This is a genomic window from Neobacillus kokaensis, assembly GCF_014656545.1.
Taxonomy (GTDB): domain Bacteria; phylum Bacillota; class Bacilli; order Bacillales; family Cytobacillaceae; genus Neobacillus; species Neobacillus kokaensis.
This window is the reverse complement of record NZ_BNDS01000033.1, coordinates 1-53,958: the sequence shown is the minus strand read 5'-3', so window position 1 is coordinate 53,958 and position 53,958 is coordinate 1. Positions and strand designations below refer to the sequence as shown.

The following is a 53,958-nucleotide window of genomic DNA, read 5'->3' as shown; positions in this document are numbered from 1 at the left end:
TCCAATCAACAGTGTGTTATTTAAAAAAGACCTTCCGTTCAACAAATAAATAATTTAAATAAGTGATGAAATCAATGTTTATGCCAAAAGAGTTTAGCCAAAGTAATATGAATTTGTGTCTATTGATGAATTAATTCCAGCCGACACCTTCTTCGCTTGATTGACATATATTGATTTTTCATTTCTTCTAAAAAAAGTTTGTCCCTATTATATTGATGATAACGGACGCCCTACTGATCCCCTTATTCTTTTTAAAAGGATGTTTATTTGCTATATTTACTGCATTCGTTCTGAACGTCAATTAGAAAGGGAAATAAGAACAAACGTAGCCTACAGCTGGTTTTTAGGTTTAAAATTCAAGGATTCAGTTCCACATCACTCCACGATTAGCTGGAATCGTCTTCATCGATTTAAGGATACAAATATTTTTCAGGAGATTTTTGATGAAATTGTGCTTTTAGCAATGAATCTAAGATGGTTGGCGAACGTGTTTTATTTACGGATTCAAAAACACTGCCGGTTACGGGGATTGAAAAAAGCAAGTGAACAGGCTCTCCTTACTGCAGCCTGCCAAAATATAAAAGACGGCAACACATTTAGCTAGGTTGGTAAAGGTGTGTTGCAATTCTTTAGGTTGATTTGCCTCCTGTTGATTGGAGCGGAGGGCACTTGACTCCTGCGGGATCGAGAGGTCACGGGAGACCCCACAGGCGCAAAGCGCCGAGGAGGCTCCAGGACCTCCCCGCGGAAAGCGAGTGCACGGAGCGGAAATCAACAGGCCCAGTAAGCATGGGCCAATCTTATTATAAAATCAGTATTTTAAGTCTGCCAAAATGAAAAATTGACGAGAAAAATACCCTTTCTCGACAATCTGTGAGTACTGTGGGACTGTTTTTTTGGAAAGGGGGGAAGCTGGCAGCTGCAGCTTTTTTTTTCTTCTCCCCATAAATCCTAATAGGACTTTTTGATTAAAAATCGAGAGAAATGTAGATTTTAGGAAAAAAAGCAGGATTTTTGATTTTCATAAAGGAATATATATATAACTATTTACGATTTGTCCCCTACACAACACTACTCCTAACGAAAATAGCAGCCTTTGAAAAATAAGAACATTTTATGCATTCCATCAAGCTATGAAAGAAGGTATAGAATATGACTGAAAATTTTTTTGCTGACTATAAAAAGTTTATTGTTGTACCGGAAGAAGAAAAGCGAGTTGGAACAGAAGTATTTGCCCCCGAGAACTATTCTGCCCATTATATCCTGACACTTTCTATTTTTGACACGCGGTTATCGACCTGGAATGATGCCGGCAAGTTTGAAATCGATATTGAAAAAAGCATCAAAACGGTCTTGGAGGAATTCAATCAAAAGCAGCACAAAAAGTACCATCTGCAATTACTAGAACTGGATAAGTTCACTAATTACTTTATTTTGGCCCTTTCTTGTAAAACAAAATTTGAACAAGGAAAGGAAACAGACAGTATAAGTCATATTCTTGACACGATGCTGATGAACCCATTTTATGTGGGACAGAAATGGTTTAACCTCATTGGTGAAAAAGGCAAAGTCGAACGAAAACTCTTCTGCTACTCTTTTAAGGAATATAAATTAGAAGATAAGGACCATTCGACTATAGAGGGAAGATACGACAATGTCTCCCAATTAATCCCTAAAAATGGAGAGATTTCGCTGATTAAAAGTTCTGTAAGATGAACACGAGGTCGGTTCGTGTGCCTTATTGGCAAAGTGGACTAATCCCTTTTGGTTCGTGAACAGGGGGCACCAAGTCTGCAGGTCTGTGTTGAAGAGGATTGTTATGAATGCAGACGTTTCCCAACAGCTCTATTATAAGGGAGGGAAACGTCTGACTGAATGTGATCTATTGCTTAATCGATAATTTTCAGAGAAATCTTCATACCTTCATGGTCTTCTGTAGCACCGCATACAGTTGAACATTGTAATTCGTATTCCCCCGTTTTTTCGGCTGTAAATTCAGCGGGTTTGTCTGCTGTAAGGTTAATGCCTAATTCGTCGTTACTAATTGTGTGCACGCCTTCTTTGTTAACTAAATTAATTTTGACCTTGGTTCCTTTTTTAATGACCAGCTCTTTATCTGAAGAGAATTCCCAATTCTTTGCCGTGATTGTGTACTCGTCTCCACTAGCAGCTGTTGCAGTTTCAACACTTTTCTCCTGTTTAGCAGATGATCCTTCATCTGACCCTCCGCAAGCTGCCAACCCCAATGTTAATGCACCCGTAAATAAAACTAACCCAATCTTCTTCATCATCTTAGGTACTCTCCCTTTAAACTTTTTGTTTAGCTACCTTTATTAAAAGGGATTTTCTGATTCTGTTCCTTGATTTAAATCAAGAAACTGCGATTAATTTGGGTGCCAGGGTCACGATTCACCCAAAGGTAAAGAGGAGAAAAACAGAAAACCAGCTTGGCTCCCAAGCTGGCTTTGGATCGATCTTTAATATGGCCGTGCGCCTACAGAGTCATTTCTTTGTTGTGATCTAAATAGAGGTCATACATTTCTAAATTTTCCAGTAGGCTGTGCTTGTAATAAAATAATGCCTTCTTAACAATGTAGTTATGATTCCCGTTGTTAAGCTCCTGCTCGCATTCGTCTAATTCCTTGGTTTTGACGACTTTTAATTCATAAAAAATGTTTTTTAACTCTCTCCCCATTATATGGCCCCCAAACGTTCCAACTATAAAACTATTTCTACAGCTTTAGCATCGACAACTTTTTCATAGTCTATACCTGTCATCTTTGTTTCGGAAAATAGTATAATATTCCGTATACATTCTTCTTGCTCGCGGAGGTTATTGTTTTTGAAGAATCATAGATTGAATTATTACATATTATTATTTGTTGTTTTTGGAGGGTTCCTTCTTTTTGGGTTATCGGAAAATATTAAGGGACCAGCGTTACCAAACATGCAGGCGGAATTTAGCTTAAATGAATCTCAGCTAGGGGTGCTGCTAGCCCTTAATTCGCTCGGGTATTTGCTGGCATGCTCCTTCACATCGATCCTTTCTACGAAGGTCGGAATCAAATGGACAGGAATTCTAGCCTTTTCTTCAATGGTTTTCGCCGGAATCTTCATGTATCTGTCCAGGGGATATTCATCCTTAATTGGTTCGTATTTTTTGCTGTATCTGGGAAACGGGATTCTAGAGATTGGTCTGGGCATAATGGCTGCTCGTATTTTTATCAAAAATACAGGAACGATGATGAATATAGCCCATTTTTTTTACGGGCTTAGTTCGATTGGTGCTCCGATTTTAGGTGCGGCCATGATGGGCTGGCATGTTCAAGGCGGCGAGCTGGGTTGGCGGGGCATGTATTTAATTATCCTTTCTCTATCCATTATCCCGATTATACCCTCGCTTTTCGGTATGTTTCCGGAGGACGACCATCCAAGTGAAGGAGAATCCACTTCGTTTCGCGGACTGCTTCGGGATCCTGTTGCCTGGCTGATTGTTGCTGTTCTTTCGTTCGGAGTCGTGTCTGAAATGGCGATCGGCAGCTGGCTGGTCTACTATTTACAAAATGCCTATGATTGGTCTTTAAAAAGAGCTTCCGAAATGTTATCTATATTTTTCCTGCTTTTTACTTTATCACGGCTGTTTGTAGGTCCGATTACAGATAAAATAGGCTATACTCTTTCCATTATGCTGTTTTCTGCCTTTTCAGGGATTTGCAGTCTTGCGGCAGTTTTTATCGGGGAAATAGGAGCGATTTTCTTTGCTATTGCCGGTATAGGGATTGCCCCCATCTATCCCACTGTCATGGCACTGCTTGCGAAACGATATGCAAAAGGCGTAGGGACTGCGATTACCTTTACGGTTACTCTTTTGGGAATTGCCAGTGTTATCGGAAATCTGCTCATTGGGGTCATTATTGATTTTGTAAATCAGGTTTTTGGAAACGGTTTGGGGAACAAAATGATTGGCCTCCAGGCTGGCTACGTATTTATCGCGGGAATGGCAATTCTATGTTCCATTTGCTGCGTGCCATTATATAAAATACTTCGGGCGCGGAGTGGTGGGGTTGTTTAAATCCCTTACTAACCAAAAAAGCTGACAACCTGTTATTGAAGGTTGTCAGCTTCTTTAGTTACCTATTTATTTTACAATGATTTTTCTTTTCACGGCTGCTTGGTTTTTGGATTGATCCGTAACGGTGTAAGTTAAAGTATAGGTGCCTTTTTTCTTTGTATTTACTTTTCCTGTTACTTTGATTTTCTTAGTTAAATTGCCATCAACATTGTCTTTCGCTGTTACCCCCGTTTTAGGGTTAAAGGAAGATTTGTAACGGATGGTTTTACTTTTTGCTCCTGAAATGACGGGTTTGGTACGATCAATTGTAATCTTTCTTGTAACCGTCACCGCATTCTTTGAAGAATCAGTCACCGTATATTTCAATGTGTAGGTACCCTTTTTCTTCGTATTAACGAAGCCGCTGATTTTAATTTTACTAGTTAAGCTGCCGTCCACATTATCCCGTGCCGTAACGCCGGCTCTTGGATTAAACGAAGAATTTAATCTAATGGTTTTATTAGCGGCACCGGAAATGACCGGTTTCACATGATCGTAGACCGTTATCTTTCTTTTAACGACTGCGGTATTCTTGGACCAATCGGCGACAGTGTATGTTACATAGTAAGTACCCTTTTTCTTAGTATTCACCGTACCCATTACTTTTATTGCACTTGTAATATCACCGTCCGCATTATCCATCGCCTTAACGCCTGTTTTTGGGCTGAATTTAGAGTTGATGGGAATGGACTTGCTTACGACCCCAGAAATGACCGGTTTCTTCGAATCTACGAGCTTCTTAATGTAAGCTGAAGAAACATATCCGCTCACCCTTTTATCTACGGTTTGGACTGGGTACCAGACAAATTGGTTTGCAGTAGAATTGTCATACGTAAATCCACCAGTAATGATTAAGGCAGTATTTTTTGGCAAGGTTTTTAAATACGTACCCCCTGGTTTTTTGCGTAAATTAACCCCTTTTGCCGTTGTCTCCACTCTGTTTCCGCTTTTAAACAAATAGGCGGTCTCGTGGCCATTAGAAGCTAGTGTGTATTGCAATCTATTAAACTTAATGTTTTCGCTGCTTTCACGATTATAATCAAAATCGAGTTTACTAAATGGGTATTGTGCTAACTTCGTACCGTCTAGATAACTTTCTTTTTCTAGCTTTGCAAAAACTTGTTCCTGATAGGCATCCATGTTTCGCTCCCCGGTTTGCTGTTTGAGAGGACTGTTCACTGGCTTTGTTCCGTTATATGCCATTACGGAGAAATACCAGTTTTCAATTAGATGGCGTCCTGCCCCTTTGATTTTTGGCAAATCCACCCGCGTATACATATAGTCAAGGACCGCGACTCCTGCCTCAATATTGTAGACGATATCGTTCTTCAGCTTCTCCTCCACGTACCCATTTTGATTGGTTAGCTGCATAAGACCGATTCCGCCGTCGTAGGAAATAATAGGATCGCCCTTACTATTGAATTGCTTCCAGGAGCCGTTTTCCTGTGTAGCCACGGCTTTGACCACTTCGGGAGGAATGTCAGCCTTTAAGGCAGCATTCGTCAACAAGCAGTTTATTTGCTGAAAGGAGGGATTTACGTTTGGTTGTATTGTGCCATATGCGGCGCATTTAGCGGCTAAGTCCGACTCCGCCGAAGCATTTCCAGAGAATAAACTTATAGTTAAACAGGTTAATATACCTGCTTTTATTAAAGGTATCTTCATGTATGAAAACTCCAAACTATGGAAATTTTTTTATCTATAAGTATTCTAACATATTTAGATGGGAATTTTTGATAATTTTTAAGAGGACCCTAAGAAGGGGAAAGTGTATGGTAACTCAGTCAAAGCTATCCTTCATAAGCGTGATGAAGACCAAGATAGCAGTGGTGCAGGTATAAAATGGTCTTCATAAGCCGGATGAAGGACAAAATTGGTAGAAAACCAGATTAAAATGTCCTTCATAAGCGTGATGAAGACCAAAATTGATAGAAACCCACAACAAAAAGTCCTTCATAAGCATGATGAAGACCAAAATTGATAGGAACCCAGATGGAAAAGTCCTTCATAAGCGTGATGAAGGCCAAAATTGATAGGAATCCAGAACAAAAAGTCCTTCATAGGCGTGATGAAGACTAAAGTTGATAGAAACCCAAAACAAAAAGTCCTTCATAAGCGTGATGAAGGCCAAAATAGCAGGAGATCCCAATCAAAAAGTCTTTCATAAAGTGCGCAAAGTGCCGGCATCGAAGATACTAGGCCACAATCGCGCACAACCACTTGCTAGTTTGATAAAGAATCAAAAGGGGGAACAGGTTGGTATGCCCCCCTTGTTTGTTAGTAATAGGAAATATTTAAATGGAAATTTTTTTATAGTAAGCATTAGCTGATTTGGTAAAATAGTAATAGGTTAATAGAAGGGGGTACACCATGAGTTTGTTTGATTTAGCTTATAGCCAGGAAGGGTTAGCGCAAACATTAGCAGCCTTACATGTTCCGTTAGACGGGACGATGGAAATACCATGGATGATTGATTCAACCGCCATTTTGGATCGGGGTGGAAATATTGTCGCCGTTGCGACGGATAATGTTTTTAATGGGACCACAATTACCGGTACAGACATGAACGTAATCGGGTATACTTCGCCAAATGCCTTTGGTGGTGAAACTATTTATAATGGGTCATTTGAAAACATTGGTTTTACCACGGATAATGTGTTCGGCGGCCATTATCTATTTAACGAGGATATGGCACTAGAATCAATTAGTTTTGATACACCTATCGGAAAAACGTTATTTTCAAGTGATATGGAATTGCTAGGCATTATCCCGGAATATGGAAATAAGATGTTCCAACCCGATGATATAGCTGGACCTTCATTGGATCATGCATCAAGCTATGATTCTTTTAGCTCCTATATCCATGACAGTTTTCATGACTTTGGGGCAAGTCTTGATCATTTGGATGGACTTGATCTTTTAGGCCATTTTGATGTTTCAGCTCTTGATGGATTGGATTTCTTAGACTGGATGTAGGAGACACAACATGAAGACACAATTGAAATCACATCTCTTTGAAAAACCGGAAGAGGGACTAACCGCATTATGTGAAGAACTGGAGCATTCTTTATCACCTAATTTACATAAAGAGGTACAGGATTTTATCCACCACTTGGTTCAATCCGAAATGGAACATCTAGACAAAACCATTTCTGATAAACTTTTTACAGATACCAAGAAAATACAGGACAGGTGGAAAGAAGAAGAGGTTTCATCTAGCGAGAAAAAACGATTAATGGGCCAGTATCTGCGTTTGGTTCATCCGAATGCACTAACCCAATTATTAAATCAGTCTTATAATACAAACTTTACGCGGGAAACATATACCCATTTCTTAGATGAACTCATCCAACAGAATTGTTTTCCTTCAATCCTGAAGAGATATACGGCAGCAGATTCCCTTTTTCAAGCCTTCTCTCAATATATGATGATGAAAACGGACCCTTTGATCCAGATGTTAAAAGGCCATAGTGAACGTTTTGTAGAACATATTGATTTTATCCAGCGGATAGCGGAGAAGGAGAAGGTAAATTCCGCTATAGGCTTGGGAGCAGGTATGGTTGGCTCGGTATTAGGGGGTCCGGTTGGAAGAATTCTAACCCGAAAAGCGGTTGATGCCCTGACAAGCTATGATTTATATATAGAAGGCTCCTTTGGCGATGTCATGGCAGAATGGAAAAAGGTGCATAAGGCTTGGAAACAATTGAAGAACACGCTTGAACAGGGATTCCGCCTTCTTTATACGATGCTGATTGGCGGCTATTTTCTGAAAGTCAGACAGGATTATGACGATCTCGGATATCTGATTGATGGTTTTGACAAAGGAGATTTTCAAATAAAGGCCATTGTAAAACCATCTGAGCAAAGACGGTTGATTCATTGGATGGCAGAGAACGAGCGGTTAATCGGAGAGGCTTTGTCTTCTCAAAATTATTCCTTTGCCCATCAACTTTCTCAAAAACTCCTGCAATTTTTTAAAGAAAATCCTTACGCCGGTAAAGTGCCTCATACCGTTCATGGAAACCAGAAAACCTTATTAGAATGGGGTTATTTGTATCGTTATGGTATTTACCTCTATCAGATTGAGGAAGTTTACTGGAAGAAGGGCAAATATACGCAGGCAGCGCAATTGTATCGAGAATTAACAGCGCAATTATCTGTTACAGTGGAGAATGTCCAATCCATCGGTGGAAAATCGATTATTGCCTTTCATGATCTGCTGTTAAGAATCATCATGATTTCGGTTCAAGAGAATAATGAAAAGCCTACAGCTGATCTTTTTTCGGAATACTCAGGAAAGAATAGGGTGGATGAAAAAACGGCCTCTATCCTTCAAAGTTTTGATTTATTTAGGGGCGAAAAGGTAGATGATCAACTTCCCTTCGGTAATCTCAGTAAAGTGTACCAAAGGCAGCTGAATGAATGCGGCATACGCAGTGATCAATTTTTGTCCTTCCTGCAGAAGAAGAATCTTTTAAATTCGTTAGGCATTTTAGCTTTTAAGAGAGGTTTAAGCCAGTTGCGGCGTCATACGGTAAGTGGTGCTAAGTCTTTTCTAGCGGGCGCGAAGCATTTAAAACTTCATATCATAACTCCTGCTTTCGTGATTATTCTTTTAGGATTTAATACGTATTATTTCGTTAAGCATGCCGCTTTCTATCCTGCCTCGCTAGATCGATTTTATTTTGAAAAAGTGGAGGACAAGTGGTTTTCTACCGGCTTAGACAAACATGCCTATGATGAAGCCATCAGACAGTCGGACATGAAACGCGGATTCTTCTTGCTGGAGAATACCGATGTAAACCCCAACCATTTGAATCAATATGGCTCTTCCTTTCTGATCAGGACAGTGGAATATGGAAGTATCGAGGATTTAAAAAGGTTAATCGATATGGGCGGCGTCAATTTAAACATTGTGGATGAGGATGGCTATACCCCGCTATCCGAAGCGATAAACGAGAAGAATATTGAGGCCTTCCAACTGTTACTTGAAAATGGCGCAGATCCCAACGCCAAGGAATACGGTGAATCCCTGGTGTTTGACATCATCACCAAAAACGACCTCCGCCTCTTCGATTTATTTGTAAAATACGGAGGAAATCTAAACACCAAAAATACATTTGGCGATACCCCGCTTCAAGACGCAGAAAGAGATGACCGAGATGAGATCGCTGCAAGGCTGCATGTGCTGGGGTATTGATAAAACCTTTTTTTAAAAAACATAGAAAGAGTGACTCGTAATTGGGAAGGGATACGGAAAAAAGAATGCAAAAGCTTAAGAACGAAATAAGCAAGGCAAAATTACTTCGTTCTGAATTCGATTCAATTGCTCAAGAAATAATTACTACGTACAAGGTTTATAAACAATTTGAAAATGAGTTTAATAAAATTTTTCCTTTTTCGATTACAAACCCTTTTGAAAAAGCAATACGTTATGACCTAATCAAGTCTATTGAATGTTTTAAGAAGATTTCTGCAACAGCCAAAAGGGGTATTAATCCAAGGGGGAATTATGAAGAATTAAACTATGAACTATTAAATGAAGAGCAAATAGAGATCATTAGTTTAATTTTTGATAAACGGAACGGCTTAGCCCATAAATTTCTTTCTATGGAATTTGAAATTATTGAGGATGAAATGGAAGAGATATCTTATTATCTTTGGGGGATGGGCGAAATGATCAATATATATATTCGTAAATTAGAAGGAAAAGTAAAGTAGTGGCGGACAATAATACAAACTTGAAATAAGACTGTTGTAGAAATCGCACTTGCACAAAAGAAAATGAAGCTGTGTAAGCTGCAGAGGCAATTTGCAAAAATTAATAAGCTTTTGGAAAAAATCAGGAGCATCGGATTAGAGCAGATCAACCAAATGGTGGTCTGTTTTTTTGCTCACAATACGATTGCCTGTTCCATGTGTAATTTACTTTAGGAAACACTTTCGTTTAAAGAATTCTTAGTACGTCAATACTGATTTCTGACCATAGGAGCAAAGGTGGAGATTATCTTGGTGAAATTCAAGAAAACCATCAAAAAATTATTAAAAAGTGAGTCAACGGCTCATCCTGGCGTGACGAAAATAGGTGACACAAAACCGCTAAAGACACGTTTACATGAAAATATTCAATTCATAAAAGAAAACCTTGGAAATAGTTCTGATTTAATCATAAGAGAAATTCGTATTAGTAAAAAAAATAATATAAAGTTAGCGATCTTTTATACGGATGGTCTCGCTGATACACAGTCCCTTAATAATTTTGTTTTAGAGCCTTTAATGCTTGAAATGCGAAAGATGGAATTTGATCAAGACATCTATTCGAACCCAAATGTTGCTTTACAGCTGATGAAAGATGAAGTCCTCACCGTTTCCGGAATTACGGATGTAGTCGATTTTGATACACTCCTTACGACTATTTTAGAAGGGGATATCGTTATTTTAATGGACGGCAGTGCCTGGGGGCTTAAAGTTGGAATGAGGGGCTGGGAAGACCGCGGTGTCCAGGAACCATCGGCACAAACTGTTATCCGTGGACCAAAAGAGGGATTTTCCGAATCCATTCGAACGAATACAGCCTTAATTAGACGAAGAATCAAGGATCCCAATCTATGGCTAGAAACGAAACAGATTGGAGAAAGAACAAAAACCGATGTAGCACTTATGTTTATTAAAGGTATAGTCAATGACAAAGTGTTGGATGAAGTTCATAAAAGACTTGACCGGATCAATATCGATGGAATTTTGGAATCAGGCTATATCGAAGAACTAATCCAAGATGAAACCTATACCCCCTTTCCAACTGTGTATAATACGGAAAGACCGGATGCCATAGCAGCTGGACTTTTAGAGGGGAGGATTGCCATTCTTGTAGATGGCACACCATTTGTGCTCTTAGTACCTGCTTTATTCGGGCAATTCCTACAGTCTTCAGAAGACTACTATCAACGCTGGGACATTAGTAATCTTATTCGTTTGTTGCGATATATTGCGTTAGCTATTTCCTTACTCGGGCCATCTTTATATATTGCGGTTACTACCTTTCATCAAGAAATGCTGCCAACGCCCCTTTTGATTAGTTTAGCAGCACAGCGGGAAGGCGTTCCTTTTCCCGCGTTTGTAGAGGCATTACTGATGGAGGTTACCTTTGAAATTCTGCGTGAAGCAGGGGTTAGAATGCCCAGAGCTATTGGACAGGCGGTTTCGATTGTCGGTGCATTGGTAATCGGTCAAGCAGCAGTTGAAGCAGGTATTGTATCAGCTGCTATGGTCATTGTTGTAGCGATTACGGCGATTTCAAGTTTTGTCATTCCCTCGTTTAATATGGCTATTTCCATCCGAATTCTTCGTTTCGGTTTGATGGGCTTTGCAGCGTCTTTCGGATTATTAGGGGTGACGCTGGGATTAATTGCGATCTTATTGCATATGAGCAGTCTACGCTCTTTTGGTGTCCCATATATGTCTCCATTTGGTCCTTTCAATCCATCGGATCAAAAAGATATGATTTTCCGAGTACCTATTGGGAAAATGTTGACTCGTCCTCACCTGATAAGCCAGAAAAACGAGACCCGGGGACAAAATGAGCCTGCTTCGAAACCAGAACGGGAATGAGGTTTTTTTATGATAAAACGAAAATTTTATTATGCCCTTGTTTCTATCATTACTTTAACCATGCTAACAGGATGCTGGAGCAGGACAGAATTGAATGAACTTGCCATAACGGTTGCACTTGGAATAGATCAATCAGGTGATCAATTCAAAGTCTCGGCACAGGTTGTTAATCCGGGAGAAGTAGCCTCCCAAAAAGGAGGAAGCGGGAATTCACCTGTCGCAACGTATACCGCCACCGGCGAAACGGTTTATGAGGCAATCCGAAAAATGACAACAAAGGTTCCTCGAAAAATATACGGAGCCCATCTTAGATTACTGGTGATTGGTGAAGAGCTTGCCAGTGGAAAAGGAATCGGTAAAGCACTTGATCTCTTGTCCCGGGACCCAGAGTTGAGAACGGATTTTTACATTGTCGTAGCAAAGGAAACAACGGCAGAGCAGGTGCTTAAAATCCTATCAATTCCGTTAGAACGGATACCGGCCAATAAAATATTCCAATCCTTGGAAACATCGGAGAAGGCATGGGCGGCTACAGCTGGGGTCACAATTGACGAATTAATATCGGATTTAGTAAGTAAGGGGCACCAGCCTTTATTAACAGGAATTCAAATTTTTGGAGACCCGAAATCAGGGGAATCGACGGAAAGTCTGCAGCGGTCATCTACTGAACCCGTGTTAACCTTTGCTGATATGGCGGCGTTTAAACAGGATAAACTAATTGGCTGGCTGAATGAGAGAGAAAGTAAGGGGGCTAACTATATTACGAACAAAGTTCACAGTACTATTGTAAGTATACCGTGCACTCGTGATGGGATGCTTGGCATCGAGGTTGTTAGGTCAAAAACAAAGGTCAGCGGTTCCGTGAAAAATGGGGTACCGAAAATGAATGTTTCTGTTCAAGCAGAGGCCAATGTAGGGGAAGTAGAATGTTCAGAGGTGGATTTAAGTAAAAAAGACACAATAGCTGAATTAGAATCAAAAACAGAAGAAGACATTAAACGAAAAATAGAAGCAGCCATAACCAAGGCACAAGCTGATTTTAAAACAGATATATTTGGTTTCGGGGAAGTCATTCATAGGGAAGATCCGAAGTATTGGAATCAATATAAAATGAAATGGAATGAAGAATTCGTAGAACTTCCTGTAAAGGTAGACGTTGATATTAAAATTAGACGGTCTGGCAGTGTAGGCAATTCTTTTCTGAAATCATTAAAGGAGTAGGTTTTATATGTTAGCAAGCATTGGAATAGTTGTTACCGCTTTGATGATGGCAGTGATTGAGGTTCCCTATCTTCTAAGAAAGAGGCTTAAGAGAGAGCTTTGGGCTTTTAGTGCCTTGCTTGCTTTTGGAACTAGCTTGAGTATTTTGCATGTGCTGAAAGTTCCTCTGCCAAGCCCTCACGAATGGATTGCTTTCCTGTATAAGCCTCTAAGTGATGTCATTTATCGTACGTTACAATAGAAAGAAGGTGATCAGGTTGATTGAACGTGGAAAAATAAATGATAATCAATTTAGGGTACTTGTGATTTTATTTATATTTGGACCAGCCGTCTTATTGGAAACAAGTCTTCTAGCTGCAGCGGCAAAACAGGATGCATGGATCTCGGCTGTTGTTGGGGTTGGAATAGGACTGTTGATCGTTTGGCTATATACAAAGATTGGTTCCAAGTTCCCCGAACGCAATTTATTTGAAAAGCTCGAATATGTCTTTGGGAAGTGGATTGGGAAAATAGTATCTCTCCTATTTTTCTTTTTTTTCTTTCAGCTCGCGGCCCACATCCTTAGAAATATCGGAGACTTTGTCACCGTTCACATTATGCCTGAAACACCCATTCACTTTGTTGAAATCATCTTTTTATGTATTGTCATTATGGGAGTTCGTCTTGGTCTCGAACCGATAGCTAGAACAGGAGAAATCTTATTTCCTTGGGTTATTTTCTTTTTTTTCATTATGATCGTATCGCTTCCTCCTGAATTTAAGATTGAAAACATTAAACCTGTTTTTGAAGGAGGTATAAAACCAATATTAAAAGGAAGTACCACTGTTATCGCATTTCCTTTTATGGAATCGATACTTTTTTTGATGATATATCCATATGTTAACAAAATAAAAGAAGCGAATAAGGCTTTTTTTACAGGGGCCTTAATTGGAGGAGGAGTGCTTATTCTGATATCCGTATATACCATTTTGGTGCTTGGTGCTGATTTTACAGCCAGAAATGTTTATCCTTCCTATGCTCTAGCCAAAAAAATTAATATCGCCGATTTTTTTCAAAGGATTGAGGCCATCGTAGCCGGCATGTGGTTTATCAGCATATTTTATAAACTAACCATCTGTTTTTATGCCTCTACAGTTGGACTTGCTCAAATTTTAAATCTAAAAGAATACCGTTCATTAACGCTGCCGTTAGGCATGATTATGGTTGTGCTCTCCATCATTATCTCGCCGAGTATGGCTGAATTTATGTCCTATTTACCTAAATATGAATTCCCTTTTAATTTAACATTTGGATTGTTTTTTCCTTTGCTGTTCTTAGTGGTAGCCAAAATCCGGAAAAAAACAGGAAAAGAACCGATGAACCAAACAAAGGGGGATGGATTGTAGCAGGAACCTGTCACGGCTGATTGATAAAATTTCACTAGTTCTTAGGCATGAGGATTTCTTGTTTAAACAAAAATTTTTTCATGACCTTTTGACCAGTTTAATGGAGGGTTCTAAGGGGAATAACATGGCGAGGAGGGATACCATGAAAAAATTCAGTTCTATTTTAGCCGTTATTTTACTTGTATTTATGGCAGTTGGCTGCAGCTCTAATGCAGACAATGAAAAAACTGCCAAAGATCAAACAGGGACATCTGAAGCCCAAACAGATGGTGAACAGCCAGAGAGCCAAAGCGATGAAGAAACAGCAGAGACTAGTGAACCTGTGTCAGATGACCTTTCAAGCGGCAGTGAAGAAGTAATCACTGTGTTGGAAAAATTAAAAACAAACTTGGAAACTAAAGCAGAAAATTCGGAGCAAATCCAAGCCACCGGCAAGGAGCTTGAAGAAAGCTGGGATGCCATTGAAAAGAATGTAGAGGAGAACTATCCGGAAGACTACGAAAATATTGAAGAAAGCTTATATCCTCTCATTAGTGAAGCCCAAAAAGAACAGCCTGATACAGCAGCAATAGAGAAATTAACAGACGAAACAAAGGAAAAAATAGAGGCATTTAAAGAAAAAATAGGATCATAATATGGGGTCAGTCCCCCCACTGCGTTAATTCTTTAAAGTAGTGAGGGACTGACCTTTTTTCTGAGAGAAGTGTAGCAACTTCTCTTTTTTTGTCACTTACATTGTAAAATTTTCCTCATGTATGATTATTAATGGTCACCTCGTCTTCTGTTAAAATAGGATTATATATTTTCAGTTTTAGTCAATAGGTTAATGAACTAGCTATAGCTAGGAGCATTATTCCAAATTTACTCAACATAGACAACACTTCATTGGAGGAAATACAAATGGATGATGAATGGTACGATGGGTATGACGGCGAGATGTACAGCGGAAGTGGTTCTAAGGGATATAAAAGCAAAAAGGTTAAGCTTCCCCGCTTTAAAAGTATAATCCGTAAAGGACATCGCGGGAGACGTTCCCCAAGAGGGGCAGCAAGCGATCCGGAAACAACCATCGTAATGTGGGTGGTTATTACCTTATTGGTGTCAGCATTTTTTCATGCTGAATGGATATTCGCCTCATTATATGGATTATTTCTTCTATACACGCTCCGCACGAAGGACGTCTGGCTTATCAGATATGTAGCCGTGATTCTTTCAGCATTGGGCATCCTGTTCTTTGTCGCGCTCGGCATACCTTTATTATTAAGCTTCATGATTGATGGGGACTTTTTGCAGCATCCAGCAACACAAACGGCTTACCGATACGTCATCAAAGTGCCGCTGCTAAGTTGGTCAATTGTATGGATGCTGGAAAATTGGATGGATTGGATTCATAAGAGGAAATATGCAAAAGCAAACTTTGTAGAAAAGGAGAAGTCTATATTACAAAGGTTGATTAAGCTGTGCTTTGCTGCTTCAATCGTAACCTCTATCATGTGGGCCATTCATTCTATTTACACTGTATTCACTTGGGGATTGTGGATAATCAACACCAACACCTTGAGCATCATTCATTCTTGGACAAGTACTTTCATCATTGGAATTACCTTTTTGGGGATGTACTTACAACGGTTAGCAAATAAGTGAGAGTAGAACATGGGGTTCTTGTGTTTCATTGATTTTTTAGAAGCACAGGGACCTTCTTTGTTTTCTTCAGTTTCCTATATTTTTTTTCGGGTTACGATATTTCATAACCACGATGATAGCCAAAAATGGCAGCTCCCAGCGAGAAATGTCCTTCATAAGCCCGCTGAAGACCAAAATTGCTAGAACGCCAGAGTGAAATGTCCTTCATAAACCCGATGAAGTACTAAAGGATATACAACATAATCTAAAAAGGGAAATAAGTAATGTATATCGAATTATCCCAATAATGAATCCAGTGGGAGATGAAAAGCATGGGTATATTTGATAGATTCAAGAAAAAGAAAGAAAAGGAATTTGTAGAAGAAATCATTGCTAAATTAGGTTGCGATTGTTTGATAATCGAGGCGGATAATGTGAACGATGTGATGAAAAGGTACCAACAAGCTCTTTTTGAAGGCAGAAAGGAAGGATACACACCACTTATCATAATGCCTTCGGAGAGGATGTTAGAAATCATTGATCCTGAGGCGGATTTAGAATTCCCGACCGATGATAGAGAAACAATTTTAGCCAAGTCGAAGGATATTAATGCACAGAAATTAGTAAAGAGTCTGCTAGATGAGGTCATATCGGAGGAGGAAGAGGACTTCGAGGACGAGGATGACATTGCTGGTGAGTTTTCTGTGGAAGAATCGAGTAGTCATTTCCTTTCGTTAGAAGAGGTCATAAATAAAAAAGTCATTATGGCTAAGATTCCAACAGATAATCCTTGGGAAGCTGCTGCTTGGATTCCGATGGGTGGATTTAATGAATGTCCGATGCCTGAAGAGCAAGTTGCCGTATTCCAACATTGGTATGAAAAATATAGAGCTCTCCCCGCTTTAGTTACCGAAGACGTCTGGGAATTTATCGTTGAGAATCCTCCAAGGACACGAGAAGAGTCAGAATCGCTTGCTTGGGAACAATTTGGATTTTGCCCTGATATTGTCTGGCAAGGGGTTGGAACGGTGAATGCGCTGGCAGGGACTCTCTTGGATTCTTCTACATGGTATTTCTGGTGGGACTAAAAACCGCATAAAGCAAGGTGACCGTTACATAAACAAAAATCTAAGAATGCACAAGAAGGAAAAACGCCGAATCCCCGACTTAAGTGAATGGCAGTTCCTATGTCCTGGAAATCGACATTCTTCATCCCTAAATGACCGCCAAAGTATTGTATTGCAGCGGGCTAGGGCCAATTTCAAATAAACGTTTGTTTGACTGACAAGATTCTTGCTGGTTAAATGGTAAAAAACCTTTAGCGATGGCTCCATTGCCAATTTCAAATAAACGTTTGTTTGCTGGGGGGGTTATTAAATTTGTAGCGGGAGTTAAGTATATGAAACAGAGGAACCGCCCCCATGTTTCATATATAACCGTATCTATTTATAGCCGTATTGCCTTTTTCGTTGATACGTAGAAAGTACCACTCCTCCTACAATAAACAGCGATCCCAAAATTTCCGAACCAGTTATGGGTTTGGAGAGTAATACTAGTCCCATAATCATGGCTACAAATGGCTCTAAGTTGGATAAGATGGAAGCCTTTGATGCATCCACATGTCTAATATTGTTATTCCAAATCAGTGCAGCTACCCCATGGACAACAACCGCTGTGCCAATTAGCAGCGCCCAATGGGACAAGTTCGAGCTTATTCGCAAGGGATGATCTAGTAAAAAAGCAAACGGAATTGACACAACCAATCCCACAATATTTGAATATAAAGTAATCGTTAGTGGTTCTATTCTTTGAGAAAGGAGCCTTGTTAAAATAATCATTATGGCAAAGGTTACCATCGTTATAACAATCCATAATAATCCTTTATCAACATGCAAAGAAGTAGAATTTCCCTTTGTTACAACAAAGTAAATCCCCAGGATTGCCACAATAGAACCTATCAGCATCCGCAAAGTTAATTTTTCTTTTAAAAATATAGCAGCTAACACACCCGTTAAAATCGGGGTAGTGGCTAAAATTAACGCAGATGTTGTTGGATCCGCTGTTTGTAATCCTACAAAAAATGACCATTGGTTTATAAATACTCCAATGACACCCAGCAAGATAACTACAGGTATATCTGTTTTATTCAATGTTCTAACGTGTTTTTTGTTGGCGGATAATCCAATTAATAATATTACAATAAACAAAAGTCTAAGCATGGTTAACATAGTTGGAGAAAAATCTTGGACTAATATCTTGCCAAATACAAAATTACTTCCCCAAATCACCACACAAATAGTTAGCAAAGTATATGCTTTTAACATCTTTATCCTCTTTCCTGTATAAAAACTGGTTACTTTAAGATTTTTTCAATATTATCTTCATTTTTTACCGAGTCACTATTAATCGTAAATGTCGTTTATCCCCTATAATACATTGATTCCTTGTTACTCTCCCGCTCCACGGCAAAGTATTCTAAGAATAAATGGATTTTCCTAAAAAGAAAAGGGGTGTATTGAAAAAGGGGAGAATCATAACTCAAGAAAAGGAAGCTCAAGAATCGTCCTCATGCTTTTTAAGAGCTTCCAAGAAAAGGGGAAGAGGCTGGACCCGGCAAAGGCAGTATAAAGAGAGCGCTAGAAGAGAAGGGCGGATCCGCGCACTAAGAGAATGGCAGCTCTTGTGTTCCTCGGCCAATCGATATTTTTCCCCATAAATGAACGAATAAGTATTGTGATGTTGCAGGCTCGACCCCGACTTACAGAAAATCAATAAAGCGATAGAAGGCTTAATAATTACTAAGTAAAGAAAAAAAGCAACTTAAAAAAAGCATGTCTAAGTAATAAAAAAGAATCGGCAAATGATTGCCAAGACCGAGATTTAAAACATAAAACAAAATGTTTGTTCGAAATACGAAGGAGTACTATCAATCAAAAAAGAAAGTATGGATCCTTTTATAGCTGCAGCAGCTACCCGATTGCCGATATAAAAAACAAGTGTCGTTAAAAGCATAGTGTGTTTAGAATATGGAACAACCGTATTAGATACATTTTTGGTTTGAATTTTTTTAAAAGGACTAAACACTTCTTGATAGTTAGTCGATAATACTTAATGTAACCTGCTAATCTCCTAGCAAGTTCTAGTAATATTTTGTTGAGCTGTCCTTTTTGGGCAGCTCTTTTTCTTAATGTACTTGAGGCACACGTTTTTTATCTATTCACTCCTATCACTACAAATCTTAGAGGAAATCTCCTGTATTATGCCAAAACCAAACATGAAAAAAGGCGTGCATCGGTCTTACTAGCAGCAAAATAGTTCAGATTATCAAAAAAAAGTACAGATAAAAATTAAATAGTTTTTTGAATATTCGTGATAATCTAAACTATGGTGATAAAAATAACCAGAAACCTAAAGGAGTGGTAGAGTGAAAAAAGCGATTAGCTGCGTTTTTTTAATTTCAGCACTGATTCTATCAAGCTTTCAAGTCCCTGTACAGGGACAAGCCATGTCAAAAACGACATCGGCAGCAGGAAACAGTGTGAGCTATGATGGAGAGAGACGAGTGAATTTTAACGAGAATTGGCGATTTCAACGAGAAACCAATGGAAGTATTGCCGGAGCACAGAATCCTGGCTTTGACGATTCCTCCTGGCGGAAATTAAATCTGCCGCATGACTGGAGTATTGAATTAGATTTTAATAAAAATTCTCTTGCCACACATGAAGGCGGTTATTTGGACGGCGGAATCGGCTGGTACCGAAAAACCTTTACAATCCCGGAATCGATGAAGGGAAAACGAATTTCGCTTGATTTTGATGGCGTTTACATGAACAGCACCACCTATCTAAACGGGGAAGTGCTCGGGACCTATCCGTTTGGTTATAATGCCTTTTCCTATGATATTTCCGACAAACTTTATAAAGATGGCAGGGCGAATGTCCTTGTTGTCAAAGTCAATAACACCCAGCCGAGCAGCCGCTGGTATTCGGGGAGCGGGATCTACCGGAATGTCTATCTCACTGTGACCGATCCCATCCATGTGGCTCGCTACGGAACATTTGTGACAACACCCAATTTAGAGAAATCGATAAAAGAAGACAGGGCTGATGTGAACATCAAGACGAAAATCAGTAACGATGCTGCTGAGGCGAAACAGGTAAAGATTAAATCAACCATCTACGATGGGGCTGGGAACACCGTACAGACAGTGGAAACGGAGGAAAAAACAGCTGCCGCCGGCACGGTGACTCCGTTCGAACAAAACACAGTCATCAAGCAGCCGAAGCTTTGGAGCATTGACAAGCCTTATCGATATAACCTTGTTACAGAAGTCATCGTTGGCGGGCAAACGGTGGATACGTATGAAACAAAATTTGGTGTCAGGTATTTCAAATTTGATGAAAACGAAGGCTTTTCCTTAAATGGAGAGTATATGAAGCTGCACGGCGTTTCGATGCACCATGATTTAGGGGCGCTTGGGGCGGCAACGAATGCACGCGGCGTGGAAAGACAAATGCAGATTATGAAGGATATGGGGGTCAATGCCATCAGGGTTACCCACAACCCGGCATCACCGGAACTGCTGGAGGCAGCTAATAAATTAGGGCTATTCATCATCGAGGAGGCATTTGACAGCTGGGCCCAGTCAAAGAAACCCTATGACTATGGCCGTTTTTTCAATGCATGGGCTGAGCACGACATTAAGGAAATGGTCGATCGGGGCAAAAACGAACCAGCTATTATCATGTGGTCGATCGGAAATGAAATATATGATACGACCAATGCCGCTGGTGTGGAAACAGCACGAAATTTAGTGGGTTGGGTAAAAGAAATTGACACCACAAGGCCGACAACGATCGGCGAGGATAAAACCCGCGGAGACAAAGTAAATGTTACACCTATCAACAGCTACATCAAGGAGATTTTTAATATTGTCGATGTGGTCGGACTGAACTACAGCGAGAACAACTATGATGGCTACCACAAGCAGAATCCGTCATGGAAGCTGTACGGCTCGGAGACGTCCTCGGCAACCCGTTCGCGTGGTGTCTACACGCATCCGTACCAGTATAACCAAAGCACAAAGTATGCTGATTTACAGCAATCCTCTTATGACAATGACTATGTCGGCTGGGGACGAACTGCAGAAGATGCATGGAAATATGACCGCGACCTGAAGCATATTGCAGGGCAATTTATCTGGACCGGCTTTGATTATATTGGCGAGCCGACGCCATATTATAATTCCTATCCTGCAAAAAGCTCCTATTTTGGTGCTGTGGATACGGCTGGTTTTCCAAAGGATATTTTCTACTATTACCAAAGCCAATGGAAAAAGGAGCCTATGGTCCACCTGCTGCCGCATTGGAACTGGAAGGAAGGGGAAAAGGTCCGCGTCTTAGCTTATACCAATGCAAGTAAGGTTGAACTTGTTCTAAATGGTGAATCGTTAGGGGAGAAGAACTATGACAACAAACAAACCTCCTGGGGAGCACCATACAAAGAAACAAAGGATGGAAAAACCTATTTGGAGTGGGCCGTACCATTTAAACCGGGCAAATTAGAAGCCGTCGCCAAGGATGAAAACGGCAAAGTGATCGCCCGCGATCAGGTAGTGACCGCTGGTGAGCCAGCCTCTGTCAGATTAACGGCTGATCGTAAGGTGGTCAAGGCGGACGGTACGGATCTGTCGTTTATTACAGCAGACATTGTTGATAGTAAAGGGATTGTTGTCCCGGATGCCGATCATCTGATTACATTTAACGTAACGGGCCAAGGGGAATTGGCCGGGGTTGATAACGGAAACGCGTCCAGTGTGGAGCGTTACAAGGACAACAAGCGCAAGGCTTTCAGCGGGAAAGCATTGGCGATTGTTCAATCAAGTAAGCTTTCTGGAAAAATTACGGTCCATGCGTCAGTGGCAGGGCTTTCGAGCGATTCCACGAGCGTATTTACGGTAACGCCAGCTGACCATGACAAAAAGATTGTAGCTGGGATTGATGATGTTAACCTTACTGTCGATGTCAATGAAGCACCAAAGCTTCCTTCAGAAATCAAGGTTTATTACAGTGATGAGAGTGCAGCTGCGAAGAATGTGACTTGGGATGAGGTGGATCCAAAGCAGTACAGCACTGTTGGTGAATTCACAGTGGAAGGCAGTGTCGAGGGAACTTCGCTGAAGGCAAAGGCATTTGTTATTGTCAAAGGAATTGTCGCCGTCAAGCCTTATTCAACGGCAACAAAGGTTGGTGTACAGCCGGTGCTGCCTGAAAAAGCAACCCTTCTTTACAGTGATGGAACAACCAAGGGAGCAACTGTCACGTGGGATGAGATCCCTGAGGACAAGCTGGCAAAAGAGGGCCGGTTTACCGTCGAGGGCAGTGTGGAGGGAACAGACCTCAAGGCTAATGTCTATGTCAGGGTGACAAATGAAGTAAAATCAGTGAATATTATGCTTCAGGAGCAGGGTTCAGCTTATCCAAAGCTCGAAGCTACTTTTACCAATCCAGCTGACAATCTTCAGCATTTGAACGATGGCATCAAGAGCTATACCAATAACCCGGTCAACCGCTGGACGAACTGGACAAGAACACCGCGTGATGCTGGTGACTCGATTACAGTTAATTTTGGCAAGAAGCATGTGATTAATAATCTAGATTTATTTGTTTTTACCGACAGCGGCACGGTGGTTCCAGAAAAGGCAGAGGTCCAATATTGGGATGGAACGGCGTGGAAGGATGTCGAAAATCTAACACAGCCATCGCCATATGTGGTAGAGAAAAATGAACTTACATTTGATGCGGTCGCGACAGAAAAGCTGAAATTCCATTTGACACCATCTGTGAAAGGGAAATTCCTAGCTCTAACGGAAGCAGAGGTGTACGCCGATCAGATTGTGATGGGTGAAACAGCAAAACTTCAAAGTATTACGGTGAATGGGAAAGCATTAGAAGGCTTTGATCACGCTAAAAAGAATTATGAACTTGTACTTCCATATGGAAGCGAGCTTCCTAAGATTGAGGCGGCTGCTGCCGACAATGCAACTGTCACCATTTTACCGGCATTCTCCTATCCGGGAACAGCAAAACTATTTGTCACTTCAGAGGATGGGAAGGTAACTACTGAGTACAGTATTGGTGTTTCTACAGAAGAGCCAAAGCTCGTCTCCGCAGAGTTATCCGCGGACAAGACGAATGTCATGGAGGACGATATCATCGATCTGAAGGTAATTGGTCTCTTCGAAAGCAAGGAAAAGATTGATGTGACCGACAGCCAGCCGACATATGAATTTGACCAGCAGATTATTAAAATTGAAGGCAATAAGCTGTATGCGCTGGAAACAGGAAATGTCAAGGTGAAAGTGACGGTGACATATAAGGGTGTGAGTGTCACAACACCTGCGCTTGAGTTTACGATCGCGAAAAACCCTGCTCCAAAATACATTACGAGCTTAGAGCCTGTCACGGTTGTTGTTAAAAAAGGAGAAGCGCCGGAGCTTCCAGCAACGGTTGTGGCCCATTATAACCGAGGAATCCCGCGGGATGTTAAGGTGAAGTGGGAAAGAATCAATCCGTCTAAGTACCAGCAGCTAGGCGAGTTTACCGTATCTGGCATGGTGGAAGGGACCGATATAAAAGCCCAAGCAAAAGTGATTGTAAAAGGGGCTGTTGCGGTCGAGGATATTAGAATGGCTGTGCTGTTAAAGCAAATGCCACAGCTGCCGGGCAAGGTTACAGTCTATTATAGTGACGGAGCGGAAGAACAAAGAGCGGTCAAGTGGGAGGAAATCCCGCAGGAGGAACTCGAGAATGTCGGTGAATTTAAGGTTAAAGGTGATGTTAATGGAGTGAAGCTGAAAGCAACAGCCACTATTCGAGTAACCGATGAAGTCGGCGGCGAGCAGAATATCAGCCGGGCTAAAAATGGTTATGAATACCCGAAGGCTGAAGCTTCCTTTACCAACAATGGCCCTGGATCAAGCGATCGAATCGAGGCCATCAATGATGACGTGATCTCCTACGAGGCTAATCCGCATAATCGCTGGACGAATTGGCAGCCGGTACCGCGTGCAGGGGACTGGGTTTCTATCACCTTTGGAGACTATGAGCCTACGGAATATGATGTTGATAGCATGGAGATCCACTGGTTCGCGGATCATGGGACCTCGTATCCAGAGCGTTTCCAAATCGAATATAAATCCGGTGATAGCTGGAAGGAAGTCACCAGCCTGAAAAGCGATCCAGCCTCTCCGGCCTTGGGTAAGGCAAATGTCTATAGCTTTGATCGAGTAAAAACATCGGCTATACGAGTGAAAATGACAGCACAAGCCGGCAAAAGCTTAGCCATTACCGAGCTGAAAGTATTTTCAAAATGGCCAAAGGCAGGTACCGAACCAGAGGTGACCGATATTAAGGTCGGAGGAAAATCGATTCTGGAGGACTTTGAACAAAAAGGCGATCACTATGAAGTAACGATTGATGCAGGAGATGCGAATGTAATGCCGAAAATCAATGTAAAGGCTAAGGACCAGACGAGTATTACGATTGTGCCAGCAGTTACCTCTCCATCCACGGCAAAGGTAATTGCTAAATCCGAGGATGGCAAGAAAGTGAAGGTCTATAGCATTCACTATAAATAACGAGAGGAGATTTCTTCCTTTATCAATTAGGGCCAAGGCATCATGCTTGGCCTTTTTCTTTTTAAACAGTATATAGCAGCTATTGGTGGATAAGGTAAAAGTTGGTGAAAAAACTGCTTATTAGTAATAAAATAAGAAAAGATGGGACATTGGGACAGGTCTCAATGTCATGGTATGCCCTTCATAAGCAAAATGAAAGCCACTTTACTAGTTTTTTAGGTAGAAAATGTCCTTCATAGGCAATATGAGAGAAAATTTCAGGAGGTGTCTTGAATATGAAGAGGTTCCTGTATGGCGGCTGTATCCTGCTTTTAAGTGTAAGCGCATACTTATCGGTCTACTTCTCCATTAAAATGTTATCGATTGATGCTGAATCAAAACCACTGCCTCTTAAAAAATATGACTATCATTTTGTACTCGTACCCGAAGAGCTGGATAATGACTATTGGCGTTTGGTGGAAAAGGGGGCGAAGGATGCAGCAAAGGAACATCATGTTCTCCTCGAATATGTGGGACCGGCACAAGCAGACCTTAAAGAGCAAATCAAAACGTTAGAAAAGTCTGCAGCATCAAGGGTGGATGGCTTATTGACACAAGCATTAAATGAAAAACAATTTACCCCGCTCATTAATAAAATTGACCTAAAAGGGATTCCGGTGATCACGATCGATACAGATGCACCGAAAAGTAACCGGATCGCCTACATTGGCACTAATAACTATTATTCTGGCTTTATAGCAGGGCTTGCCCTCGCAAAGGATTTGAAAGGTAAGGCAAATGTGGCGATTATTACTGGCAGGTTTGAAGCAAGCCATCAGCAGCTGCGCGTCCAAGGATTCAAAGACGCGGTGAAAAACTACAAAGGAATCAAAGTCATAACGATCGAAGAATCTAATATTTCGAGAGTACAAGCAGCAGAGAAAACGTATACGATACTAAAAGAACATCCGGAAGTGAACGCCTTTTTCGGAACAAGTGCCCTTGATGGAATCGGGATTGCAAAGGTCATTCAGCAATTTCATCGTGAAAACAGTACCTATATCATTAGTTTTGACATCCTTCCTGAAACGATTGCCTATTTAAAAGAGGGCGTGATTGAGGCGACGGTTGTCCAGGAACCATATGAAATGGGCTATCAGGCGATCAAGATGATGATTGCCCATTTGGAGGGGAAAAGTATTGCAAGCTCTGTCTATACCGAAACTAAAGTCATTTATCGAAAGGATTTACCCTTGGTACCAGAGCGAAATTATGAGGTGAAACGACAATGATTTTTCGAATACGTACGAAATTATTACTCTACTTTTCTATTTTTGTCCTTCTTCTTATAGCTTTTACCTTCTTCTTGTACAAGGGCAGTGAAACTATCGTTTCGGAATATGGCACGAGTTTCGAGAAGTTTCTGCTATTGAATGATATTTCTAAACAGACCAATAGCGTCATGGAAAAATTAAATGCCTACATCAATGATAAAGACCCGTACTATTTGAAAGAATATGAGCGTGAGAAACAACTATTGATTAGGCAGCAAAAACGAATTCAACCGGAATTGATGGATGGCACGAGTAATCCGATGATCCTCAACTATGACAAGATGATTGATAGTTTCCTAGAGGAATCTGTGTTAACAGTAGATCAATTTCAAAAGGAGCAGATCAATCTGTATTCGGCACATTTAAATGAAGCAACGAAAATATCGCAGTTTATCCAAGAAACCACCCTATCCATCTTAAACAATGAGCTCACTTCCTACCAAGACTTTTATAAGCGGATGAACAGGCAAAATCATTACTTTAAACTGATGGGTCTTAGTTTATTTTGTACCACGATTCTATTAAGCGTGCTGCTTGCTGTCTGGTTTTCAGGTGGCATTACCAAGCCGATTACGAGATTATCCCTGGCGGCAAGAGAGATTGCCAGTGGAAATTTTGCCGGGGAGAAAGTCAAACTTACAACAAATGATGAATTGGGACTGCTGACAGAAACGTTCAATAAGATGCGCGAAAATATCCGGAGCTTGGTGGATGAAATAAAAGAGCAATCAGAGCTGGATCAACTGTTAAAAGAGATGGAATTGAAAAGCTTACAAAGTCAAATTAACCCACACTTTCTCTTTAATACGCTTAATATTGTTTCAAAAATGGCCTATTTAGAGGATGCCCATCAATCATCAAGACTCATTGAATCGATCTCCACCCTGCTTCGCTATAATTTAGGGGATATAAACAAGTCCTCCACATTAAGAGACGAGGTAAAAGTAGTCAAAGAGTATTTTTTTATTCAGCAAACGCGCTTTTCTGACCGGATTAAATTTACCACTCAGATTGACGAGTCGTGTTTATCGATTCAGATTCCCTCGTTAACCTTACAGCCGATTGTGGAAAATGCTTTTGTTCATGGAATCGAAGAATATGAAGAGGGGGCTGAGCTTTCCTTACTCGTCTACCGCGAAGAAAATTGCGTCATCGTGGAAGTCATTGACAATGGGATGGGGATGCAGCAGGAAACGAAGGAAAGATTGCTTGCCTTTTCTAATGGGATGGAAGAGGATGACGGCTTTCAAGCAGAGGCCAAAGGACATTCAACCGGGATTGGAGTCAAAAACGTGATACGACGGCTGCAGCTTTTTTATCATAAACAGGATGTGGTCGATATCCATTCAAAGCTTGGCGAAGGAACGACTTTTCGTTTGAAACTTCCAATAGAGGGGGATGCAGCTTGTTAAAAATAGTGATTGTTGATGACGAATTGTTAGAGCGGAAAGCATTGCGAAAAATCATCCAGGATCATCTGGAACAAATCTCGATCGTTGGGGAAGCGTCGAATGGGCGCATTGCCATTGAAGCGGCTGAGAAAACAAGGCCGGATCTCATGTTAATGGATATTAAAATGCCGGGGATTGACGGGGTAGAAGCGGTGAAGCAAATTAGAAACATCGATCCCAACATCCGTTTCATCATGATTTCTGCTTATGATACGTTTGAATATGCGAAGGAAGTCATGCGTCAAGGTGTAAAAGAATACCTCTTAAAGCCAAGCCCGAAACAGGATCTTATTGCAGCGATCGAAAGGGTCCGTGACGAAATAATGACTGAAAAAAATTCAAATCAAGAAATCGTGAAATTGAAGCAGCAATTTGACAAAGCGCTGACCTTGGCGCAGACCAAATGGGTAGCTTCCCTATTATATGACCAAATCCAGAATATCCAGTTTAAGGATTGGAGTGAGCTGCTAGGGTTTCATGTCCATGCCGGCTATGCGGTGATTTTTCATTTTCATGCCCAAGAGAATATGATCGGCAGCTGTTATTCTACTTTAAAGAGGATTGTAAAAGAAAAATCAAGCAACGAAGTGATTGTTGGCAACATGGAAAACGGGCAGGTCCCTGTGCTTTTTTTTACAAAAGAGGCGATGGAAAAAGATAAGCTTCAGCTAAACATTCGAACCATTGTCCATGTCTTCCAGCAGCATGTGAAGAATGTTACGCTTTATGCTGGAATAGGTGATGCCTATCCATCCGCTCAGGACCTTTCTAAGTCCTTCCATGAGGCGGCGATTGCTGTCCACGCCCTCTTGGCCAATAAAAAACAACAATATGGCTTTGCGCCAAAACAAGTGAATCCGCCATTGGAGGGAGAAGCCTATCAGATTGAAAAACAATTGATGGAGAGTATTCGCCAAGGTGACCTCACACAAGCCTTATATTATTTCTCGCAATTGGTAAGCGAGCACAGAAGGCTTGAAGAGAATGTCAAAAGGGCTGAAGAGCTGTTTATCCTTGCCGCTCATATGCTCAAGGAGCTAGGGATCGATTATCAACGGAAAGACACCTTTCATGACTGTCATACGAATGAAGCCTTGCGGCAGGAAGCGAAACATCACCTGACGCAGCTTGTTCAGTTTGTCCATTCATGGCGGAACAGCTATTCCAAAGGTGTGCTGGTAGCAGCAAAGGAATATATTGATGCTCATTATCAGGATGCATTGTCGCTGGAAGAGGTGGCCGAATATAGCGGGCTAAGTCCGTACTATTTTAGCAAAATATTTAAAGAACGGCTTGGAATCAGTTTTATCGATTATTTAACGGAGGTCCGGCTTGGTCATGCGAAGAAAGCCCTTCTCAACCCTAAAAAAAGCCTGAAGGAAATTTGCTATCTGGTCGGATACAAGGATCCGAATTATTTTAGCAGGGTGTTTAAAAAGCATGCCGGCTTATCTCCAAGTGAATATAGAAAACGGGCAATGCCCTAAAAATGTCCTAGTTTTTGCAAAAAAGTGAAGATGATTCTCCCGCCGGCTGCTCATGATAGGTGATACATTTATTATGATAACGATTACAAAGGGGGAGAAATTTGGATGAAGAGAAAGCTTTCCATCATTGGCTTGTTATTCATACTCGTGTTCTCAATGGCGGCATGTAATTCAAAATCAAGCTCCAATGACAGTAAAAAAAGCAATGAAAAAACGAAATTGGACATTTTTAGCTGGTGGACTGGCGCTGGGGAAGAGGATGGATTAAACGCGTTAATTGCTTTATTTAAAGAGAAGTATCCAGATATTCCAATTGAAAATGCAGCTGTTGCGGGTGGTGCCGGCACCAATGCAAAGGCCGTGCTGGCAAGCAGAATGCAGGGGAATGATCCGCCTGCCACCTTCCAGGTACACGGAGGAGCCGAGCTGAATGAAACTTGGGTGGCTGCCGGGAAAATGGAACCGCTAAATGACTTATATGAAGAACAAGGCTGGAATGATAAATTTCCAAAAGAACTAATCGACATGGTCTCAAAGGACGGAAACATCTATTCAGTACCGGTTGATATTCACCGTGGCAATGTTCTTTGGTACAACAAAAAGGTCTTTGCAGACAATGGTGTACAACCGCCTGCCACCTTCGATGAATTTTTCAAAGTGGCTGAGCAGCTGAAAGCTAAAGGTGTTACTCCGCTTGCTTTAGGTGATAAAGAGCCATGGACTGCAACCATGCTATTTGAAGATATTCTTCTAGGCGTGCTAGGACCTGATGATTACGGCAAGCTTTGGACAGGCGACCTTTCCTTTGACGATGCAAAGGTGAAAGAGGCTGCGGAAATTTTCAAAAAAATGCTAGGGTTTGTTAATGAAGACCATAGTTCCCGGAACTGGCAGGATGCTTCCCAGCTGGTGGCAAATGGCGACGCTGCAATGAACGTGATGGGGGACTGGGCAAAAGGCTATTTTGTTAACGATTTGAAACTAAAAGTAAATGAAGACTTTGGCTATGTCACAACACCTGGAACTGATGGTTATTTCATGATCATTACGGATACATTTGGCTTGCCAAAAGGAGTAAAGAATCCTGATGAAGTGAAAAAATTCCTTGCTTTACTTGGGTCTGTTGAAGGGCAGGATGTTTTTAATCCACTTAAAGGTTCGATTCCTGCTCGGGTAGACGCCGACCCGTCAAAATATGACCAATATGGAAAAGACACGATGGAAGACTTCAAAACGGCAAAGCTCGCACCAAGCTTAGCGCATGGTTCGGCAGCACCAGAAGGATTCCTCACAAAAGTCAACCAGGCCATTAACATTTTTGTCACACAAAAAGATGTTGATCAATTTATTGGCTCATTAAAACAAGCATCAGCCGAATTAAAATAAAGTGAAACTTCCATCAGTGGGGGGTTCTTCATCCCCCACTGATGGTTAGTCCCGTTCTACTGTCTCTAATATCAAGGCTAACGCCTTGATAAAGAGACAGTACGAACCCGATTGGTTCAACTAGGCCGCCAAAAATCACGGCGGCAAGTTTCACTTTATCTCACCAATCGGACCTCTACGGGCAGTTGATCTCCTACCTTGCCTCTTTGTTTACTCATAACCTTGAGGTGGGAGTCTTACTGCCCGTTAAGGCGGGATAAAATAATGAAAAAGAGGAGGAGGACTCTCTTCCTCTTTTTTTAAGAATAAGAAAGTATAAAATTTCTAACTTTGAGAATTGTCCAGCTCAAGCGCCTAGCCCCTCGAGGTCACAAGCCAATCCGTTAAGAAGGTTAAAAAACAACCTTCTTGACGGCTCGTCTAGTGCTTGTCGGGGCTGACCACTAAGGAAAGCTCCTTAGAGTAATCATCGCAGGAACAAGCTGTGCTTGTTCCGAAGGCGCTTGCGCTTTTCTCACTAAAGGGGGGCAAATGGTGGAAACGGTGCAACAAACGCAGTCGGAATTCACGCTGCCGGTAAAGAGAAAGAGAAAACTGACAAAAGACCATCTGCTTGCGATTGGCTTTTTACTCCCATCGGTTATCTTAATTGCCATCTTTGTATATGGCTTTATTGCTTGGACGGGATATGTATCATTGAGCAATTGGAACAGCCTTGTCCCAGACCTTTCATTCGCAGGCCTGAAAAATTATATCTACCTATTTAATGATTTTCGTTTCCAATCCGATTTACGAAATACGCTTGTCTTTACGATTCTATTTATTGGCTTTGTGATCATCATTGGCCAGCTTCTTGCGGTCTTACTCGATCAAAAGCTGCGCGGCAAGTCTATTTTTCGCAATATCTTCTTTTTTCCAATGGCTTTATCCTTCGTCGTAACAGGTGTGGTGTGGCAATGGCTGTTAAACCCATCCACAGGCGTCAACTTATTTTTGCAAAAATTAGGTCTTGAACTCAAGTGGTATACAGATACAAATATACTAGCTGGTTTTAAATGGGGCCATATTGAATTTGGGATTCCCGTTGCAATTATTGCTGTCGTCATTGCCGCGGTTTGGCAAATGACGGGATTTTCAGTAGCCATGTATTTAGCAGGGCTCGGGGGTATTCCCGATGAGGTTAGGGAAGCGGCCAGAATGGATGGAGCCACAGAATTTCAAATCTATAGAAAAATTATTCTGCCATTATTGCAGCCGATTACGGTAAGTGTCGTGATTATCATGGCACATATTTCGCTTAAAATCTTTGATTTAATTTATGCTATGACAGGACCGGGTGCCAACTTTGTGACGGATGTCCCAGGGGTTTACATGTTTGAAACGACATTCCGGGGCAATTATTACGCAAGCGGTGCCGCGATTGCGATCATCATGCTGCTCTCAGTAGCCGTCTTTATTGTTCCTTATCTCATCTCCAGTCGAAGGGGTGAATCCTAATGACGGCCAGAAGGGTGACAGTCCCTATTTTTTATCTTTTGTTAATTGCGCTAAGTCTGTTTCATTTAATGCCGATTTACGTTATGGTGGTCACAAGCCTAAAACCGCTCGATCAGGTGACACTTAGCGAGATGTGGAAGCTGCCGACACAGCTGGACTTTAGCAGCTATGTCACATCTTTTGAAAAATTAGCCCCGAACTTTTTAAATTCGATTTATCTAGTCGTGCCTGCGACGCTTTTATCTGCTTTATTTGGGGCGATGAATGGCTATGTGTTATCGAAGTGGAAGTTTAAAGGGTCTGATACGTTATTTACGCTCATCCTTTTCGGGATGTTTATTCCCTATCAAAGCATTTTGATTCCAATGATTCAGTTTTTGCGTGAAGTTCAGCTATACAATACGATTCCGGGCTTAATCTTTATTCATGTGGTGTATGGGCAGCCGATTACAACCCTGATGTTTCGGAACTTTTATGCCGGGATTCCGGATGAAATGATTGAATCGGCTAAAATCGATGGAGCTGGATTTTTACGCATCTTCCAGCATATCATGCTGCCGCTTTCGATTACCGGATTTGTTGTAGTGGCCATTTGGCAATTTACAAACATCTGGAATGAGTTCCTATTCGCGGTGACCATCACCACCTCTGACCAGCAGCCCATCATGGTAGCCCTGCAAAATCTATCAGGAAGCCAAATTGTCCAATGGAACGTACAAATGGCCGGTGCCCTGCTCGCTGCCCTGCCGACACTGCTCGTCTACATCTTCTTGGGGAAATACTTCGTCAAGGGATTGCTTGCCGGATCGGTGAAGGGCTGATGGGACAAGGGGCAGGCTCCTTTTTCCTTTGAAGAGAAAAAGCCCTCGTATGGGAGGGCTTTTCTCGTTTTTCTTATTTAATAATAACAAGCTGCTCCTACAATGATTAATAGGATGAACAATACTACGATTAACACAAAAACGCCGCCATAGCCAAACCCGCCGTAACCATAACCACCGCAGCCACCGTAACCGAATCCACCGTATCCCAACATAATTTTTCCACCTTTCGTAAAGTTAAATTTTAGTTTTTAATAAAACCCGCCATAACCTCCATATCCTCCATAACCGCCAACAAAGGCGGCTCCAACAATAATAAGAAGGATAAACAAGACAACAATCAAGGCAAAGCCTCCGCCTGCTCCTACACCATCCATGACATATACCTCCTTTTCCTCTAATTTATGTATCATATGAAAAAAGGTTAAAATTTGAATGGGCTTTTGAAATGAAACATGAGGGAAGGTTCTGGTTTTTAAAAAAAGAAAACGAATGAAGGTTTGGCCGGAACTATATTTTTCAGTAGACATTCCTGTTTCAGAATGTTACTATTAATCCAAATATTTTAGCGCTTAAAAGTGTGAAAGTCGAGAAAGAGAACACACCAGGGGGAGATGAAAGTCATGAAACATACTAAAATTATTGATTGTACTATTCGTGATGGCGGACTAGTGAATAATTGGGACTTCAGCGTTGAATTTGTTCAAGACCTGTATAATGGTTTGAATGACGCTGGCGTTGAATATATGGAAATTGGATATAAAAATTCCGCAAAGCTTTTGAATGCAACAGAACCGAATCCATGGAGATTCCTGGATGATCAATTTTTAAAAGAAATTATTCCTGAGAAAAAATTCACGAAGCTATCGGCATTAGTTGATATTGGCCGGGTGGACCCGAATGATGTACTGCCTCGTGAGGAAAGTATTTTGGACATGATTCGTGTTGCTTGCTATGTCCGTGAGGTAGATAAAGGCCTGGAACTGATCCAAATGTTCCATGACCGGGGGTATGAGACCTCTCTTAACATCATGGCCTTATCCAGCGCTCCAGAACATCAGCTGATTGAAGCGTTCGAAATGGTGAAGGAAAGTCCAGTAGATGTTGTTTATATTGTGGATTCCTTTGGAAGTCTAGACCCTTCCGATATCGAGCATCAAGTGAAAAAGTTCCAAGCGATGCTGCCAAATAAACAGCTTGGCATTCACAATCATAACAATATGCAGTTAGCTTTCGCGAACACCATTACGGCGATGCGGAACGGAGTGACATTCCTAGATTCGTCCGTTTATGGGATGGGCCGTGCTGCTGGTAACTGTAATACCGAGCTTCTTGTAAGCTACATTCCAAAAACGACCTATGAGCTAAAACCAGTTCTTGGCGTCATTGAAAAACACATGCTCGACATGCGTCAAAAGTGGGAATGGGGCTATATTATTCCTTACATGATTTCTGGTGTCCTGAATGAACACCCGCGTGTCGCAATGGCTCACCGCAGCAGTCCGGACCGTGACAAGTTTGTAGAGTTTTATGACAAAGTCACAACACCAGAAGCCTCATTGGCTCCAGTTTAAATGAGGCATAGAACTGGCTGACTTGCAGATATAAAGCTTCAACTAGCAGATATATAAGCTAAACTCGCGGATATATCTGCTAAACTCGCAGATATAAAGCATTAACTCGCAGATATAAACGCTAAACCCGCAGATTTTTTCGAAAAAGTTTGCCTTAACTCGCAAAAGGGAAGGGGTGTAACAATGGCACAAGACGTAACAGACTTATTGGGTGCGCCGTATGAAAATATAATAGAAGCAAAAGTGGATAAAAGTCCGAGTGAAGTTGTGATTTCAAATGATGGTGGCGAAACATATTACATTGTTGAGCGCGAGGTATATGAAGACAGCTTGAAACAACTCGGCTACGAAGTAGCAGTGTCTGACGGGGAGTAATTTCTCTCCGTTTTTTTTGTGCCTGAAAGAATGTGGACCGTTTCAACTAAACATTTGTGCGAACGACAAAAATCGCCCCTTATGAAAGGGAGGAACCTGATCATGGCGAGGACTTACAGCGTTTCAACTAAACGTTTGTATGAACGACAAAAATCGCCTTTTTTGAAAGGGAGGAACCTAATCATGGCGAGGACTTACAGCGTTTCAATTAAACGTTTGTATGAGCGACAAAAATCGCCTCTTTTGAAAGGGAAGAACCTGACCATAGCGAGGACTTACAGCGTTTCAATTAAACGTTTGTTTGGAAAGGGACTGTCCGGATCACTGGATTGTTCTCAAAATTGTCACAAGGAAAAAGCTCATCTTCGTCTAATTAAAAAGAGGAAAAGAGGTGTAGGAAGGATGCTAATAGGATCGAAGAAAAACTTCATCTATTTGCAGCAAGCTGGTTTTATTGAAATTATCGATTTTGCAGAAGTGAAAAAAGCGGCAAAGCTTCAAGCAGAAGAACTGGAAGTAATTGACCTAACGAATGCGAAGGAATTGCGGGAGGAGGATCCGGAGGGTGCAATTGCTCAGGAAGGAGCTTCCTCCTTGGATGTTATCTCTAAAAAGGAACAAGAAGAATAGACGTATGGATATTATTTTTCAAAAGCCCTCGTATGAAGGGCTTTTTTCGCGTTTACTTTTATTTACTAAAAGCAAGCTGCTCCTACTCCATCCATGGCATCCCTCCTTTATTCTCTAAATAATTTATCAAATGAAAAAAGACTTAAATTTGGAAGGGCTATGATTAGGTGCGTGCCACCAAAGTTTTTGTTGACACCACCCGAATTTTGTCGATCACCGTTAAATCTTATTGGCCCAGTGATTGATTGACAAGGTCAGGACCTTTGAGTATTATTTCATATTATAGAGATAAATATGAAATAGTCGTTTCTATAATAGAAATGGAATTGATGCATTTGGGGGGATTAGGTGATTACGTTAATTACGATTGGCCAGACTCCGCGGGAGGATTTGTTGAAGGCGTTTGATTTAGGCAGAGTAGAAGATTTTCACTTGATAGGTGCGCTTGATGGAGTTTCCAAGGAGGAAATCACAACATTTGCGAGTCAGCCTGGCGATGATAAATTATATGTCGTGTTAAAAGATGGAATTGCCAATCTGAATCACGAGATCATCGAAGAAAAAATTGACGGATTAATTAGAAAATACGAGGATTCATCAGATGTCATTGCCATACTTTGCATGAGTGAGTTTACGTGTACGTCCGACCAAACCGAAATTATCTATCCAATTAAAGTGCTAAAAGAAACGGTAAGAGACATTTATCAAGATGAAACTACCATCATATTCGTTCCTATAAAGGAACAACTGCAATCCGCACAAACTAAATGGGACTTTTTAAAAGGGAAAAAGCATATTGCAGTGATACATCCTAAATCGGAAACGATTCTAGATGAAATTTTTGTGGAAATGGATCAATATCATCCGGACCACATCATAATGGATTGCTATGGTTTTGATTATGAATTAGTGGCAGAAATTGAGCAGAGATATCCATGTAAATGTCATAACGTACAGCATCTTATGGTCCAGAAAGTGAAGAAGGAAGAGAAATGACAGAAAGTTCGGAAATACTTTTAACATTAGATAAAGGATTACAAGTCATTACCCACCTATCCAAGGTCAATCGAGCAATATCTATTGGAGAACTATCTAAAGAGGTCAATATTAATAAATCCACCTTATTTAGAATCCTAAAAACGCTGCAAAAACGAGGATTTGTTTTTCAGCAGGATAATGGTGATTATGGGCTTAGGGCAGAGGAGTTTACCATTATTGTTGATCGCTTTGATCAAAACAAGGTGTTGCAGCGAACGTTAAGACCGGAGTTAGAACGGCTAGCGAAACTATGTGGGGAAACGGTGACTCTTTCTGCGCTGGTAGATGAAAATATTGAATGTATTGATAAAATCGACAGCCCTCAGCCCGTGCATGTGACGCAAATCGTAGGAAGGTACTCTCCATTGCATGCGGCTGCATCTGGGAAGGCGGTTTTAGCTTTTCTTCCTCCGCAAAAAATTGAAACACTCATCAACAAAAAGGACCTGAAGAAATTTACGGAATCGACCATTGTGTCGGCAGAACAACTGGAAAATGATTTACAGGAAATCAAACAGAAGGGTTTTTCCGTTAGTCATGGGGAACTGGATATAGGGATTAGTGCGATGGCAGCCCCTATCTTCACAAATTCCGGAAGTCCGGTCGGATCAGTCAGCATTATGGGGATTAGTCAAAAATTTACCGATGAAAAGATAGCGTATTTAAAGGAAATCTTACTGGAGTCTGCTCGCAGCATGTCAATTTTATTAAAATATTAACGGGGTGAAGTACATGGAAATCATTAACAAAGAGAGATTGTGGGGGAGCGTTCATGAGCTGGCTTCCATCACAATCGAACAGCAGCCTTGGACAAGACGGTCGTTTACAGCCAAGTATAACGAAGGAAGAAAATGGATTATGGTGCAAATGCGGGAAATCGGCCTGGAAGTGGAAATGGATGCAGCATCTAATGTTATTGGACGATTAATCGGAACCGACCCGAGCCTGCCGCCTATTGTCATTGGTTCTCATACGGATACGGTTCCAGATGGTGGAAGATTTGATGGGATTGCCGGGGTGCTTGTTGGATTGGAAATTGTTCGAGCATTAAAAGAGCATAACATTCAAATCAAGCATACAATTGAAATTGTCGATTTTACAGCGGAAGAACCATCTGAGTATGGCTTATCTACTGTTGGAAGCAGGGCGTGGTCCGGGAATTTAACAAGGGATATGCTGGCTTACACTAATGCAAATGGTCAAACGCTGGCCGAAGCTATCGCTTTTGCAGGAGGAAATCCCGATCAGATTGAAATGTGTAAAAGGGAGAAAGATTCCATCGCCTTATACCTTGAACTGCATATTGAACAAGGGCCGGTTCTGTTAAATAAGAAAGCGAATTTAGGAGTGGTAACGGGTATTGTCGGCATTCAGCGCTATAAGGTAATTGTCGAAGGACTGCCTAATCATGCCGGAACTACGCCGATGGATATGAGAAATGATGCCCTGACCGCAGCAGCTGAAATGGCACTGGCGCTGGAAAAAATCGCTGGCGGCACATACGAACAGCCTGTTGTTGGGACAGTTGGAGTATTTAATAATTTCCCTAATGCTTCTAATGTTGTGCCGGGAAATGTAGAATTTCAAGTGGAAATTAGAAGTATCTCTGAAGATGTGATTGACAGAGTAGCCAATGAATTTTTGGCAAAGGCGGACGCTATTTCAAGCAGGAGAAATGTAGGCTTAGAGATTGAGAAAGTTTCCCGCTCTAGAGCCATTGTTATCAAGGATGAAGTAAAACAACTGCTGCAGCATGCCTGTAAATCGGTTACAGATCATGTCATCGAACTGCCAAGCGGAGCGGGACATGATGCGAATCAAGTATCTTTACTTGCTCCGGCAGGGATGGTATTTATTCCTTGTAAAGATGGAAGAAGCCACTGTCCGGAAGAATGGGCGGAGCAGGAAGACCTGTATCTAGGGGCAAAAGCGCTGCTGAACGCTGTCCTGGAGTTTTCAAAATAGCCTATTGTTCTTGTAAATGTAGGAAAGTATGTTTCAAAAATCCATTAACCGCCGTAGGTTAATGGATTTTTTTAAGGCAGTAAAACGTGTAATATTGATTTCTGCTTCAAAAATATGCTTTTTTACACAGCCTTTTAAAAAACAGTTTGAAGGAAATTTCTAAAAATTTCAAATAAAAAGGACTTGTAAGATAATTAAAAACAATTTATTATTAAATATAGATAATACATTATCACTATTTGATAATTTTCTCTGCGAGTTCTTGAAACGGAGGAAAAAGCTTGTGAGTGCAGAAAAAACCTTGGAAATATTAGAGTTATTTGATTTTGAAACAAGAACGCTTTCAGTTCCCGAAATGGCAGCCAAATTACAACAACCTCAAAGTTCCGTCTATCGACATATGAGGGTTCTTAAGGAAAAAGGCTATATCATAGAGTACTCTCCTGGATTGTACAGTTTAGGTTATATCTTTTTAAAGTTAGCGAAAATCGTAAAAATGGATATTAACCTGCCTGCTGTTGCCCAAGATGCCATGAGAGAATTAACAAGAACAACGGGAGAGACGTCCATTTTACTTGTTCCCTCCAATTTGCAGGCAGTCTGTTTAGCATCTGTTCCTTCGGGACACCCAATCAAGGTCTCCTCCGAACAAGGGACGATCGTCCCTCTGTATGGAGGCGCTTCCTCCAAAGCTTTACTCGCCTATTTAGGGGAACATGTGGTGGAGGAAATTTTTAAAAAAGGTACGGTACAAAAACACACTGAACAGACGATTCTAAATTTGGAAGAAATGCGGGACCATTTAGAGGAAATCCGGCAAAAAGGATATACCTATTCTGATAGTGAAATTGATGAAGGTGTAGCTGCTTATGGCATGCCGATATTTGATAGCGACCGAAAGCTTGTTGCTTCATTGAGTATTGCTGGTCCAAAAGACCGTCTGGGAAAGAAAAAGACGGAAGAAATTATAAATGCCTTGAAAACAGCTGTAGAAAAAATTCAAAACCAAATCTAATAAGGAGTGTTAGCCATGAATAAAGTTGATCGCATTATTAGAGGAAACATCGTGTTAAAAGATTCTGTTATTAAGGGAGAAGTAGGTATCAAGGAAGGGAAAATCGTGAGCATTCATGAGGGAACCGGAAGTTTGGAGGCTAAAACGATTAAGGATTTTGGCGATGCCTATGTTTTTCCTGGTGTTATTGATGTGCATGTGCACTGTTTTAGCAACCCGGACGAGGGCTTTGTGCCAACAAGTACTTCAGCTGCAGCCGGGGGGATTACGACATTCCTAGATATGCCATACGATCTTCCAAATCCTATTAATAACGTGGAGATTTTTAAAAAGAAAGTTGAACAGCTAGAAAAAGAAGCGGTTGTGGATATTTGTTTATGGGGAACAATCTCAAAAAAGAACGGGACAGATCAAATTATCCCTTTAGCTGAAGCAGGTGCTGTTGCCTTTAAGATGTCTACTTTTGAAACAGATGAATACCGTTTCCCGAGAATTCCAGACAATGAGATTATAAAAGCAATGAGACTGATTGAAGAAACTGGCCTTAGGGCTGCGTTCCATTCAGAAAATGATGAAATTATTGTTGATTTAATTGATCAATATAAGGAAGAGGGAAAAGTTTACCCTAAAGCCCATAACGAAACACGGCCGCCGGTAACGGAAACGAGTGCTGTCTTAAAGTTAATGGAATTTGCGTATTGGACCAATGTTAAACTTCACATTGTTCACGTGAGCCACCCTAGGACCATTGATTTAATCAAACAATTCCAGGCACAAGGTGTCAAAGTAACATGTGAAACATGCTATCCATATTTATTAATGGATGTGGAAGATTTAGAAGCATACGGACCTGTAGCGAAAAACAACCCGCCTTTACGAGAAAAAGAGGAAGTTCAAGGATTGTGGAAGCATATTGAAGAAGGAAACATCGATTTAATTTCGTCTGACCATGCTCCGTGGAGTCTTGCTCATAAGGTCAAAGGGTACGAAAATATTTTCTTAGCATCATCCGGGATGCCGGGTGTTGAAATTATGACACCGTTAATGTTTAACAGCACGGTGGCAAATGGAAAACTATCTCCAAATGAATTTGCAAATTTAATGTCAAGCCATCCGGCAGAAGTGTTTTCAATCCCTTGTAAAGGGCAGATTAATATCGGATTTGATGCTGATTTCACAGTGATTGACCCTAACCAAAAAACAATGATTGATCAAACTTCATTTAAATCTTACTCCAAATTATCTCCATTTGATGGACAGGTCGTCGATGGTAAAGTGATTTCTACCATTGTGCGTGGAGAAGAAGTGTTTGACGGAGAGAATGTCACTCAACAACCGGGATTTGGTAAGTTTGTTCCAGGCTCAGCTTTTAAAGTGGCGGCTGCCAGATAAGCTTCGTACGGATTGGACTCCGGCACCTGCTAGAGTTTGCATTCAGAGAGGGGATCCCCCTTCTGAATGCCCAATATTTCCACAATGTTTACGATATTATTTTTCGAGGGGATGGGGAAAATGAAATTATATTATCTGCTGGCTGTACTTCCGTTTATTGCTATACTTGGCGGGGCTGCTTTTGTTAATAAAGTGGAGCCCTATGTATTAGGAATTCCGTTCTTCTTGTTTTGGATTATTCTATGGGCAGTATTATGTTCCGTCATTATGTTTATCATTTATCGTTTAGACCCCCTAAATAAGGAGGATGAAGTATGAATACACCCTTAATCATTATTACAGTATTTTTATTCATTAGTATTGCCTTAGGACTATTAGCTAAACGCGGAAAAGATATGAGTATGGAGCAATGGGCCATCGGCGGCCGTGGATTTGGCGGGATGTTTGTCTTTCTTCTTTTAGCTGGCGAAACGTATTCTGTTTTTACCTTGCTTGGGACAAGCGGTCTGGCGTTTAATAATGGTGCCGCAGCCTTCTATTTATTAGCCTTTACTGCTTTAGGAACAATCACCTCTTATTGGATATTGCCACCTATTTGGAAATACGCAAAAGAAAATAATGTTGTCTCTCAGTCACAATTTTTTTCAAAAAAATATAAAAGTACCGGTCTTGGTGTTTTTGTTGCAATCGTGGGTGTAGTCGCTCTTATTCCATATATCACGATTCTGTTTAAATCCATGGGAATTCTGGTTGAAGCCACTTCCTACGGTGCAATCCCTTCGCATGTAGCGATATGGGTAGGAATGGTCGCCTTGTTAGTATACGTCATGGTTTCTGGCATACACGGTTCTGCATGGACATCTACCGTAAAAGATTTCTTAATATTCTTTGTTATCCTATTTTTAGGAATTTACTTGCCGATTCATTATTATGGAAGCCCAACCGGTTTATTCGAAGCTGTCAGCAAAATAAAGCCTCATGCTTTGACACTTCCACATAAAGGCTTGAGTGTTTCCTGGTTTGTCTCGACAGTTGCCATTAGTGCGTTTGCCTATTTCATGTGGCCGCATAATGCACCAACGATCTACGCCTCTAAAAATGCAAAAGCCTTTCGCTTAAATGCTGTATTGCTGCCGATTTACGCGCTGATGGTATTATTTGTTTACTTTGTAGGATTTACAGCTATGGTCCAACTGCCTGGTTTGAAAAATGGGGATTTTGCTCTGTTAGAAATTTCAATGAAAACGTTTGATCCGTGGTTTGTAGGGATTATAGGGGCAACCGGTTTGTTAGCTACACTGGTTCCTGGGTCGATGATGTTAATGTCGGCTGCTACGATGATTACAACCAACATAATCGAACCATTAAAACCGAATGTTTCTGATAAAAATAAAGCGCTCTCTGCAAAAATATTTGTTGTTCTTTTATCGGTTCTATGTTCATTCTTTTCGATGAGTGAAAGCAACACACTGGCTACTTTGTATTTAACGTCATTCAGTTTAATTACCCAAATGGCGCCTTCCTTGTATTTGAGCCTTAGAAAAAATAATGGGATTACAAAGTATGGATCAGGAGCCGGGATGTTCGTGGGTGTCGCAATTGTTATCTATGTAACATTTACCAAAACAACTATGGCGATGTTATTTCCATCACTGCCTAGCGTCATTCAAGACCTAAACATTGGAATCATCGCACTAGCAACAAACATTATCATTATGTTCACCGTAAGTTTTTTCACAAAAAACACCCAAGCTGGTGAAAAACATAACGAAAACACACAATCCAATATGGCCAGTTAGGAAACAGGGACACGGGTAACCGTGTCCCCATTCCTTTGAAGCACGGGGACACTATTAGATAATCTTTGAAGGCGGAACCTTATAGTATTTTTTAAAGCATCTGCTAAAATAATGCGGGTCGTTGTATCCGGTCATTTCGGAGACGAATTGTATATTTTTACAACCGTTCATTAACAGTTTTCTGGCATTTTCCATTCTAATTTTCGTTAAATATTCAATGACGGTAATCCCCGTCTCCTTTTTAAAAATTCTGCTCAAATAAGAAGGGTTCACATGTAAATATTCAGCAATAGAATTTAACCCTATTTCGCAATCCTGATATTGACTCTCCATAAAGGTAATTGCCTGAAGCGAGAGCGATTTTAACTCCAAAAGGGTCTGCCTGGAGATGGATATAGCCTCTATTAATAGATTGCTAAAAAAAGTCTTCAATTCTTTGATTGTGCGAAATTGCTCTGTAAATCGATCAAATTGGTTTAATTCCGTAAAATAGTCCTTTTTTAACTGAAAATCATGAATCCCTTTGTTAATGCTGGTAATCAGTTCCCTTGTCAAAAGAAAGAACTTGGCAGAAGAGAGTTTGTTTTGTTGACATAAATGAATAATTTCTGCCAATTCCTTTTGCGCCATTTCTTCATTCCCGGACTTTACTAGTACGGATAGCTTTTCAATTTTTTCTAAAATCGCACTATGGCTTTCGTCTTTTTCCTGCAGGTAATGATAGATTTTTCCCGTCCCTTTTGTCAGCCGGTTGTGTAAGGCGAATTTGGCCTTTTGAAAAGCTTCACCGAACATTAACAGATTATCCATTCTTGGACCAGCGCCAATAGAAAACGACAGCTGGAAATGTTTTTTCAAGGCGAACAGCATAGATTGGGCCCTATCGATATCATTAGCCCTGATTAAATAAGAGGAAAACAGCTGATGATTAACCCCAAGATGATAAATTGGCCTAGGGAAGGATTGTAAAACAAAATTCACAATCTGTGTTTGCAGGTTTTCCTCCACTTCCACATCAGGAGAAATTAATAGGAAGCAAGCAGGTTCACCTGCAACAGCTGAAAAGAGCTCCTGATAGGCTTGAACCATCATATTGGTGACAGGGCCATTTAATAATTGGTACACAATGTATGATTTCATTTCCTTTTGATCTAGTGCGACAGAAGCTGCATTCTCTTTTTCTTTCTTCTCTTTAAACTTTTGAAGCATTTCAGCCAAGTCCTCGGAACGAACAGGCTTCAATATATAATCGAAAACCCCTAGCTGAATAGCTTTTTGGGCATATTCAAATTTATCGTATCCCGTAAGAAAAACGATCTGCAGCCCCTTCTGCTGCTCATGAAGCAAGCCGGCAAGCTCTAATCCATCCATGAGAGGCATATTAATATCAATAATCGCCAAATCGATTGGATTATTGCGGATAAAATGTAAGGCCTTTTCCCCGTTCTCGGCTTCACCAATAATGGAAAAGCCTAGTTCGTCCCAATTTAGACAGCCCTTGATTCTTTCTCGAATGAATTGTTCATCATCAACTAAAAGAACGTTATACATGTGCAATCTCTCCTTGTCTAATGGCAGGAATGATAATTTCAACAGATGTGCCTTTTCCAGGATTGTTGTGAATCGTGATACCATACTGTTCACCAAAGTATTGTTTAATTCGTTCGCTTGAGCTGTATAAGCCAAAACCGATATTCCCTTTTTCTTGTTTTTCTTTTAGCAGCGATTCAATGGACTTATCAAACGTTCCTTCCCCGTGATCATGGACAAAGATATGAATCTGATCACCACGTTTTTCCCCGCTAATTTCGATGTAAATATGATCTTCTTCGTCCTTTAAATTATGACGGACAGCGTTTTCAATAATGGGCTGCAAGGAAAGCTTCACAATTTGATAATTAAAGATTTCAGGGTTGAAAATAAATTTATACGTAAGTCTTTCTTTATATCGAATACTGAGAATTTCTAAATACCGTTTAGAAATAAGCATTTCTTCTTCCATGGAGATAATCTGATTTCCTTTACTTATAACGCCTCGATAAAAATCAGCTAATTTATGGGTTAATTCAATGACTTCTTTTTTCTGCTCCATTTCTGCAAGACCGCAGATATTTTCCAGTGTATTGTATAAAAAGTGGGGATTTAGCTGCGATTGTACACTAATAAGGGCGTATTTTCGTTTCTTTTCCTGCTCCTTTACCACTTTTTCCATCAGCCTTTTTGTTCTTCTCACCATTTTATTGAACTCTTTGGCCAACACCCCGATCTCATCTCTGCTGTTGATATCAAGAGAAACATCTAAATTCCCGTTTTGCACCTCTTTCACCACATGATTGATTTTTTTTAACGGCTTGGATACAAGATTTGAGATTAATAGTGTGATCAGAACAACACTCGCTATCATGATGAATCCAATCAGAAGGAATGACCTCATGAGCGGATTGTTTACCGCTAAAATGTTCTCGATCGGAACTAGAGCGACAAGGGTCCAGTTTAATTTAGGCAGTTCTTGAGAAACAACTAAATATTCTCTGTTATCCAGCGTAACCCGCTGTCCGCTTTTCTTTTGTTTTACCAATGTAAAATAGGGTTGACTTTTTATGGATTGGTAAAGGTTTGAAGGGTTATGATGGGATACAATCCTTCCGTCATGATTCACGATAAAAATATTCTCGCCCTGACCAAAATCAACTGAGTGATATTGCTTGCGAATCCAACTTTCTCTTAGATTTATTTGAATGGTCCCTAAAGGAAGTGCTGTCCTCTCCGAATTATAGCGCTGGAAAAAAGAAACGATGTTTAATTGTTTCCCATATAAAGTGTAGTTGCTATGATAGACTCCCCTCCAGGCTGTAGCTCGAACGGAGTGCTGTTTTAGCGTAATGGGTGATTGCATGCTTAGGACAGAAATCTCGCCCGAGTCATACACCAGACCATTGTTTGCAAAAATCATAATGGAATCAACATAATCTTTTGTTCCTTTAATTTCACTTAAGATATCTTTCACTTCCTGAATATTTCGGTGTTCCTCCAGTGAATGAGCGGGAACCTTTATAGAGGTATATTGTTGAATGATCGAGTTTGTCACAACTAATTCCGCTAATTCTTCTGTTTCGTTAAAAATTAACTCTAATTTATTTGATATCTGGCTAAAATTTTGATTGGTGCTATCAATAGTTTGTTGTACTAGAATTTTAGAGGAGATTTGATAGGTAATAAGCATGGAAAATGATAAAAAACCAATCACTAAGCATAACAGGAAAAAGGTTATTTTAGCATTTATGGAGAAGGCAATCGGTTTACGTTTCGTTACATATGAAGAGAGGTTCCTGTATGCTTTCATCGATATCACCTTATTTTTAAAAATAAAAACTATTATTTTTGTATCATATTAGCTAAGCCAAATATACTCTATCGTGTAAAAAATATAAATAGTAATATTCAGAATAGAAAAAATTTTGAACACAAGGTAAAATTTCTCCATGTTCCATTTGATGGATTCCAACTATACTCAAGTTATATTTGAAAAGGGGGTATAAGAATTGAGGAAAACGTTTACAATTTTCATGGCTATGGCACTCCTATTATCGATTGTTTTGGCAGGGTGCAGTTCAAGTGACAAGACTTCTTCAAAAGAAGAAAAGGAATCAGGTAAAACGACTATTCGTATTTTATCACGAATGGGCGGGGATGATCCGGAATCTAAAGCATTTAATGAGCTGTTAGACAAATTCATGAAGGAAAATCCTGATATTAAGGTTGTTGATGAATCCCTTAACGATGAGGCTGCCTTTAATAATAAGTTTAAGACATCTGTCGCGACTGGAAATGTCCCAGAAATTTGGGTGAACTATGGCGGGCAGGCATTTAAAGAATATGCCAAGAACATTGCAATGGATTTAACTCCAGTCCTTGAAGAAGACAAACAATGGTCTGACGCGTTCTTACCATTATTTGATACTTGGAAATATGACGATCTTCCTGGAGTTTATGGAGTTCCTTCTGAGTTTTATAGTATCGCGTTATTTTACAATAAAGAGCTGTTTGAAAAGATTGGGGCAGAACCACCAAAGTATATTGAAGATATTCCGGAATTGCAAAAGAAATTTGCGAAGGAAGACATTACCCTGCTTCGGATGGGCGATAAAGAAAACTTCCGCGGCGGCCACTTAATCAGTAATATCACTATGAAAAAGTTTGGCTTGCAAAAAACAGAAGATCTAGTCAGCGGCAAAGCGAAATACACCGACAAAGATATGCTTGAGATCTTCAAAATTATGAAACAGTGGGCTGATCTTGGCGTCTTCGGGGACAATATCGTAACGACTGACGATAATGAAGTCACTTCTGCGTTTACTAGCGGTAAAAGTGCGATGTTATTTAACGGAAGCTGGGGAATTTCATCCCTTGCTGAATCAGATATTGCCGATAAAATTGGCGTTATCCCATTCCCAGGATTTAAGGATGCGCCGGATCATCTAAATGCGTGGCATGGCGGCGCAGGCGGATACTCAGTGTTCAAGGAGATTAAAGGAAAAAAGAAGGATGCTGCAATCAAATTAGTAAAATACTTAACATCCGTCGATGCCTTCCAATACTACTTTGAAAAGGCCGGCGGGGGTGTATATCCGGTGAAAATGGATATGGATTCACTAAAAGTAGATCCGGTTACACAGGAATATACGAAAGCACTTGAATCTTCGAGTGAATTCTTAATGGAAATTACGGCATACGATCCGCGCCCGCAATTCCAGGATAAATTAAGAAACGAAATCCAAGGGATGTTTGCAGGAAACTCCCCTGAAAAGACAGCGGAAAATATTCAAAAATTCTCAGATAATCTAAAATAACGAAACCGCTGATACCGCTCCCCTATTTGGGTGGGGCGGTATCTCCTCAATTATTAAAAGGGGGGTATTAAAAATTTTTAACAAAAAACAAGCACTGACTATATCTGTCTTTTTACTGCCTTCTATTATTCTATATTCTATCTTTTTCATTGTACCAATTTTTCAAACCTTTTATTTGTCCTTCTTTTCTTGGAATGGAATCAAAGCTTCGCCGTTAATTTATACCGGCTGGGACAATTTCATCTTGATGTTTCAAGATGAGGGCTTTTATTTATCTTTGAAAAACGTGCTTATCTTTATCCTTGGTTCATTTATTCTTATCATGCCTTTTTCTTTTATTCTAGCATTAATTATTACTTCGAAAATCAAAGGAAAACGCTTCTTTCGAGTCAGCTATTTCATCCCGTCCATTCTGCCGCTGACGGCATTAGGACTTTTGTGGCAGTTTCTGTTAAAAGGGAAGGGTGGACTAATCAATAATATTTTTGTATCCATCGGTTTAGATCAATGGGCGATGGACTGGCTGGGCGATCCTGATATCGCTATTTTCTCCGTTGTTGCCGTTAATGCCTGGATTTTTTGCGGGCTAAATATGATCATATTTGCGAGCGGGATGGTATCGATCCCTGAAGAAATTTATGAGGCTGCTACAATCGACGGGGCCAATGGGTTTCAAAAAGTCCTATACATTACCGTTCCGTTAATGAAGGAAATCTTTAAAATCTTTTCGATTCTGGCCGTGACGCAGTCTATCCGTGTATTTGCGCAAGTCTATGTCATGACGGGCGGCGGGCCGAACGGAGCAACGGAGGTTCCGACTACCATGCTTTACAATCAATCCTTTGTATATAACAACTTTGGCGGCGGTAATGCCATTGCCACCTTTATTGTTGTAACAGCACTTGTTTCAACCATAGTCCTGAACCGCTTATTCCAAGGAAAAGCTCGTTCAGCTTAAAGACAGCGTTTAGAAAGGAAGGTGTAAAAATGAAAATTGGAAAAATCGTTATCTATGGGTTTGCCATCCTTTGTTCTATTTTTTTCCTATACCCATTATTCTTTAATTTGTTGTCTTCCTTTAAGGATAACGAGGGAATTTATAACGAAATACTAGCACTGCCTACTAAGTGGAGATTTGAAAACTTTGTTGCAGCATTTGAATCTGCCAACATCCATATCTCCATTATAAATTCGATTATTTATGCGACATTTGGAACATTGTTGTCATTGATCTTAGGGCTCCTTGCCTCTTATCCGCTGGCAAGGTTTAATTTTAAGCTGAATACGCCGATCTATTTGTATTACACTCTCGGATTAATGATACCAGTGTTCTCGATGTTGATTCCGATTTCACAGATTGTGACGGCTATTAATGGGTTTAATAATTACTTCGTGATGATCATTTTATATGCGGTTTTTGAGCTGCCATTGACCATTTTCTTAATTACGGGTTACATGAAGGACTTGCCTAAAGAATTGGATGAGTCCGCTATTATGGACGGATGCGGTCCATATCGTCTGCTATTTCAAATTCTGGCGCCATTAACGATGCCGGCCATCTCTACAGCGGGAATCCTAGCGTTTTTCGGCATCTACAATGATCTCGTCTGGAATGTCCTGTTTATAACCGATCACGATATGTATAACATCTCAATGGGTCTCCTTACCTTTGTAGGTAAAATGGGCACCTCCGACATGGGACCGATGTTCGCGAGTATCTTTATTACCATCATCCCAACGATTATCGTCTATCTATTCTTCCAGGAAAAAATTGAAAAAGGACTTGGTTCAGGATCTGTGAAAGGATAAGAGCCGCCTTTAGACTATTATAAAAAGGTTTGACAGTTTTAAAATAATTAGGTTTAAGCCGTACTTCCGCTGACCTGCCGGACGAAAAGGATACGGTGATTGAACTAGAGTTACTAGATTAGGAATATCATATACTGGTAAATTAGAAACAAAGTTTCAGTCGATTTCGAGCAGCTAGCCAAGCTCTACTTACCCGACTAAGGTGGTTCCAGCAGATTTCGGGCTATTAGACCAGTAGAATACAAGTATCTGATATTCACACAAGTAAAAAAGGGCCGGGCAGTGTTGCCTGGTCCTTCTTAAGGATAAAGCCCCTCAGTATAAACAGCCGTCATGGTTTGCGCGATTTCCTCAACGGTGCCCTGTTGTTCGTTACGGACGATTTCCCACAGATACATTTCGTTCGTAAAAAACCAGCCTTTGGCAACAAGTGTGTGGTTTAGCTTGGCTCGGGCCAGTCCATTTTTCTGGGCGAAGGCGATGTCTTGGGAAATTCGCTGAATAAATTTTTCACGGATGGCTTTCCATTTTGTTGCAATCGATGGCGATATGCCGATCGCCTGCTCAAACAGCCTCATCATGCTTCGTTCGGTTTCGGCCATTTTTAAAAACGCAGTTGCCTGCGAAAGGATAATCTGCCGCGCTTCCTCCTTTGTTTTTGGAAAAAATGATACCTCAGCAATTTCATAGAATTTTTCCATGACATCATCCATCAATACCATCAAAATTTCCTCTTTGCCCTCAAAATGAACATAGGCGGTTCCGTAGCCAATTCCTGCTTTTTTAATCATCTGTGAAATCGTTGCCTTTTGAAAGCCTTCCTCTAGAAAAACTTCCTTAGCGGCTTCCAGCAGCTTTTGCTTTGTCTTAATGGAACGTAAATGGCGTTTGTCAACCACATCATGTTTCTCCTTCATTTCCGCATCCTCCTGAACTCTATACCATCAAGAATATCTAAAAATAAGGTCGGTTACAAGATTGTTAATTTTCTGAAATATAATATTGACACCATGTCATATTTATTGATATATTTTCTTCAAGTAATAAAAAGGGGGAATTTCATAATGATGCAACCAACTGTAGAATATGCCAAACAGCTGGACAGTACAGACATGCTTAAACGGTTTCGCGATGAGTTTTATCTGAAGCAGGGCACGATTTATATGGACGGAAACTCATTGGGCCTGCTTTCGAAGCGCGCCGAACGAACACTAATCGAATCGCTGGAAGATTGGAAGGAGCATGGCATCGACGGCTGGACAAAGGGGACACATCCATGGTTTGATCTTTCCGAGAGATTAGCAGAATTATTGGCACCGCTCGTTGGGGCATCAGCTGAGGAAGTAATTGTAACCGGTTCCACGACGGTAAATCTTCATCAGTTAGTCGCGACATTTTATCAGCCGCAAGGAAAGCGAACCAAAATACTAGCTGATGAGCTGAACTTTCCAACCGATATTTATGCGCTGAAAAGCCAGCTCCACATCCACGGTTATGATCCAGATGAGCATTTGATTCGCGCCAAAAGCAGGGATGGCCGTGTCATTGAAGAAGAGGATATAATAGAAGCAATGACCGATGAGGTGGCTTTGGTGATTCTCCCGACGGTCCAGTATCGCAGCGGGCAAATTCTTGATATGAAACGATTAACCGAGGAAGCGCATAAACGCGGTATTTTAATCGGCTTTGACGGCTGCCATTCCGTCGGCGCGATTCCTCATTCCTTTAGTGAATGGGATGTAGACTTTGCTTATTGGTGCAATTACAAATATTTAAACGGCGGACCGGGAAGTGTCGGGGGGCTGTATGTGAACCGGAAACACTTTGGTGCGAATCCAGGCTTGGCTGGCTGGTTTGGTTCCCGCAAGGATAAGCAGTTTGACCTCGAGCATACCTTTACTCCTGCGGAAACAGCTGGCGCTTATCAAATCGGCACGCCTCATGTATTAAGTATGGCACCGCTGCTTGGCTCCCTAGAAATTTTTGCAGAAGCAGGGATTGAAAATATTCGTAAAAAGTCGCTGGAAATTAACCAGTATTTCATGGAATTGATTGAAGTGGAATTAGCGGGTCTTGGTTTTACGATTGGGAATCCTCGTGAAGATGTACGTCGAGGCGGCCATGTTTGCCTTGAACATCCTGAAGCCGCGCGGATTTGTAAGTCATTAAAAGAGAACGGGATTATTCCGGATTTCCGCGCACCGAACGTGGTCCGTCTTGCACCGATTGCGCTTTATACGTCTTATGAAGATGTTTGGAACGTGGTGCGAATCTTGAAGGAGATTATGGTTGAAAAGCAATATGAAAAATTTGCGAATGAGCGGGAGATTGTAGCTTAACTAGTAGGATTCGCGGATAAAGTGCAAAGATTCGCAGATAATGGGGCGAAATTCGCGGATAAATAACCCATATTCGCGGATAAATCTCAAAAATTTGCGGATAAACCAGAACAGAAGCGGCTATTGATTAAGATATCAGGCAGCGGCTTTATAAAAACATGTATATAAAAGGAAGGGCGGGGACATATGGAAAGTAAGATAGATAAGGGATTAAAGCGGGAGCTCAAAACAAAGCAGCTGACGATGATTGCGATGGGATGTGCCATCGGAACGGGGCTGTTCCTCGGAAGCGGTCTTGCAATTAGTACAGCAGGGCCGGGAGTCCTGATTAGTTATGCATTCGGAGCGTTTATTGTCCTCTTGCTCATGGGCTGTTTGGCGGAAATGACGGTTGCCCACCCCACCTCGGGATCATTCGGACTGATTGCCGAGAAATACATCCACCCGATGGCGGGTTACCTAGTCCGCTATTCGTATTGGATTGCTAACGTATTGGCTGTGGGAGTTGAAGTCAGCGCCATTGCCGTCTATATGAAATACTGGTTCCCAAGCGTGCCGGGAATGGTCTGGATTTTGCTGTTTGGTGCTGTGCTCATTTATGTGAACGCTACGAGCGTACACACTTTTGCCACCTTTGAATACTGGTTTTCGATGATCAAAATTAGTGCAATCATCGGATTTATTTTACTAGGTGCTTATGTTTTATTCGGATCCTCTGGCCCTGCAAACATTGGTCCTGAAAATTTCACAAATGACGGAGGATTTCTCCCGTTTGGCTTTAAAGGGGTCTGGATTGCCATCTTTATTTCGCTGTTTAGCTTTTTAGGAACCGAATTGATTGCCGTAACCGCTGGTGAAGCAAAGGACCCTGATGTGGCCGTGCCTAAGGCGTTGAAGGCAACGGTTTTCCGTCTGTCCACCTTTTATGTTTTGACGCTTGGCATCATGCTGATGATTGTTCCGTGGAAACAGGCGGGTATCGATAAAAGTCCATTTGTAAAGGTAATGGAAATTTTGAATATCCCCGGTGCCTCTGGAATTATGAATTTTATTATTTTGACCGCAGCTTTATCCGCGATGAACAGCCAATTATATGCGTCGACTAGAATGGTGTTCTCTCTGTCACAGGCAAGATTTGCGCCAGCTGTTTTTGGAAAGGTGAATAGTAAAGGAGTTCCATTATTTGCTCTGGCCGTTTCCGCCGTCGGGATTATAGTTGCCGCCGTGGTCAGCGCCGTGTTCCCGGGAACCTCGTACGCCTTTATGATGGGAATTTCGATGTTTGGCGCCATTTTTACGTGGTTAATGGTGTTTATCTCGCATTTATTTTTCCGAAAGATGTGGGAAAAATCAGGGGGACGCAAGCTGCCGGTGAGAATGCTCGGTTTTCCTTATTTGACCGTTCTTGGGGCTGTTCTGTTAGTGAGTCTGATGATTACCACCTGGTTTACACCGTTTAAAATTTTGCTTCAGTTCGGTATCCCGTGGCTGGTGTTTTTGACGGTTGTGTATTTCTTTTTTCATAAAAAGAGAGTCGATGCAGCTGCCCAGCAAGACATGATGATGAAAGATTGATTAGGGGGTCTTTAAAGTGAAAAACTCAGAGGATAAAAACTTAGAAAAAGGCATTCAATTAGACTTTCAAAAGGATATGTCTTATGGTGATTATCTGCGCCTTGACCAGCTTTTGTCGAGCCAGCACCGGCTTTCGGATCACCACGATGAAATGCTGTTTATCATCATCCATCAAACGAGCGAGCTGTGGATGAAGCTGATTTTGCATGAACTGAATGCGGCCATCGCCTGTATCCGCCAAAATGATTTGGAGCCTTCGTTTAAAATGCTATCGCGGGTCTCAAGGATTCAGCAGCAGCTCATCCAGTCATGGAGTGTGCTTTCCACACTGACGCCGTCCGAGTACATGCAATTTCGTGATAAATTAGGACGCTCTTCCGGGTTTCAATCCTATCAAAACCGCTTAATTGAATTTGCCCTTGGAAACAAGAATGCTCGCACTCTTGCCGTCTATCAGCATCAGGAGGAGTTATATCCGCTGATGGTGAAGGCGTTAAATGAACCGAGCATTTATGATGCGGCGATTTTTGCCCTTACGGCTCATGGGTTACAGGTAGATGAAAAAGCGCTGAACCGCGACTGGTCGCAAAACTATGAACATAATGATAGTGTCGAAGAGGCATGGCTGACGGTGTACCGCAATCCGGAGCAATATTGGGATTTATATGAGCTGGCGGAGAAGCTGGTAGATATCGGCAACCAGCAGCAGCTTTGGCGTTTTAATCATATGACCACGGTGGAAAGAATTATTGGCCATAAAACGGGAACAGGCGGCTCTTCTGGCGTTACCTATTTAAAGAGAGTACTAGACCAGCAATTTTTCCCAGAGCTGCTAAGTTTACGGACAAAGCTGTAGGGGGATGTGCTAGGCCGGCCCCCATCGCCGCTTTTTGGAGATACTTTTCAAATAAGTGCAGGAAATGTATATTATTTTGTACAAAATTTAATAACAATATTTTTGATTGGTCCTATGGGACAGACACCTTGGTTTGAGTGCGAGGTATGTCCCATAGGCGTTTCACCAGTTTGGGTGCAAGGTATGTCCCATAGGCGGGT

At 41.0% G+C, this 53,958-nt stretch carries 43 protein-coding genes and 2 pseudogenes; 36 read left to right on the top strand and 9 right to left on the bottom strand.

Annotated features, from left to right (window positions below):
• Positions 1-115 precede the first annotated feature (115 nt).
• Positions 116-516 (top strand): annotated as a pseudogene (locus IE222_RS26530) (transposase); the annotation flags it as partial.
• Between the two features lie 636 nt (positions 517-1,152).
• A complete protein-coding gene (locus IE222_RS23195) occupies positions 1,153-1,716 on the top strand; it encodes a hypothetical protein (protein WP_191276761.1) in 564 nt (187 codons plus the stop codon).
• Between the two features lie 173 nt (positions 1,717-1,889).
• Here the strand turns inward: IE222_RS23195 and IE222_RS23190 are convergent, their stop codons facing one another.
• Positions 1,890-2,291 carry a cupredoxin domain-containing protein gene (locus IE222_RS23190; protein ID WP_191276760.1) on the bottom strand — a complete coding sequence of 134 codons (402 nt, stop codon included), beginning with the start codon at positions 2,289-2,291 and terminating at the stop codon, positions 1,890-1,892.
• Between the two features lie 203 nt (positions 2,292-2,494).
• Positions 2,495-2,695: a hypothetical protein gene (locus IE222_RS23185; protein ID WP_191276759.1), complete on the bottom strand. Its 201-nt coding sequence runs from the start codon at positions 2,693-2,695 to the stop codon at positions 2,495-2,497.
• 147 nt (positions 2,696-2,842) lie between these two features.
• On the opposite strand from IE222_RS23185, the gene IE222_RS23180 reads away from it, so the two are divergent.
• Positions 2,843-4,072, top strand: coding sequence for an MFS transporter (locus IE222_RS23180; RefSeq protein ID WP_191276758.1), 1,230 nt, complete (start codon positions 2,843-2,845; stop codon positions 4,070-4,072).
• Positions 4,073-4,138: 66 nt separating this feature from the next.
• Here IE222_RS23180 and IE222_RS23175 read toward each other — a convergent pair whose 3' ends face one another.
• Entirely contained in the window at positions 4,139-5,776 is a 1,638-nt protein-coding gene (locus tag IE222_RS23175; RefSeq protein WP_191276757.1) for an immunoglobulin-like domain-containing protein, read from the bottom strand.
• A 705-nt stretch (positions 5,777-6,481) separates the two neighbouring features.
• Here IE222_RS23175 and IE222_RS23170 point away from each other — a divergent pair.
• From IE222_RS23170 to IE222_RS23125, 10 genes are all read left to right on the top strand, one after another.
• Complete coding sequence (locus tag IE222_RS23170; RefSeq protein ID WP_191276756.1) at positions 6,482-7,087, top strand: hypothetical protein; 606 nt, start codon at positions 6,482-6,484, stop codon at positions 7,085-7,087.
• A gap of 10 nt (positions 7,088-7,097) precedes the next feature.
• Complete coding sequence (locus IE222_RS23165; protein WP_191276755.1) at positions 7,098-9,311, top strand: ankyrin repeat domain-containing protein; 2,214 nt, start codon at positions 7,098-7,100, stop codon at positions 9,309-9,311.
• A gap of 41 nt (positions 9,312-9,352) precedes the next feature.
• Positions 9,353-9,832: a hypothetical protein gene (locus IE222_RS23160; protein WP_191276754.1), complete on the top strand. Its 480-nt coding sequence runs from the start codon at positions 9,353-9,355 to the stop codon at positions 9,830-9,832.
• 291 nt (positions 9,833-10,123) lie between these two features.
• Positions 10,124-11,719 (top strand): spore germination protein, encoded by a 1,596-nt coding sequence (locus tag IE222_RS23155; RefSeq protein WP_370465082.1) that lies wholly within the window; start codon positions 10,124-10,126, stop codon positions 11,717-11,719.
• 9 nt (positions 11,720-11,728) lie between these two features.
• Positions 11,729-12,940 (top strand): Ger(x)C family spore germination protein, encoded by a 1,212-nt coding sequence (locus tag IE222_RS23150; protein ID WP_308435619.1) that lies wholly within the window; start codon positions 11,729-11,731, stop codon positions 12,938-12,940.
• A gap of 7 nt (positions 12,941-12,947) precedes the next feature.
• Entirely contained in the window at positions 12,948-13,181 is a 234-nt protein-coding gene (locus tag IE222_RS23145) for a hypothetical protein (RefSeq protein WP_191276752.1), read from the top strand.
• A gap of 16 nt (positions 13,182-13,197) precedes the next feature.
• Positions 13,198-14,325, top strand: coding sequence for a GerAB/ArcD/ProY family transporter (locus IE222_RS23140; RefSeq protein WP_223282862.1), 1,128 nt, complete (start codon positions 13,198-13,200; stop codon positions 14,323-14,325).
• 142 nt (positions 14,326-14,467) lie between these two features.
• Positions 14,468-14,959 carry a hypothetical protein gene (locus tag IE222_RS23135; RefSeq protein WP_191276750.1) on the top strand — a complete coding sequence of 164 codons (492 nt, stop codon included), beginning with the start codon at positions 14,468-14,470 and terminating at the stop codon, positions 14,957-14,959.
• 266 nt (positions 14,960-15,225) lie between these two features.
• Positions 15,226-15,969, top strand: coding sequence for a hypothetical protein (locus IE222_RS23130; protein WP_191276749.1), 744 nt, complete (start codon positions 15,226-15,228; stop codon positions 15,967-15,969).
• Positions 15,970-16,280: 311 nt separating this feature from the next.
• On the top strand, positions 16,281-17,036 hold the full coding sequence (locus tag IE222_RS23125) for a DUF4253 domain-containing protein (protein ID WP_191276748.1): 756 nt from the start codon (positions 16,281-16,283) through the stop codon (positions 17,034-17,036).
• Between the two features lie 354 nt (positions 17,037-17,390).
• Here IE222_RS23125 and IE222_RS23120 read toward each other — a convergent pair whose 3' ends face one another.
• Positions 17,391-18,272, bottom strand: a complete 882-nt coding sequence (locus tag IE222_RS23120; RefSeq protein WP_191276747.1) for a DMT family transporter — start codon at positions 18,270-18,272, stop codon at positions 17,391-17,393.
• A gap of 1,100 nt (positions 18,273-19,372) precedes the next feature.
• On the opposite strand from IE222_RS23120, the gene IE222_RS23115 reads away from it, so the two are divergent.
• The 7 genes from IE222_RS23115 (at position 19,373) to IE222_RS23085 (ending at position 32,541) form a co-directional block, all read left to right on the top strand.
• Positions 19,373-24,586, top strand: coding sequence for an Ig-like domain-containing protein (locus IE222_RS23115; RefSeq protein WP_191276746.1), 5,214 nt, complete (start codon positions 19,373-19,375; stop codon positions 24,584-24,586).
• Between the two features lie 275 nt (positions 24,587-24,861).
• Positions 24,862-25,857: a sugar-binding protein gene (locus IE222_RS23110; RefSeq protein WP_191276745.1), complete on the top strand. Its 996-nt coding sequence runs from the start codon at positions 24,862-24,864 to the stop codon at positions 25,855-25,857.
• On the top strand, positions 25,854-27,311 hold the full coding sequence (locus tag IE222_RS23105) for a sensor histidine kinase (RefSeq protein ID WP_191276744.1): 1,458 nt from the start codon (positions 25,854-25,856) through the stop codon (positions 27,309-27,311). The genes IE222_RS23110 and IE222_RS23105 overlap by 4 nt, the downstream gene beginning before the upstream one ends.
• Positions 27,305-28,837, top strand: coding sequence for a response regulator transcription factor (locus IE222_RS23100; protein ID WP_191276743.1), 1,533 nt, complete (start codon positions 27,305-27,307; stop codon positions 28,835-28,837). Before IE222_RS23105 ends, IE222_RS23100 begins: the two co-directional genes overlap by 7 nt.
• Positions 28,838-28,993: 156 nt before the next feature.
• Positions 28,994-30,223 carry an ABC transporter substrate-binding protein gene (locus tag IE222_RS23095; RefSeq protein WP_370465081.1) on the top strand — a complete coding sequence of 410 codons (1,230 nt, stop codon included), beginning with the start codon at positions 28,994-28,996 and terminating at the stop codon, positions 30,221-30,223.
• Positions 30,224-30,754: 531 nt separating this feature from the next.
• Positions 30,755-31,720 (top strand): carbohydrate ABC transporter permease, encoded by a 966-nt coding sequence (locus IE222_RS23090; RefSeq protein WP_191276741.1) that lies wholly within the window; start codon positions 30,755-30,757, stop codon positions 31,718-31,720.
• Positions 31,720-32,541, top strand: coding sequence for a carbohydrate ABC transporter permease (locus IE222_RS23085; protein WP_191276740.1), 822 nt, complete (start codon positions 31,720-31,722; stop codon positions 32,539-32,541). The genes IE222_RS23090 and IE222_RS23085 overlap by 1 nt, the downstream gene beginning before the upstream one ends.
• Before the next feature lie 77 nt (positions 32,542-32,618).
• Here IE222_RS23085 and IE222_RS23080 read toward each other — a convergent pair whose 3' ends face one another.
• Together IE222_RS23080 and IE222_RS23075 are read right to left on the bottom strand one after the other, a co-directional pair.
• Positions 32,619-32,756, bottom strand: a complete 138-nt coding sequence (locus IE222_RS23080; protein WP_191276739.1) for a YjcZ family sporulation protein — start codon at positions 32,754-32,756, stop codon at positions 32,619-32,621.
• Between the two features lie 69 nt (positions 32,757-32,825).
• Positions 32,826-32,918: pseudogene (locus IE222_RS23075) on the bottom strand (YjcZ family sporulation protein); the annotation flags it as partial.
• Positions 32,919-33,164: 246 nt separating this feature from the next.
• Between IE222_RS23075 and IE222_RS23070 the strand changes: the two are divergent.
• The 10 genes from IE222_RS23070 (at position 33,165) to IE222_RS23025 (ending at position 42,329) form a co-directional block, all read left to right on the top strand.
• A complete protein-coding gene (locus IE222_RS23070; protein WP_191276737.1) occupies positions 33,165-34,115 on the top strand; it encodes an aldolase catalytic domain-containing protein in 951 nt (316 codons plus the stop codon).
• A gap of 183 nt (positions 34,116-34,298) precedes the next feature.
• Positions 34,299-34,490 (top strand): hypothetical protein, encoded by a 192-nt coding sequence (locus IE222_RS23065; protein WP_191276736.1) that lies wholly within the window; start codon positions 34,299-34,301, stop codon positions 34,488-34,490.
• A 402-nt stretch (positions 34,491-34,892) separates the two neighbouring features.
• On the top strand, positions 34,893-35,120 hold the full coding sequence (locus IE222_RS23060; RefSeq protein WP_191276735.1) for a hypothetical protein: 228 nt from the start codon (positions 34,893-34,895) through the stop codon (positions 35,118-35,120).
• Between the two features lie 348 nt (positions 35,121-35,468).
• Complete coding sequence (locus tag IE222_RS23055; protein WP_191276734.1) at positions 35,469-36,116, top strand: AroM family protein; 648 nt, start codon at positions 35,469-35,471, stop codon at positions 36,114-36,116.
• On the top strand, positions 36,113-36,877 hold the full coding sequence (locus IE222_RS23050) for an IclR family transcriptional regulator (RefSeq protein ID WP_191276733.1): 765 nt from the start codon (positions 36,113-36,115) through the stop codon (positions 36,875-36,877). The genes IE222_RS23055 and IE222_RS23050 overlap by 4 nt, the downstream gene beginning before the upstream one ends.
• A 13-nt stretch (positions 36,878-36,890) precedes the next feature.
• Positions 36,891-38,123 (top strand): N-carbamyl-l-glutamate amidohydrolase ErtE, encoded by a 1,233-nt coding sequence (ertE, locus tag IE222_RS23045; protein WP_191276732.1) that lies wholly within the window; start codon positions 36,891-36,893, stop codon positions 38,121-38,123.
• Between the two features lie 283 nt (positions 38,124-38,406).
• A complete protein-coding gene (locus IE222_RS23040) occupies positions 38,407-39,138 on the top strand; it encodes an IclR family transcriptional regulator (RefSeq protein ID WP_191276731.1) in 732 nt (243 codons plus the stop codon).
• 15 nt (positions 39,139-39,153) lie between these two features.
• Positions 39,154-40,530, top strand: a complete 1,377-nt coding sequence (locus IE222_RS23035; RefSeq protein ID WP_191276730.1) for a hydantoin-5-propionate amidohydrolase — start codon at positions 39,154-39,156, stop codon at positions 40,528-40,530.
• A 120-nt stretch (positions 40,531-40,650) separates the two neighbouring features.
• Positions 40,651-40,848: a DUF3311 domain-containing protein gene (locus tag IE222_RS23030; RefSeq protein WP_191276729.1), complete on the top strand. Its 198-nt coding sequence runs from the start codon at positions 40,651-40,653 to the stop codon at positions 40,846-40,848.
• Positions 40,845-42,329 (top strand): sodium:solute symporter family protein, encoded by a 1,485-nt coding sequence (locus IE222_RS23025; RefSeq protein ID WP_191276728.1) that lies wholly within the window; start codon positions 40,845-40,847, stop codon positions 42,327-42,329. Before IE222_RS23030 ends, IE222_RS23025 begins: the two co-directional genes overlap by 4 nt.
• A 54-nt stretch (positions 42,330-42,383) precedes the next feature.
• On the opposite strand, the gene IE222_RS23020 is transcribed toward IE222_RS23025, so the two are convergent.
• Complete coding sequence (locus tag IE222_RS23020; RefSeq protein WP_191276727.1) at positions 42,384-43,880, bottom strand: response regulator transcription factor; 1,497 nt, start codon at positions 43,878-43,880, stop codon at positions 42,384-42,386.
• A complete protein-coding gene (locus tag IE222_RS23015) occupies positions 43,873-45,672 on the bottom strand; it encodes a cache domain-containing sensor histidine kinase (protein ID WP_191276726.1) in 1,800 nt (599 codons plus the stop codon). The genes IE222_RS23020 and IE222_RS23015 overlap by 8 nt, the downstream gene beginning before the upstream one ends.
• A gap of 199 nt (positions 45,673-45,871) precedes the next feature.
• Between IE222_RS23015 and IE222_RS23010 the strand changes: the two genes are divergently transcribed.
• The 3 genes from IE222_RS23010 (at position 45,872) to IE222_RS23000 (ending at position 48,988) form a co-directional block, all read left to right on the top strand.
• Positions 45,872-47,179, top strand: a complete 1,308-nt coding sequence (locus tag IE222_RS23010; protein ID WP_223282861.1) for an ABC transporter substrate-binding protein — start codon at positions 45,872-45,874, stop codon at positions 47,177-47,179.
• Positions 47,180-47,426: 247 nt separating this feature from the next.
• On the top strand, positions 47,427-48,137 hold the full coding sequence (locus tag IE222_RS23005) for a carbohydrate ABC transporter permease (protein ID WP_223282863.1): 711 nt from the start codon (positions 47,427-47,429) through the stop codon (positions 48,135-48,137).
• Between the two features lie 29 nt (positions 48,138-48,166).
• Positions 48,167-48,988 (top strand): carbohydrate ABC transporter permease, encoded by an 822-nt coding sequence (locus IE222_RS23000; protein WP_191276725.1) that lies wholly within the window; start codon positions 48,167-48,169, stop codon positions 48,986-48,988.
• A gap of 299 nt (positions 48,989-49,287) precedes the next feature.
• On the opposite strand, the gene IE222_RS22995 is transcribed toward IE222_RS23000, so the two are convergent.
• Entirely contained in the window at positions 49,288-49,905 is a 618-nt protein-coding gene (locus IE222_RS22995) for a TetR/AcrR family transcriptional regulator (protein ID WP_191276724.1), read from the bottom strand.
• Positions 49,906-50,052: 147 nt separating this feature from the next.
• Between IE222_RS22995 and kynU the strand changes: the two genes are divergently transcribed.
• From kynU to kynA, 3 genes are all read left to right on the top strand, one after another.
• Entirely contained in the window at positions 50,053-51,327 is a 1,275-nt protein-coding gene (kynU, locus tag IE222_RS22990; RefSeq protein ID WP_191276723.1) for a kynureninase, read from the top strand.
• A gap of 186 nt (positions 51,328-51,513) precedes the next feature.
• Positions 51,514-52,902 (top strand): amino acid permease, encoded by a 1,389-nt coding sequence (locus tag IE222_RS22985; protein WP_191276722.1) that lies wholly within the window; start codon positions 51,514-51,516, stop codon positions 52,900-52,902.
• 16 nt (positions 52,903-52,918) lie between these two features.
• Positions 52,919-53,758 (top strand): tryptophan 2,3-dioxygenase, encoded by an 840-nt coding sequence (gene kynA / locus IE222_RS22980; protein WP_191276721.1) that lies wholly within the window; start codon positions 52,919-52,921, stop codon positions 53,756-53,758.
• The last annotated feature ends 200 nt before the right edge of the window (positions 53,759-53,958 follow it).

Coding starts and splice junctions, on each gene's coding strand:
- IE222_RS23195 (WP_191276761.1), top strand. CDS start 1,153: ATGACTGAAAATTTTTTTGCTGACTATAAAAAGTTTATTGTTGTACCG.
- IE222_RS23190 (WP_191276760.1), bottom strand. CDS start 2,291: ATGATGAAGAAGATTGGGTTAGTTTTATTTACGGGTGCATTAACATTG.
- IE222_RS23185 (WP_191276759.1), bottom strand. CDS start 2,695: ATGGGGAGAGAGTTAAAAAACATTTTTTATGAATTAAAAGTCGTCAAA.
- IE222_RS23175 (WP_191276757.1), bottom strand. CDS start 5,776: ATGAAGATACCTTTAATAAAAGCAGGTATATTAACCTGTTTAACTATA.
- IE222_RS23170 (WP_191276756.1), top strand. CDS start 6,482: ATGAGTTTGTTTGATTTAGCTTATAGCCAGGAAGGGTTAGCGCAAACA.
- IE222_RS23165 (WP_191276755.1), top strand. CDS start 7,098: ATGAAGACACAATTGAAATCACATCTCTTTGAAAAACCGGAAGAGGGA.
- IE222_RS23150 (WP_308435619.1), top strand. CDS start 11,729: ATGATAAAACGAAAATTTTATTATGCCCTTGTTTCTATCATTACTTTA.
- IE222_RS23145 (WP_191276752.1), top strand. CDS start 12,948: ATGTTAGCAAGCATTGGAATAGTTGTTACCGCTTTGATGATGGCAGTG.
- IE222_RS23135 (WP_191276750.1), top strand. CDS start 14,468: ATGAAAAAATTCAGTTCTATTTTAGCCGTTATTTTACTTGTATTTATG.
- IE222_RS23130 (WP_191276749.1), top strand. CDS start 15,226: ATGGATGATGAATGGTACGATGGGTATGACGGCGAGATGTACAGCGGA.
- IE222_RS23125 (WP_191276748.1), top strand. CDS start 16,281: ATGGGTATATTTGATAGATTCAAGAAAAAGAAAGAAAAGGAATTTGTA.
- IE222_RS23120 (WP_191276747.1), bottom strand. CDS start 18,272: ATGTTAAAAGCATATACTTTGCTAACTATTTGTGTGGTGATTTGGGGA.
- IE222_RS23110 (WP_191276745.1), top strand. CDS start 24,862: ATGAAGAGGTTCCTGTATGGCGGCTGTATCCTGCTTTTAAGTGTAAGC.
- IE222_RS23105 (WP_191276744.1), top strand. CDS start 25,854: ATGATTTTTCGAATACGTACGAAATTATTACTCTACTTTTCTATTTTT.
- IE222_RS23095 (WP_370465081.1), top strand. CDS start 28,994: ATGGCGGCATGTAATTCAAAATCAAGCTCCAATGACAGTAAAAAAAGC.
- IE222_RS23090 (WP_191276741.1), top strand. CDS start 30,755: ATGGTGGAAACGGTGCAACAAACGCAGTCGGAATTCACGCTGCCGGTA.
- IE222_RS23085 (WP_191276740.1), top strand. CDS start 31,720: ATGACGGCCAGAAGGGTGACAGTCCCTATTTTTTATCTTTTGTTAATT.
- IE222_RS23080 (WP_191276739.1), bottom strand. CDS start 32,756: ATGTTGGGATACGGTGGATTCGGTTACGGTGGCTGCGGTGGTTATGGT.
- IE222_RS23070 (WP_191276737.1), top strand. CDS start 33,165: ATGAAACATACTAAAATTATTGATTGTACTATTCGTGATGGCGGACTA.
- IE222_RS23065 (WP_191276736.1), top strand. CDS start 34,299: ATGGCACAAGACGTAACAGACTTATTGGGTGCGCCGTATGAAAATATA.
- IE222_RS23060 (WP_191276735.1), top strand. CDS start 34,893: ATGCTAATAGGATCGAAGAAAAACTTCATCTATTTGCAGCAAGCTGGT.
- IE222_RS23050 (WP_191276733.1), top strand. CDS start 36,113: ATGACAGAAAGTTCGGAAATACTTTTAACATTAGATAAAGGATTACAA.
- ertE (WP_191276732.1), top strand. CDS start 36,891: ATGGAAATCATTAACAAAGAGAGATTGTGGGGGAGCGTTCATGAGCTG.
- IE222_RS23035 (WP_191276730.1), top strand. CDS start 39,154: ATGAATAAAGTTGATCGCATTATTAGAGGAAACATCGTGTTAAAAGAT.
- IE222_RS23030 (WP_191276729.1), top strand. CDS start 40,651: ATGAAATTATATTATCTGCTGGCTGTACTTCCGTTTATTGCTATACTT.
- IE222_RS23025 (WP_191276728.1), top strand. CDS start 40,845: ATGAATACACCCTTAATCATTATTACAGTATTTTTATTCATTAGTATT.
- IE222_RS23020 (WP_191276727.1), bottom strand. CDS start 43,880: ATGTATAACGTTCTTTTAGTTGATGATGAACAATTCATTCGAGAAAGA.
- IE222_RS23015 (WP_191276726.1), bottom strand. CDS start 45,672: ATGAAAGCATACAGGAACCTCTCTTCATATGTAACGAAACGTAAACCG.
- IE222_RS23005 (WP_223282863.1), top strand. CDS start 47,427: ATGTTTCAAGATGAGGGCTTTTATTTATCTTTGAAAAACGTGCTTATC.
- IE222_RS23000 (WP_191276725.1), top strand. CDS start 48,167: ATGAAAATTGGAAAAATCGTTATCTATGGGTTTGCCATCCTTTGTTCT.
- IE222_RS22995 (WP_191276724.1), bottom strand. CDS start 49,905: ATGAAGGAGAAACATGATGTGGTTGACAAACGCCATTTACGTTCCATT.
- kynU (WP_191276723.1), top strand. CDS start 50,053: ATGATGCAACCAACTGTAGAATATGCCAAACAGCTGGACAGTACAGAC.
- IE222_RS22985 (WP_191276722.1), top strand. CDS start 51,514: ATGGAAAGTAAGATAGATAAGGGATTAAAGCGGGAGCTCAAAACAAAG.